Origin of the sequence: Limnothrix sp. FACHB-1083, from assembly GCF_014696485.1 — a bacterium.
Classification (GTDB): Bacteria; Cyanobacteriota; Cyanobacteriia; order CACIAM-69d; family CACIAM-69d; genus CACIAM-69d.
The window spans coordinates 346,029-403,699 of the sequence record NZ_JACJQD010000001.1; the positions used below are offsets into that span (position 1 = coordinate 346,029).

General features: G+C 55.0%; 39 protein-coding genes, 1 tRNA gene and 1 riboswitch (2 of these 41 cut by a window edge). Of the genes, 22 read left to right on the forward strand and 18 right to left on the reverse strand.

Annotated elements, in window-relative coordinates; translation table 11 throughout:
• From H6F46_RS01355 to H6F46_RS01370, 4 genes are all read right to left on the reverse strand, one after another.
• A protein-coding gene (locus H6F46_RS01355) for a PD-(D/E)XK nuclease family protein (RefSeq protein ID WP_190356031.1) crosses the window boundary here: on the reverse strand, window positions 1–1,405 show its 5' end (the start). Its footprint begins 1,406 nt before the window's first position; only the first 1,405 of its 2,811 coding nucleotides appear in the window; its start codon is at window positions 1,403–1,405; its stop codon lies beyond the left edge, outside the window.
• A 65-nt stretch (window positions 1,406–1,470) separates the two neighbouring features.
• Window positions 1,471–2,667, reverse strand: coding sequence for a tetratricopeptide repeat protein (locus tag H6F46_RS01360; RefSeq protein WP_190356030.1), 1,197 nt, complete (start codon window positions 2,665–2,667; stop codon window positions 1,471–1,473).
• 95 nt (window positions 2,668–2,762) lie between these two features.
• Window positions 2,763–4,262 carry a hypothetical protein gene (locus H6F46_RS01365; protein WP_099532478.1) on the reverse strand — a complete coding sequence of 500 codons (1,500 nt, stop codon included), beginning with the start codon at window positions 4,260–4,262 and terminating at the stop codon, window positions 2,763–2,765.
• Window positions 4,263–4,539: 277 nt separating this feature from the next.
• Entirely contained in the window at window positions 4,540–5,730 is a 1,191-nt protein-coding gene (locus H6F46_RS01370; protein WP_190404965.1) for an RNA-guided endonuclease TnpB family protein, read from the reverse strand.
• Window positions 5,731–6,038: 308 nt separating this feature from the next.
• On the opposite strand from H6F46_RS01370, the gene H6F46_RS01375 reads away from it, so the two are divergent.
• A complete protein-coding gene (locus H6F46_RS01375) occupies window positions 6,039–7,685 on the forward strand; it encodes a glycosyltransferase family 39 protein (RefSeq protein ID WP_190355779.1) in 1,647 nt (548 codons plus the stop codon).
• A gap of 109 nt (window positions 7,686–7,794) precedes the next feature.
• Here H6F46_RS01375 and H6F46_RS01380 read toward each other — a convergent pair whose 3' ends face one another.
• From H6F46_RS01380 to H6F46_RS19495, 3 genes are all read right to left on the reverse strand, one after another.
• The gene (locus H6F46_RS01380; protein ID WP_099532476.1) at window positions 7,795–8,754 is read right to left on the reverse strand and encodes an ion channel; all 960 of its coding nucleotides are present in this window, start codon (window positions 8,752–8,754) and stop codon (window positions 7,795–7,797) included.
• Between the two features lie 592 nt (window positions 8,755–9,346).
• Window positions 9,347–9,814 (reverse strand): DUF4278 domain-containing protein, encoded by a 468-nt coding sequence (locus H6F46_RS01385; protein ID WP_099532475.1) that lies wholly within the window; start codon window positions 9,812–9,814, stop codon window positions 9,347–9,349.
• Window positions 9,815–9,853: 39 nt separating this feature from the next.
• Window positions 9,854–10,009: riboswitch (Glutamine riboswitch) on the reverse strand.
• Between the two features lie 51 nt (window positions 10,010–10,060).
• Window positions 10,061–10,186 (reverse strand): hypothetical protein, encoded by a 126-nt coding sequence (locus H6F46_RS19495; RefSeq protein ID WP_255508844.1) that lies wholly within the window; start codon window positions 10,184–10,186, stop codon window positions 10,061–10,063.
• A gap of 375 nt (window positions 10,187–10,561) precedes the next feature.
• Between H6F46_RS19495 and smpB the strand changes: the two genes are divergently transcribed.
• Both smpB and H6F46_RS01395 read left to right on the forward strand, forming a co-directional pair.
• Window positions 10,562–11,026: an SsrA-binding protein SmpB gene (gene smpB, locus H6F46_RS01390; protein WP_099532473.1), complete on the forward strand. Its 465-nt coding sequence runs from the start codon at window positions 10,562–10,564 to the stop codon at window positions 11,024–11,026.
• A 352-nt stretch (window positions 11,027–11,378) separates the two neighbouring features.
• Complete coding sequence (locus H6F46_RS01395) at window positions 11,379–14,270, forward strand: filamentous hemagglutinin N-terminal domain-containing protein (RefSeq protein ID WP_190355777.1); 2,892 nt, start codon at window positions 11,379–11,381, stop codon at window positions 14,268–14,270.
• Between the two features lie 61 nt (window positions 14,271–14,331).
• On the opposite strand, the gene H6F46_RS01400 is transcribed toward H6F46_RS01395, so the two are convergent.
• Window positions 14,332–15,138 carry a nuclear transport factor 2 family protein gene (locus tag H6F46_RS01400; protein WP_190355775.1) on the reverse strand — a complete coding sequence of 269 codons (807 nt, stop codon included), beginning with the start codon at window positions 15,136–15,138 and terminating at the stop codon, window positions 14,332–14,334.
• Window positions 15,139–15,270: 132 nt separating this feature from the next.
• Here H6F46_RS01400 and murG point away from each other — a divergent pair, with 132 nt between their 5' ends.
• The 3 genes from murG to H6F46_RS01415 all read left to right on the forward strand — a co-directional run bounded on the left by murG (window position 15,271) and on the right by H6F46_RS01415 (window position 20,046).
• On the forward strand, window positions 15,271–16,362 hold the full coding sequence (gene murG / locus H6F46_RS01405; RefSeq protein ID WP_099532470.1) for an undecaprenyldiphospho-muramoylpentapeptide beta-N-acetylglucosaminyltransferase: 1,092 nt from the start codon (window positions 15,271–15,273) through the stop codon (window positions 16,360–16,362).
• Window positions 16,359–18,284 carry a hypothetical protein gene (locus H6F46_RS01410; protein ID WP_190355774.1) on the forward strand — a complete coding sequence of 642 codons (1,926 nt, stop codon included), beginning with the start codon at window positions 16,359–16,361 and terminating at the stop codon, window positions 18,282–18,284. Before murG ends, H6F46_RS01410 begins: the two co-directional genes overlap by 4 nt.
• 85 nt (window positions 18,285–18,369) lie before the next feature.
• Window positions 18,370–20,046 (forward strand): glycosyltransferase family 39 protein, encoded by a 1,677-nt coding sequence (locus tag H6F46_RS01415; RefSeq protein ID WP_190355773.1) that lies wholly within the window; start codon window positions 18,370–18,372, stop codon window positions 20,044–20,046.
• Between the two features lie 41 nt (window positions 20,047–20,087).
• On the opposite strand, the gene H6F46_RS01420 is transcribed toward H6F46_RS01415, so the two are convergent.
• From H6F46_RS01420 to H6F46_RS01450, 7 genes are all read right to left on the reverse strand, one after another.
• A tRNA-Thr gene (locus tag H6F46_RS01420) sits at window positions 20,088–20,160 on the reverse strand.
• Between the two features lie 332 nt (window positions 20,161–20,492).
• Window positions 20,493–21,464, reverse strand: a complete 972-nt coding sequence (locus H6F46_RS01425; protein WP_190355772.1) for a hypothetical protein — start codon at window positions 21,462–21,464, stop codon at window positions 20,493–20,495.
• Window positions 21,461–22,924, reverse strand: coding sequence for an AAA family ATPase (locus H6F46_RS01430; RefSeq protein WP_190355771.1), 1,464 nt, complete (start codon window positions 22,922–22,924; stop codon window positions 21,461–21,463). Before H6F46_RS01430 ends, H6F46_RS01425 begins: the two co-directional genes overlap by 4 nt.
• Before the next feature lie 67 nt (window positions 22,925–22,991).
• Entirely contained in the window at window positions 22,992–23,867 is an 876-nt protein-coding gene (locus H6F46_RS01435; RefSeq protein ID WP_190355770.1) for an aldose epimerase, read from the reverse strand.
• Window positions 23,868–24,041: 174 nt separating this feature from the next.
• Entirely contained in the window at window positions 24,042–25,298 is a 1,257-nt protein-coding gene (locus H6F46_RS01440) for a CAP domain-containing protein (RefSeq protein ID WP_190355769.1), read from the reverse strand.
• Between the two features lie 155 nt (window positions 25,299–25,453).
• Complete coding sequence (locus tag H6F46_RS01445; RefSeq protein ID WP_190355768.1) at window positions 25,454–26,932, reverse strand: DUF4335 domain-containing protein; 1,479 nt, start codon at window positions 26,930–26,932, stop codon at window positions 25,454–25,456.
• A complete protein-coding gene (locus H6F46_RS01450) occupies window positions 26,929–27,564 on the reverse strand; it encodes a DUF3038 domain-containing protein (protein WP_099532463.1) in 636 nt (211 codons plus the stop codon). The genes H6F46_RS01445 and H6F46_RS01450 overlap by 4 nt, the downstream gene beginning before the upstream one ends.
• A 362-nt stretch (window positions 27,565–27,926) precedes the next feature.
• On the opposite strand from H6F46_RS01450, the gene H6F46_RS01455 reads away from it, so the two are divergent.
• Together H6F46_RS01455 and H6F46_RS01460 are read left to right on the forward strand one after the other, a co-directional pair.
• The gene (locus H6F46_RS01455) at window positions 27,927–28,463 is read left to right on the forward strand and encodes an adenine phosphoribosyltransferase (RefSeq protein ID WP_099532461.1); all 537 of its coding nucleotides are present in this window, start codon (window positions 27,927–27,929) and stop codon (window positions 28,461–28,463) included.
• Window positions 28,464–29,056: 593 nt separating this feature from the next.
• The gene (locus H6F46_RS01460) at window positions 29,057–29,977 is read left to right on the forward strand and encodes an NF038130 family PEP-CTERM protein (protein WP_190355767.1); all 921 of its coding nucleotides are present in this window, start codon (window positions 29,057–29,059) and stop codon (window positions 29,975–29,977) included.
• Between the two features lie 273 nt (window positions 29,978–30,250).
• Here the strand turns inward: H6F46_RS01460 and H6F46_RS01465 are convergent, their stop codons facing one another.
• A complete protein-coding gene (locus H6F46_RS01465; RefSeq protein ID WP_190355766.1) occupies window positions 30,251–30,928 on the reverse strand; it encodes a VWA domain-containing protein in 678 nt (225 codons plus the stop codon).
• A gap of 291 nt (window positions 30,929–31,219) precedes the next feature.
• Here H6F46_RS01465 and H6F46_RS01470 point away from each other — a divergent pair, with 291 nt between their 5' ends.
• The 3 genes from H6F46_RS01470 (at window position 31,220) to H6F46_RS01480 (ending at window position 36,122) form a co-directional block, all read left to right on the forward strand.
• A complete protein-coding gene (locus H6F46_RS01470) occupies window positions 31,220–31,435 on the forward strand; it encodes a hypothetical protein (RefSeq protein WP_190355765.1) in 216 nt (71 codons plus the stop codon).
• 214 nt (window positions 31,436–31,649) lie between these two features.
• Complete coding sequence (locus H6F46_RS01475; RefSeq protein ID WP_190355787.1) at window positions 31,650–34,238, forward strand: glycogen/starch/alpha-glucan phosphorylase; 2,589 nt, start codon at window positions 31,650–31,652, stop codon at window positions 34,236–34,238.
• A gap of 444 nt (window positions 34,239–34,682) precedes the next feature.
• Complete coding sequence (locus tag H6F46_RS01480; RefSeq protein ID WP_190355764.1) at window positions 34,683–36,122, forward strand: sensor histidine kinase; 1,440 nt, start codon at window positions 34,683–34,685, stop codon at window positions 36,120–36,122.
• Window positions 36,123–36,137: 15 nt separating this feature from the next.
• Here H6F46_RS01480 and H6F46_RS01485 read toward each other — a convergent pair whose 3' ends face one another.
• Together H6F46_RS01485 and H6F46_RS01490 are read right to left on the reverse strand one after the other, a co-directional pair.
• Window positions 36,138–38,102 (reverse strand): FAD-dependent oxidoreductase, encoded by a 1,965-nt coding sequence (locus H6F46_RS01485; RefSeq protein ID WP_190355763.1) that lies wholly within the window; start codon window positions 38,100–38,102, stop codon window positions 36,138–36,140.
• A 117-nt stretch (window positions 38,103–38,219) separates the two neighbouring features.
• Window positions 38,220–39,638 carry a DUF2079 domain-containing protein gene (locus tag H6F46_RS01490; RefSeq protein ID WP_199291320.1) on the reverse strand — a complete coding sequence of 473 codons (1,419 nt, stop codon included), beginning with the start codon at window positions 39,636–39,638 and terminating at the stop codon, window positions 38,220–38,222.
• 194 nt (window positions 39,639–39,832) lie between these two features.
• On the opposite strand from H6F46_RS01490, the gene H6F46_RS01495 reads away from it, so the two are divergent.
• From H6F46_RS01495 to H6F46_RS01545, 11 genes are all read left to right on the forward strand, one after another.
• Window positions 39,833–40,474: a hypothetical protein gene (locus H6F46_RS01495; protein WP_190355761.1), complete on the forward strand. Its 642-nt coding sequence runs from the start codon at window positions 39,833–39,835 to the stop codon at window positions 40,472–40,474.
• A gap of 96 nt (window positions 40,475–40,570) precedes the next feature.
• Complete coding sequence (locus tag H6F46_RS01500) at window positions 40,571–41,161, forward strand: Uma2 family endonuclease (RefSeq protein WP_190355760.1); 591 nt, start codon at window positions 40,571–40,573, stop codon at window positions 41,159–41,161.
• A 717-nt stretch (window positions 41,162–41,878) separates the two neighbouring features.
• Window positions 41,879–42,376: a DUF2231 domain-containing protein gene (locus tag H6F46_RS01505; RefSeq protein WP_190355758.1), complete on the forward strand. Its 498-nt coding sequence runs from the start codon at window positions 41,879–41,881 to the stop codon at window positions 42,374–42,376.
• Window positions 42,376–42,993: a DUF2231 domain-containing protein gene (locus H6F46_RS01510; RefSeq protein WP_190355757.1), complete on the forward strand. Its 618-nt coding sequence runs from the start codon at window positions 42,376–42,378 to the stop codon at window positions 42,991–42,993. The genes H6F46_RS01505 and H6F46_RS01510 overlap by 1 nt, the downstream gene beginning before the upstream one ends.
• The gene (locus H6F46_RS01515) at window positions 42,990–43,928 is read left to right on the forward strand and encodes a cytochrome c oxidase subunit II (protein WP_190355755.1); all 939 of its coding nucleotides are present in this window, start codon (window positions 42,990–42,992) and stop codon (window positions 43,926–43,928) included. The genes H6F46_RS01510 and H6F46_RS01515 overlap by 4 nt, the downstream gene beginning before the upstream one ends.
• 85 nt (window positions 43,929–44,013) lie before the next feature.
• Complete coding sequence (gene ctaD / locus H6F46_RS01520) at window positions 44,014–45,696, forward strand: cytochrome c oxidase subunit I (protein ID WP_190355753.1); 1,683 nt, start codon at window positions 44,014–44,016, stop codon at window positions 45,694–45,696.
• A gap of 94 nt (window positions 45,697–45,790) precedes the next feature.
• Complete coding sequence (locus H6F46_RS01525) at window positions 45,791–46,318, forward strand: heme-copper oxidase subunit III (RefSeq protein ID WP_347278348.1); 528 nt, start codon at window positions 45,791–45,793, stop codon at window positions 46,316–46,318.
• 132 nt (window positions 46,319–46,450) lie between these two features.
• Entirely contained in the window at window positions 46,451–47,962 is a 1,512-nt protein-coding gene (locus tag H6F46_RS01530; protein WP_190355749.1) for a GMC oxidoreductase, read from the forward strand.
• A 408-nt stretch (window positions 47,963–48,370) separates the two neighbouring features.
• Window positions 48,371–50,176, forward strand: coding sequence for an aspartate--tRNA ligase (gene aspS, locus H6F46_RS01535; protein WP_190355747.1), 1,806 nt, complete (start codon window positions 48,371–48,373; stop codon window positions 50,174–50,176).
• Between the two features lie 652 nt (window positions 50,177–50,828).
• Window positions 50,829–56,912: a PAS domain S-box protein gene (locus H6F46_RS01540; protein ID WP_190355745.1), complete on the forward strand. Its 6,084-nt coding sequence runs from the start codon at window positions 50,829–50,831 to the stop codon at window positions 56,910–56,912.
• A gap of 172 nt (window positions 56,913–57,084) precedes the next feature.
• A protein-coding gene (locus tag H6F46_RS01545) for a valine--tRNA ligase (RefSeq protein ID WP_190355743.1) crosses the window boundary here: on the forward strand, window positions 57,085–57,671 show its beginning. 2,650 nt of this gene lie beyond the right edge of the window; only the first 587 of its 3,237 coding nucleotides appear in the window; its start codon is at window positions 57,085–57,087; its stop codon lies beyond the right edge, outside the window.

Genomic DNA, 57,671 nt, shown 5'->3' on the forward strand with positions numbered 1-57,671 from the left:
TTTCGTGGCTGGGACGGGCTAGCTCAATCAGGTGGTGATTCAGGCTGCTGAGGGCGTTGGCTTCACTGGGCCAATGCTGTGCGCCCGATCGAATCTCCAGCGATCGGGCACAGTCCTGCACCCAACTCACCCACTGCTCACGGGTGGCACTGTGGCGGGCCGATTGGGCCGGTGGGGCCAAATCGGCAAGATCAAGGCCTGCATGAACCCAGGCCTTGGGGCGATCGGGGCGCAGGCGGCGGGCCGTTTCCCATTGACCTTCTAGGCGATCGCGCCCGATCGGGTGGCGCAATAATTGCACCGCTGGCTCATAGGCCCATTGTTGTTGGGCCGCTTCCAGCAGGCATTGCACCCAATGGCCCACCCGCGTTTGCGTGAGGGGCACGCCATACAGCAACCGCACCGGAACTTCAAATTCCTGCGCCACCTCCAACAACTTGGGCCCGTAGCGTTGCTCATCGCGGGCAATCAGCACCATTTGGTTCGCCGGTACGCCCTGATGAAGATGCTGTTTGACCTTGGCCAGAACCCAGCGCACCTCATCCTCCAGGGTGGGAAAGGCGATTGCCCGTTGCCAGGCTGGGCATTCGGTTGGGGAGGCTGTTGCCTCAGATTCCGCAGAGAATTCCGCCAAGAATTCCGCAGCCGATCGCACCGTCCAGCCCCGCTGTTCCCAGGCCGGTAGCAGCCGATGCAAAGCCGGGTCATCTGGCCACCAAAGGCAACTGCCGGGCCCCGCCAGGGCATCGATAAGGGCGATCGCATCGGGAGCCAAGTATCCATAGCCCCACAGGCCCAACACCAGGGGATCTACTGCGCCCTGGGCGATCGCCTGGGCCGCCTGTCCATAAATTTGGGCCGCATCTAGTCGATCGGCTGGTCGATCGACAGCCCGCCGCTGCATGGATTGATCGCCCAGTTGCTGATCGCTCAGTTGTTGATCATCCAGTTTCTGATCGCCCAATTTCTGATCGCCCGCTAATTGCAGCGCTTGCAAATAAGCCTGGGCAATGGTCACCAACCGCCGCGCCCGATCGCTCAAGGTGGGTTCCTGGGCCGCCATCGCCAGAGACCAGCCGTTGTGCAACATTTCCCGAATCACAGGGGCGATCGTATTGGCATATTGACCCGCTTCCACCTCAGGCCAAACCTCCGCCACGGCCGATCGCAAAGCCCGCTGACGCATCAGCATCGGAGCCAGGTTGCCATCCAGTCGCAACCGCTTCAGGAGTTGATCGAGCGATTGGGCCTGCACCCCGATCGCCCGGGCCGCTTGCCGGGTAGGGGTCAGCACCCAATCAAAGGGGCCCCAAAGACCTTGGGCGATCGCCCGTTGCACCTGGGCAGCCTTGGCTCCCAGCCAGATTGTTCTTAAGGTGTTGACGCTCGATCGGTTCGCGGTCATGGACAGTTGGGGATCCTGAAATTGGGCAGCCTGCGGGCATCGGGGAAAGTGGCCGATCGCAAAACCTAGCGGCGACGGCGACCAGAGCGGCGCACCCGATCCCAGGTCGATCGCACATCCTGCAACGAGAGACGACGACGGCGTTTGTAATCGTCATCATCATCGTCATCGTCCTCCAACGCCACTGCTGGATTGTCCGGCGGGGCAGATTCCGTCACCGGCAATTCAGCGGGCGGCAATTCAGCGGGCAGTTGCGCCAGCAGGGTGCGGGCTTGGGTTGCAGCATCAAAATCTTTCTGTTGCGAAAACAGCTCCACAGCTTTGTTTAAGTCCGATCGGGCTTGATTGGCTTGGTCTTCGGCAAAATGGATCACCCCTCGCAGCAGGTAGGCCGTCGCCCGCTGGTTATCCAGGGCAATGGCTTGATCCAAGTCCGCCATGGCCCCGGCCGCATCACCAAATTCATAGCGAGTTTCCGCCCGATAGAGATAGGGATCAACAAAATCACCCTTGGCAGTAATCGATCGATTGAAGGACTCCAATGCTGATCGATAGTCTTGGAGGGCCACTTGCGCCAACCCTTGCCCCAACAGGGCCTCCGCCATCTTGGGATTGTGAGCCAGGGCTTGCTGAAACCAAGCGATCGCCTCGCGGTAGCGTTCGTTGTTCAGTTCCTCAACCCCGCGATTGTTAAATTCCACCGCCTGCACTGCCACAGCCAATTGCTGTTCGATCGCCGCCAGGTTCGATCGATAGGTGACTAGCTTGCTTTGAATCACTGCCCCCGTCAACGCGTCCGGCGGCAGACTCGCCAACGTTTGAATGGCCAACTGCCATTGCTGCTTGGCCTGTTGCCAAACATCCGGCGGGTGGGGCGGATTTTGCACCAAGCGGGCGGCTTTCATGGCCGCATTTTCAGCGGTGTTCAGGCCCCGGGCGATCGTCAGCTCGCGGTTAATGGCGGATTGCTGTTCTTTGAGCGTGGGCAATTGGGCTTGGGCCTGGTCATGGGGCAACAGGGGCCAAGGGGGGATCAATTGCAGCCAGTTGATTTGCTGGGTGAGTTGCTGGTTGGTTTCCGCAAGGCGGGGAATTGAAGGAGTCGATCGCGCTTGGCGGGCCTGGGTGAGCAAGGCGGGCGATCGACCCAGCAGCCAGCTCGTTAGCCCCCAAAGCCCACCCCCGATCGCCCCCACACCCAACAGCAACCAAACCCAACCCGAACCGCCAGACCCAGACGTTGTGGTTGTGACTTTTGGCATGGGCGAATGGTTCGGCCCTGAGGCGTTGTGAGTGAGCCGATAACCTACTCACGAAATTTTATCACCGCCAATATAGTGCTGGACAATCTGGACAGTTAGGATGCTTCTGATTTGCCGGTGTTTTTAACTCGCATGATTTTGCCCAGTAGGTCAAACCAGAAGGGTGCGCCCATCGCGATCGCCAAGCCCGTGACCAGCCAGCCCAAAGCCGTGCGAATTAAGACCCAAATCACTTCTCCTTGGTTTTTGGGTTTGCGATTGTCGTAGCGCAGTTGCTCATTTAGTTTGTTGGAATCCCAGCCGATCGGGAGGGTGGTTTCATCCAAAGCCGCCTGCATGTCCTGGCTAACTTCCGACCACTTGGGCAGCATGGGCCGCGAAGGAACTCCGGGGGCGCTGCCCGTTTGGACAACTCGATCGGCGTAGGCGTTCACCGCTTGCCGCAGGGCCGTATCCCGAGACAACTTGCTCACAATGTTGAAAGTGTCGGCATTGCTGGCCACCGCCAGGACAATGCCCAACAGGATCGAAACCCCGCGTGCATTGCGGCGATAGACCCCCGATGCCCGATCGCGCGCTCGATCGTACCAACCTTCCACTTCCTTTTGGAATTCCTGGAAATCCTCTTGCACGGAGGTTGCCCGCGATCGGGCCCGCTTTGCCAGCAGCAACAGGTTGTCTTGCACAGGCTCGGGCAGCAGGTTCAGGGCCTCTTCCAATCCTTTGCGAGTGGGGTCATTAGCATCGCGCAATTCAGCAATCACCGATTGCACTTCCTGGTAGATGGCGCGTTTGTGGCGCAGCCCATCCAGCACTTCTTCGGTGGAGGGCAACAGGGCCGCCAGCAAAATGGTGTGGCCCTCGCGGTCTTCAAAGGTGTCGTCCCGCAGGATCACCAGTCGATCGACCTCGGGCACGTGGGCCGCTTGCAGAATGCTAATGAGCCGATCGACGGAGTTCAACACTCGAGTGAGGCTGATTTTGAGGTCAAATTTCCCCGATCGATAGTCGGTGGTGATGTCTCGCAGGCGTTGTTCAAAGCGATCAAGCAGTTGGGTCAATCGCGAATCGCTCAGTTGCGGTTGCAACAGTTGGCGGGTTTGTCGCCCCAAATCTTGGGTAAATTGCTCAAACCGCCGCAGGCTGACAGTACGAATTAGCTCGGGAATTTTGGCCGAAGACAGCAACGCATCGGCAAAGGAACTGGGTGGGATATGGGAAGGGGCGCTGGTATGTTGCCCAAAGATCGGATTGCTGAGGCCAATCAGGTTACAGAGAACCCGAAAGCCCTTGCGAAAACCGGTGGCTAACAACCCCCGAGCCTCTTGGTTCAGGCTGTTGATGGTGGGGGAATCGTAGAGGCGTTCGGTCAGTTGCTCGGCGCGGGTGCTGTCGCCGGGGCGCTGGGGGGCGCGGCCGCTGACGGTGGATTGGCTGCCGCCGCCCAGTAATTGGGCGATCGACTGTTTCAGATGAGCGGCTCGCCATTGCAACAGGGTGGCAATCAGTTCTTGAATTTCCGAAGCCAACAGACTGAGGGTTAAGTAAACGAATAGGAGGCCGATAACGATATCGACGATGGGTGAAAGCTGCATCTTAAATGGTTAGGTTGAATGGCTAGTAGCGTGGCTGCCTCAATTCGTTGGGCTAAATTACATGGCTGTTACCGTCACCTGATCGTTAAGCAGCAAGATGCTCAAGCCCCTTGTTACCACGACTGGCTTCGCAACTTTGGCCCAATGTATTAAGCCTGTCATGCCACTAGGTTGAATGGTTCGGTTGATTTAGCTGGAAATTTTTGAAGACGCTATGGGGCCCACGATGCCAGCAAGTTTGACACTCCCCGCCCTAAAAAGACAGGGATTCTTGATTCTACGAGGTTGCTTGCCTTGACAGGGTTTCCCCAACCAAAGTAGAGGCATCCTCTCCCCAAGCGTTGCACGGTTCAAGACCGTAGCTTCCGGTATGCCCTACCGTAGCCAATCCCCGACTGAGGATATTTCTAGCTGCATTGTGGTCACGATTCAGGACAGCTCCGCACTGACAAATATGCGTCCTTGTTGACAGCCCTTTCTTGACAATCGCGCCACAGCTAGAGCATTCCTGGCTGGTGTAGTGAGGCAGGACGGCAACAGTAATTTTGCCAAACACTTTGCCAAAGTACTCCAGCCACACTCTGAACTGATACCAGGATGCATCGTTAATCGACTTGGCAAGGCAGTGATTCTGCACCATGTTTTTGATTCTCAAATCTTCGTAGACGATCAAGTCGTTAGACTGAACTACGCACCGTGCCAATTTCACAGCATGGTCTTTACGCTGCCTACTTATTTTGAGATGGCGCTTGCCTAAAATCACCCTTGCCTTGCGACGATTGCTTGACCCTTTAACCTTTCTGCTAACCCTCCTTTGAGCCTGCTTGATCCGTTGCTCTCCCCTGCGAAGAAAGCACGGATTTTCTGCTCTGTCGCCATCCTGAGTGACGTAGAAATCGTTGAGTCCCACATCTAACCCAATCGCCTTACCAGAAGGCTGGACTACTTCAAAGCGTTCAACAGCTACGGCAAATTGAACATAGTACCCATCTGCACGTTTTACCAGTCTGACCCGCTTGATTTGGTTAGGTTGGTAAAAATGCAAATCACGAGTTCCCTTCAGTTTCAATCTGCCAATCTGCTTACCATCAGTGAACGTGATTGACTTACGATCCTCCGCTAGTTTCCACCCAGTCGTTTTGTATTCCACTGAGCGAACGTCTTTTTTAAATTGCGGAAAACCTTTCTTGCCTGGGATCTGCTTTTTGCAGTTCTCATAAAACCGCGAGATCGCAGACCAAGCGCGTTCTGCCGATGCTTGACGAGCCATTGAGTTGAGTTCATTGGCAAACGGAAATTCTTTTGCCAGCACCGCACAGTACTTGTTGAGGTCGTATTTAGACAAGCCTTTATTGTCCATCCAATAGCGTAAGCACTTGTTTTGGATGAACTTGGCAGTCCTCAACGCCTCATCAATAGCGCTGAACTGAGCAGGCTTTCCGTAGACTTTGAACTCAAGAATTAGCATATTTGCATTATAGCTTATGCTGATTTATTTGGCATAAGAATGACGAGCGCTAAAGTACCCCTGTCGCCTTTTATCCTTGCGCTAAAGAGACAAGGTTTTCATGCTCCCGTGCGACCTGATAAACCGGCCGATCGGGGTCGGGCGTGCGGTCTGGGCCCCACGAATGGCACCGTTGCCAACGACCATTTCAACGGCCATGTCAGCCTCCGAAAACGGATTGATTCTGGGTTTTCGGGCCCCTTAATTCGCTAGATTGGGCATTGATTTCAACCTCGCGATCAATTTCCCAATCCCTTTTCCCCATCCCTATGGCCCCTAATCCTGACCCCGCTGGTTCTTCGGCCTCGGTGCGATCGTCCCGTATGGGGGCCATGGCCCGGCAACTGTGGCGCAGGGACGATCGGGCGGTGGATTGGGCCTGGGCGATCGGGCTGGGATTGTTGGCCCTGGTGTTGTATGGCATCAACTTAGGTGGGTTGCCCCTGCGCGATTGGGACGAGGGCACGGTGGCCCAAGTGGCCCGGGAGTTGGCCCGCGTCCCGATCGGCTCCGAGGCTTGGTGGTTTCCCACCCTGCACGATCGCCCCTATTTCAACAAGCCGCCCCTGCTCCATTGGGCGATCGCCCTGTTGTTTCGGATTTTTGGCGAAAGTGAATGGGCGGCAAGACTGCCCGGAGCCTTGCTGGGTGCGGCGGCCGTACCACTGGTTTTTGCGGTGGGGCGGTTAATTTTCACCCACCGGGCCGCCGCCATCTTCAGCGCCTTGGTGTATCTCACCTGGTTGCCCGTAGTGCGCCATGGGCGGTTAGCCATGTTGGATGCGGCAATTGTGGCCTTTGGGTTGCTGGCCTGGTGCTGTCTGTTGCGGGCCCGGCGGGATTTGCGGTGGACGCTGGGCATTGGGTTTGCCCTCGGCGCGATCGCCCTGTTGAAGGGGCTGGTGGCCCTGTTGTTTGGGGGGCTAATCTTCGGTTTTTTAGTCTGGGATACGCCTCGGCTGTTGCGATCGCCCTATCTCTGGCTCGGGGGGCTGTTGGGCTTGGCCCCAGCCCTGGCTTGGTATGGGGCCCAATGGCAACACTACGGCCCGACCTTTTTTGAGACCAATTTGCTGAATCAGTCCCTGCGGCGGGTTTGGGATTCCGTGAGCGATCGGGGCGGCCCGCCTTGGTTTTATCTGCAAGAGCTGTTGGAATTGGCTTGGCCTTGGCTGTTTTTGTTGCCAGCGGGCTTCCAAGCGGCCTGGCGCGATCGGGATTGGCCCTGGGGCAAGTTGGTGCTGGTTTGGAGCTTGGGCTATCTGCTGCCCATTTCCGTGATGGAAACCAAACTTCCCTGGTATGGCCTGCCGCTCTATCCCCCCTTGGCCTTGGCGATCGGGCCCTTGTTGGGGTCCTTGTGGGAAGAACCACCGGCCCGGTTTGGGCGATCGTGGCAGGTGATTTTTGGTTTGTTGGCCCTGGGTGGCGGAGCTGGAGCCGTTTACTTCAGCTTCTTGGCCACACCGTTGGAGCCGATGTTGGCCCTGGCGCTGGCGGCCTTGGGGCTAACGGGGGGAGCCGTGGTCTTGTTGGCCCAGCAGGGCGATCGACAACTGATCCCCGTGGCTTTTTGGGGCATGTTTGTGGGGTTAACGCTGTTTTTTTCGTCGGGCAGTTGGCTTTGGGAACTGAATGAACAATATCCCGTGCGGCCGGTGGCCAATCTGCTGCGATCGGTCGCCCATTCCGGCTCAAAGGTTTACACAAGCGATCGCACCCAACGCCCTTCCCTAGATTTCTATTGCCATTGTGAAGTGATTCCCGTGCCTCAATCGGAACAGGCCAAACATTGGGCAGATCGCCGCGTGTCCCTGTGGGTAATTCGGCCCCAAGATCGCGATCGGCCTCCGTTTAAAGCAGGAATTTTAGTTGGCAAAGCGGGCGATCGATTGGTGATTCGTCGGAGTGAATAATCGCCCCCAAACTTCCAGTGCTGCGGCTTGTGACCCTGAAGCTTTGATTTCTGAAATCAGCATCAACAGGCTATGAGCAAAATTTCCCCGAAACCTGCTTTCAATTGCTTTAATTGGGAGTGCTCTTGGGTGCGATCTTGGGTGTAATTTTGGGTGTGAATTGAGCCACCGATTCCACCTGATCAAAAAATCGGTAATCAATACAAATAACCCCATTGGGCTGATGGGTCAGCATATCCACAAATCGGTGATTTTCTAAAACATCAGAAATTGCATAAATATGGCGAGCATGAACCGTTTGGCTCAGTTCATCATCAATTCCAGTCAAGGACACCACAAAGGTAGCATTGCTATTGCACAAAGACTCGATCGAGCGGTCAAACAAGGGACTTTGTTGATCGATTCGATGCATCACCAACCAAGACAGGGCAAACATGGGTGAAGTCGATCGCACCAACGATAAGTCCTGAATCTTGCGTAAATATTCCCCTTCCTGAGTGACCGTATCCTCAATAAAAACCAAACTCACCTGGGCTTCAATAATTTGATTTTGCCGCTGATTGGCCATCCGAAACAGCAACGTAGGTTGACCTTCATGGGTTGTTTTCAGGAGCGCCTGACTAAAGCGCACTTGAGCGGTGGGCCGCGAAAATCGGGCAAACATTAGCCCCGTTGCTCCCGAAAATCCCATCAGACCCACCAAGGCTTCAACGGCCGTGAGCATCTGTGTCCAAGGCTTGGCTGGATACATTGCGCCATAGCCGATCGTTGCCATGGTTTGCACACTAAAAAAGAACGCATCCATGAAAGATTGCGGCTTGGCATTGGCGATTCCTTCGGGTTCCAAAAGGTATAACCCAGCAAAAAGGAAATTGGCCAGCCCATAGCCCACAATAATCGCTAGCCAAAACTTCGGCCAGCTCAAGGTTAGTAATAAATGGTAAGCATCTTCCCAAGGGTGGAAACGGTGTCCCATGCGCACGATGCGTAGCCGTTTGCGATCGGAAGTCACTTGACTATGGGGTTCTTTGGGGGCGCGAGCTTGACCCGATCGCTTGAAATTCAACATAGATAGACCCAGAGAAAATAGACCTAGACCCAGAAAAATAGACTCCCCAAGGATAAATAAATATCTAAAATCTAAAAATAGATGTCTAAAAATAGATTTTCAGAAATTTCCCAAAAATCAATCTTCAAAAAGAGATCCCGAAATAAATGCCGAAAACCCGTAGGGTGGGCATTGCCCACCGAAATACCCACCGAACCGTTGCTTCATATCGAAACAAAAAAGCCCCAACGGTCGATCGCCCCATTCCCACCCGCATCTTAGCAAGGGTCTTGTCCCACCGAAAAACCCAAAAAAATACCCCCAGCCTGCTCAAGGAGCACTGGGGGCATGGGGCTAACGCTCACTGAAATATTCGAGTTTCGCAAAATACCAGCCAGAACAAATTCAGGAAAGAGTCCAAGGCAGCCAGCCCGCAAGCCAACCACCTTGGATCAGAACCTTTCATTCAACCGATACCCTGCTCTACCGAACAGCATTCGAGAAAGAGTTCACAACAAAAAAGGTTTGAGACAAGTTCAAGACAATTCAGCTTAGGAACCACTCAACGAAACCCAAATGACTTCCGGGTGGCTCAAACCCCAGCGAGGGTTGCTTAGCTCATGGCGACGGAGCTGGGTTCGCAGGAGATGGCGATGTCGTGCTGCATTTTGCCTTGGATGCGGCTGAAAGTAGACGACAGGTGGCCCAGACCCAATTCGGCTGCTGCGCGATCGAGTGCCAATTGTTCACGAGCAGCGGCTTGATGATGACGGGACATCATTTGGACACGAGCACGAGCGGAGATCGATTGGGTAGACATAACAGAACCTGCGGTAAGGGGTTGGCTGATCGGCGAAGTGACGGGGCGGCTAGCGGGGACGCTGCTGGGCGCGAAGGCCTCAGCGCCCGTGCGATAGGCGACACCCCGATAGGTCAGATCATTGACTGGTTGCGGTGGAATGCTTTCGGCATGGCGAAAATGCACTTCCAATCCGCGATATCGACCAGTGTGGCCCGTTTCTACCGTGGGCAGAGGGGTTTCTGTGCTGTCGTACCGGACACCGCGATAAATGAGTTTCATGAGGATCGCCTCCAGGAGATGCGTTCAGGATCTGACTGAGGCGCGTTCCTTCGGGATTTGCGGGTTGTGGATCGGTGGTTAGGACTTAACCCAAAATCGACATTGACCTAGAATCCCTACTTCCGTCTTTCTTTCTAACTAACGGCTGCAAGGGTGACCTGCGAGCTGTGGTGTTAGCGGGGAAAGATGAACGATTGGTTTCTGTATCTAAAGATACGGTTTAAGCCCAAAATAGTCAAGGGGCACTTAATATTTTGTGAAGCAAAGATCGCTGGGGCTGATGAATGGGCGGCGATCGAACCGTTGGCCCTCGCCCAAAACCCTTGCCTGGAAACTGCTGAGGGCGATCGGGAGCCTTGGAAACTGCATCATGGATCGATCGCAAGTTGAGGATTCGATCGCGATGATCTGGCGAAAAGTTTGCTGAAAGTTTGCTGAAAGGTCGATCGGTTCCCGCCTTGCCTCCTTTCTTGTCTAAATTGCTTGTCTAATTTCTTGCCCAATTGCTTGCCTAGTTTTTGGGCAATCCCACTCATCACCACCACGGATCGTCACTGATCTCTACCGATCGCCACTCATCACCACCGCCATCGGCTCGCAAATCTTGCAAAATCCCGGTACTGCGCCGCTTGAGATGAATCAGCGGTTAGAATAGACCTCCTATCGATCCCGGTCAGGCTTGAGTCCAGTGACCAACCTGCAAATTTCCGACTGGGTTCAGAGCGCGACGGAGGGTTAATCAACAGCGTGGCCGACAAGCAAAGTGGGTACAAAATTGTCGCTGACAACCGCCAAGCCCGCTACGAGTACGAAATTTTGGCAACCTACGAGGCGGGGGTTGAACTCAAGGGCACTGAGGTGAAGTCCATTCGGGCTGGCAAGGTGAACCTCAGGGATGGTTTTGCCCTCATCCGCAATGGCGAAGCGTTGCTGCTGAATGTGCATATTTCGCCCCACGACACCACGGGCAGCTACTTTAACCACGACCCTCGCCGCACGCGCAAGCTGCTGTTGCACAAGGAAGAAATCCGCAAACTGGTAGGACAGGTGGATCAAAAGGGGCTGACCCTGGTTCCCTTGCGCATGTATTTGAAGGGGGGATGGGTCAAGGTGGCGATCGGGCTGGCCCGAGGCAAGAAACTGCACGACAAGCGGGAAGACCTCAAGCGCAAGCAAGATCAGCGCGATATGGAACGGGCCCTCAAGCGGTAGCTCGGTTAGTCGGTTAGTTTGATGGTTGATTGGCCATGAATTGCGATCATGGATTTCGATCATGCGTTTTCGAGCATGAATTTTCATGATTTGTTTTCATGATTTGATCGTTATTTGCTCGTTTGAAGTGGGTTAATTTTGCGGGTGTGTCTCGGGCCGTTGGTATAACACAGCAAGGCGGACTCCTTGCTTGACCGCCCATGAGGCGTTTTGGATGCGTTGTTTCATAACTGGCGATCAGGTGAACACAGCAAACGCGGGGAGCCTCAGCACCCGGTGGCCGTTTGTTATCTTCCTGGGTAGGGGCCTTGGCCAAACGGGTCAAACAGGCCAAACACCGATCCAAAAAACGATGGGAAATCTGCGGCGAAGATGGCTGGCGGCGGGCTGTTGTGCTTGGCTTTGGGGAGGCGCTGCCGGGGCCCAAGTGGGGCCGATCGCCCCTGATGGCACATTGCCGGAACCGTCGCGCATCCAAACCACGGGCGACACCATCCAAATCGACGGGGGCACCCGATCGGGTGGGAATCTGTTCCACAGCTTTGAGCGCTTTTCGGTTCCCGAGGGCATGACCGCTTGGTTCAACACGGGCGCGGAGGTGCAAAATGCCATCACTCGGGTGACCGGTGGCCAAGGGTCGGAGATTTTGGGCACGCTTCGGGCCAATGGCTCCACCAATCTTTTTTTGCTGAATCCCAACGGGATTCTGTTTGGGCCCAATGCCCAATTGCAACTGGGGGGCGCATTTTGGGCCAGCACGGCCGAAGGGTTGGTGTTTGGTGATGGGGTGACCTTTGATGCGGGGCGATCAGGTGGGCCCCCGCTGTTGTCTTCCCAGGTTCCCTTGGGGTTGCAGTTAGGTCAGCAACCGGCTCCAATTCGGCTGTTGGGAAGCTTGGTGGTGGCTCCGACCCAGCGGTTGTCGTTGGTGGGCGGGGCGATCGACTTGGCGGGCGGGCGGGCCGTGGCTCCCCAAGGGCAAATTGATCTGATCAGTGCGGCCGGTGGCACGGTGCGCTGGCAAACCAACGGGCCGATCGGCCTGGGCACGGCCCAACGCAGCGGCGTGATTAATTTGGATCAGCAAGCCGCGATCGATGCCAGCGGCCCCGGTGGTGGCTTGCTGAATCTTCAGGCGGGTCAAGTGGCGATTCTCAACGGCTCCACGGTCACGGCCCTCACGCAAGGAGAAATAAACGGCCGAGGGATCGCGATCGGGGCTAATCAAGTGGTGGTGGCGGGCATTGATCCCACCGGCCAACAGCCTAGTGCGATCGTGACCGACACCAGCGGCTCCGGCCGAGGTGGCTCGATCGTCATTGAAGCCAACCGTTTCAACACCCAAGGGCCCGCCCTCCTCTCCGCCAGTACCTTTGCCTCCGGCCAGGGCGGCGACATTGATGTTCGTGCCACCGATGCCATCACCCTCAGTGGCCTAGGATTGCAGTTTGTGAACGAGGTAATTGTTGGCGGCAGCCTGGTGGGGCAAATTACCCCCGAAGTTCGCATCGCTGGCCTATACATCAACACCGCCGGTCTGGGGAATGGGGGTTCCATTCGGCTCAATACCAGCAACCTCACAGTTGCCGATGGGGCCGTTGTGTTTGCGCCCACCTTTGGCACAGCCCGAGGCGGCGACATCATCATCGATGCCGAGCAAATGAATGCCGCCAGTTCCCTGATCAGCACGGGCAACGCTCGCGAGTCCACGGGCGAAGGCGGCACCCTCACCATTCGTGCTGGATCCTTGCTGGTGCAGGGGGGAGCGCTACTGGTGACGGTGAATTTAGGCAATGGCCCCGGCGGCGCTTTGACGGTGCAAGCCCGAGACAGCATTGAAATTAAAGATGCAGTGCCCCTTGCTTCCGTGGCCAGTGGGATTTTTACAAACACCATCGCTGGCAATGGTCGGGGCGGAGCCATGCTCATTGAAACCAATACCCTCACGGTGCGTGATGGGGCATTTATTGGGGGGCAGAGCGGGGCCAACATTCGGATCGGGGTGTTCGCAATGGGAGGAGTACCCGGTGAAATCACGATTCGGGCCGCCCGCCAAATTGACCTGATTGGTAGTTCCGGCGATCGCTTGTTCTCCAGTGGGATTGCCACCGATACCTTCACGGAATATCCGGCCGGCAACGTGTTGATTGAAACGCCATTCCTACGGGTTTTGGACGGCGCAACCCTCTCTAGTTCCTCGCTGGGGTTGGGCCAAGGGGGAGACATCACCATCAAGGCCGATCGCATGGAAATTAGTGGGCGATCGGCTGATGGTTTCCGCAGCGGGCTGTTGGCGGTTTCCGGGCGGGCAGATTTGCCCCAAATCACCGCCACGGGCAACAGCGGCAGCTTGAACCTACAGGTGGGCGATTTGGTGATTCGCAACCAAGGGGAAATTGCCGTCAACAGCAGCCTAACGGGGGATGCGGGCAGCCTCAGCATCACGGGCGATCGCCTACGTTTGGAAAACGGCAACATCACCGCCAACACCGCCTCCGGTCGTGGGGGCAACATTGATGTGCAGGTGAACACACTGCAAATGTTGTCTGGCAGCTCGATCGCCACCAACGCCGTGCGCAGTGATGGCGGGAACATCCGGTTTCAGGTCTCCTCCCTGGCGGCCCTGCAAAACAGCGATATTACGGCCAATGCTCAGGCGGGGCGGGGCGGGCGCGTTGAAATTCAGGCGGATACGGTTGTGGGAACAGCCTTTCGACAGCAGCTCACCCCCCAAAGCGACATCACGGCCACTTCGGGGCTGGGAGCAAATTTCAGCGGGGCGGTGCAAATCAACACCCAAAATTTCAATGATGAGTCGGGGTTGATTGACTTACCGGAAGATACTTTGGATCCAACAGCGGCGATTATTATCGGTTGCGCAGCGGATGAGGGTAACCGATTTGTGGTGACAGGGCGAGGGGGGGTACCGGCGGAACCCGATCAGCCAGCCAGCAGCGCGGGGGCCTACTGGGATGATGTGCGGTGGTTGGACGGTAATCTGACGGGGGAAGCGACGGGTACTCCTGATCGGGCGATCGCCCCGAATCCACCCGATCGCCCAGTACCTACCGCAGCGCTTTCTGAGCCAGTTTCTGAGTCAGCACCTGAGCCAGTTTCTGAGCCAATTATTGAAGCCCAGGGTTGGGTAACTCGGGCCAACGGTTCGATCGCCCTTGTGGCCAATCCGGCAACGCCCCAGTTAGGTTTCCCGTTGAACTGTCGCCAATTCCGCCAGCCCCACTAATCCAACCCAATCCCCATCAGGCTAGTTGCCCAATACCTACAAATCCCTAGCGCACTTCTACCTAGCGCACTTCCAATCGTTCCGTAATCCAAGTCATGCCCTCGGGGCCCACCAAAACAGCGGAAATCCAGCGAGATCCTGGGCTGTTGGGCGCGCGCCCAACCTTGAACAACCCTCCAGCGGAAATAGGTTCTAGGGCTGCATTTTGGGGAATGGCATACAGTTCCGGGCGCACAGGCGTATCGATCGCGCTACCAGCCAACAGGGTGTCGCCCAACGGATCTTGAACAATCGCATCGAAGGTGTAAGTATCCCCCGGGCGCACTCGCTCCGGCAGCCGCACCCTCACGCGGGGTGGTTTGCTGCCCCATTGGGTGGTGGTGCGCTCATCAAGCAGTTCTTGACGGATCACCAGGCCGTTTTGAATGGTTTGGCGGGCCCGCACTTCCGTGACCAATTTGGCGGGCCCGAGGGTGGTGTTGGCCTTGGTGGCCGTGATATCGGTGCGGGTTTCGAGAATCCAGGTGTCCCGATCGCGATCGGCCTTTTCAACGGTGGTGCTGTAGGTCACCTGATCAAAGGATTGCCAAAACTGACTGAGGGAGCGGCCCAACTCGTCGCGGCTGAGGCCATCGGCGCTGCGGAAGTTGGGGGCGAACCGTTGCAGCAAACCGGCATCTTTGGCGCTGGCGGCGCGATCGATGTCGCTCAATAGGGCTTGCACGCTGGGATCGATCGTCACGGCGGCGGCGGGGTTGACGGCAGTGCCCATGGCCATCAGCAGACTGGCTCCGAGGGCGAGTCCCCACCGGCTAGCCCGCTGGATCGGTTGCGGATTTCCCAAGACGTAACAAGCGCGAAGAAGCATGGAATGATAATTTAGGAAGTCGGGAAGTGGCCGGATCGATGACTCAAAGGGGGCGATCGGCCGGATCGCGTCGCTTTGGGATCAAGTCCCGCCTTGCCTGTCCGATTGTAGCGGTTGAAAGAGAGAAACGGTTTGACAGCAACCGCCCCGCAGCGATTGTTAGTGGCTGCCAGTGGCACGGGGGGGCATCTGTTCCCGGCGCTGGCGGCGGCCCAGGAGTTGACCGATCGATGGACGATCGAGTGGCTTGGTGTGCCCGATCGCCTGGAAACCAAGCTGGTGCCCGATTGCTTTCCATTGCATACCATTCCGGTGACCGGTTTTCAGGAGCGATTGGGCTGGAAAACCCTGGCCACGGCCTATGGCCTGGTGAAGTCTGTCTTTGCGGTGCGTCGGCTGTTGCAGCGAGGGCAGTTTGCTGGCGTGCTGACCACCGGGGGTTACATTGCCGGGCCGGCCATTGTGGCCGCTCGATCGCTCGGATTGCCCGTGGTGTTACACGAGTCCAACGCCATTCCTGGCCGGGTCACGCGCTGGTTTGGCCCCTGGTGCGACACGGTGGCTGTGGGATTTGAGGCGGCGGCCCAGCGGTTACGCCAACGAAAAATTGCCGCCCTCTGTACCGGCACACCGGCCCGAGATCGATTCTGGAAGCCGGAACCGCTGGCCTTGCCCGTGCCGGAGGACGCGCCGTTGATTGTGGTGGCCGGCGGCAGCCAAGGGGCCGTGGCCCTGAATCGGTTGGTGCGGGAAGTGGCGGCGGCTTGGTTTGCGATGGGGGCTTGGGTGGTGCATTTAACGGGCGATCGGGATCCGGATGCGGCCAGCTTGGAACATCCCCAATACATTGCCCTTCCTTTCTATGACGATATGGCTAGCCTGCTGGGGCGGGCCAATTTGGCCGTTAGTCGATCGGGCGCAGGCACGCTAACGGAATTGGCCGCCACCGCCACCCCTTCGATTTTGGTGCCCTATCCCTTTGCGGCGGATGATCACCAAACGTTTAATGCGCAAGTCTTTGTGGAAGCGGGGGCAGCACAGGTGTTTCCTCAGGGGCAACTGTCTCCCGATCGCCTGCGGGATTTGGTTTTGGAGTTGCTGGCGGATCGATCACGCCTGGACACCATGGCCCAGCGGGCCCGCGCCCTGGCTGTGCCCGACAGTGCCGCCCAGTTGGCCCAATTGATGACGGCGGCGATCGACCGCGCAGCCCGCCGCCCATGACGGCCCCACGATTCACCCCTTGGAGCGATCGGCTCCGGTGCTGGCTGTTTCCGGCCCAGCCCCAACGGCGCGATTGGTGGGGCTGGCTGTTGGCCAGCGGGGCGATCGCCCTGGCCATTGGCTGGGCCGGCTATCGCCAGGCCACCGGCGGCCCCTACATTGTTCAAGACGATGCCCGCCAGCATGTGTTTTGGATGCAGCGCTGGCTAGACCCCACCCTCTTTCCTCAGGATTGGATTGCGGACTATTTCCAATCCGTGGCCCCGGAAGGCTATCGCACCCTCTATCGGTTGCTGGCTTGGGCCGGGTTGAATCCGCTGGCGGTGAGCAAAATTCTGCCGATCGGGCTGGGGTTGGTGGTGGCGGGGTTGGCTTTTGGTTTAACTACGGCCCTGTTGCCGATTCCGGTGGCTGGATTTTTGGGATCGGTGCTCACCAGTCAAGTGCTGGCCATGACCGATGACTTGGCTTCCGCCACCCCCCGATCGTTCCTCTACCCACTGTTTTTAGCCTTTGCCTGGGGTTGGGTACGCTCCAGCCTGGGTTGGGTTTTGGGCACAATCGGGCTGCTGGGCCTGTTCTATCCCCAATACGTCTTGGTGGCCTTGGGCATCTTGGCGATCGACTGGTGTTGGCGCTGGCGCTGGCAGTGGCCGGCCGGATTGCGATCGCTAATGGTCAGCCCTTGGGGCCCCGCCGCCACCCTGACTCAGCGGCGCGATCGCCTGGCCATGGGCGGTGGGATTGCGGGGATCGCTGTTCTGGGTCTCTATGCCCTGCAAGCTTCGGACTATGGCCCCGTGGTGACCGTCAGCCAAGCACGATCGCTCCCGGAATTTTTCTCCAGTGGCCGGGCCAACTTTTTTGATGACAACTGGTTTGACTTTTGGATTTTGGGGCAACGCAGCAGCCTGTTGCCCAAGGATCCATTCACACCGGCCACCTTGGCGTTGGGGTTGCTGTTGCCGGTGGTCTGGTGGCAGCGCGATCGCTGGCGTTTGGGTCAACACCTGAGCGATCGCCTGGCCCTGTTGCCCATTTGGCTCGCCTCTGGCATCGGTTGCTATACCTTGGCCCATTTGCTGTTGTTTCGGCTCCATTTACCCGGTCGCTACACCCAACACAGCATTCGGATGATGTTGCCGATCGCGGCGGCCTTGGTGTTGACGCTGCTGCTGGATCAGCTCTTGGGCGCTGGTCGATCGCAGCCTGGCTCGATCGATCCAGTGATCAGCACCCAATTCACCAACCCCGAAGCCCACGCCCCATTCCCTAGCCCAGACTCAACCCCAACCATGCCCTCAGGCGCTGGCCGAGGGGTTAAGCGCTTGTTGGCGGTGCTCTTGGCGATCGGGCTATTCAGCGGTACAGTGCTCTATCCCCTCAGCCTGAAACGCTTCCCCAAGGCCAACTACGTCGCGGGAGAATCGCCGGGCCTGTACCAATTTTTTGCGACCCAGCCGGTGGATCTGCGGGTTGCGTCCTTGGCCAAAGAGGCCGATAATCTGCCCACCTTTGCCGGGCGATCGGTTCTGGTGGCCCGTGAATATGCCATTCCTTACCACTGGGGCTATTACCGCTTGTTTCGGCAACGGATGATGGATCTGCTGCAAGCGCTCTATAGCCCAAATCTGGCGGTGGTATTGGCCTTCAATCAGCAATACAGCATTGATTTTTGGCTGCTCGATCGCGACACCTTCACGATCGATTACCTGAGCGCAAAGGAGCGGCGGGCCAACCGCTGGTTACGCCAATTTCAACCGGTGCAACAGGAGGCGCTCGATCGCCTCAATCGCGGCGAAAAGCCAGCCCTGAGCAGCTTTTTAGCCCCCGATCACCCCTGTCAGGCCTATCAACAACCGGATTTGGTGGTTCTCGATGCGAAATGCCTAGCCAAGGTAGCCGCCGCGGCCAGCCGTTGATTAGCCCTCGGCCACCCGCCTGATTTCGCTGAGCACCGCTAGACATGAGCGATTTTGCCCCTTTGCCGTTGCCCCTAACCTTGCCATGTATGCCCTAAGACGATCGAGCTGGCTGCTGTCCCTGGTTTTGGTTCTGGCGATCGGGCTGGGCCTGGGGTTGCGGGTCACCAACTTGTCCCAGAAATTTCACTGGATTGATGAAATCCATAGCGCCATGCGGGTGGCCGGCGTGGGCAAGGAAACCGCCGTGGCTTGGGCCACTCGGGCCGCCAGCGATCGCCAGCCGGTGACCATGGCCGACCTGATGCAGTTCCAAACCCTGCCCGCCAATCAAAATCTGCTGGAGGGCTTGCGAGCCACCACCGTGGCCCTGGCCACGGACAATCCCCAACATCCACCCCTGTTCTATGGATTTGCCAGGGTGTTGGCCGGGTTTGGCGGCCGGGCGATCGATCAAATTCGCCTGACTGCTGCTCTGATCAGTTGGCTCACCTTTCCGGCCATGGTTTGGTTGGCCTGGGAACTCTTCCGCTCTTGGGCCGTGGCGCTGCTGTCGGTTTTGCTGCTGAGTCTGTCGCCGCTGCACTTGGTCTATGCCCAAGAGGCCCGGGAATATAGCCTAGTGGTGTTGTTGGTGTTGGTGTCCGGGGCCCTGTTGGTGCGGGTGCAGCGGGCCTGGCATGAGTCCCGCGCCTTTGACCCGGCGGGCCGACTGCGACGGGTGCAGCGGGGATGGCTGGCCTATGGCGGGGCGATCGCCCTGGGTTTGTATGCTCACCCCACCTTTGCACTGACGATTTTTGGCCATGGGCTGTGGATGACCTGGCTGGAACGGTTTCGTTGGAATCGTCAAATGCGTGCTTGGGCGATCGCGGCGGCGCTGGGTAGTGCGGCCTTTTTGCCTTGGTTGGTGGTTTATTTGATCCACTTTGACGGCATGGCTTGGGTGGGGCGCGATGTGGGTTGGCTGACGATCGGCCGGCGCTGGTTGATTGGCCTGGTGGGTTTGTTTGCGGATGTGCAGGGTCTGACGAGCGATCGGCTGGTGAATGTGGAAACGGGCCAAGACGAAGCCCAATTGGCAAGCTGGGTTTGGTGGGGCGTGCTGTTGCCAGTGGGGGGCTTGGTGGTTTGGAGTTTCCGGATTCTCTGCCAATTTGCCAATGAAGCGGCGAAATGTTTGGTGCTTTGTGGGTTGGCTGTGCCCTTTTTGGCCCTGGCAATTCCCGACTTGATTGATGGGGGGCAGCGATCGACCGTGCCGCGTTTTTTGTTGGGCCCCTCGATCGGGGTAATTTTGGCAGTGGCCTACAGTTTGGCGGAATTTTGGGTCACGCCACGCGCTTCCCGTTCCCTGGCGGGGCAATATGGCCGGCGATTGGGTCAAGTCGTTACCGTGCTGTTGGTGTCGGTTAGCCTTGCTTCCAGCATCGCCATGGTGCGAGCGGATACTTGGTGGAACAAATACAGCAGTTTTTACGATGGTCAGGTGGCCGCCGCCCTGGCCAACCGCCCTAACCAATGGGTGCTGACGGGGCCGGAAAAGGTGGGCCGGGCGATCGGCCTGGGCTATCGCACCGATCCCGCCGTGCAGTTTCTATTCGTGCGATCGCCCGCTGATTTGGCGGGCCAGCCCTTGGGCAATCGGGTTTGGCTTTATCGCCCCTCCCGCGAAATCCTGGAATCCCTACAGGGCCGGGGTTGGCAAATTGCCCCCACCGTTGAGCGAGGACAGCTGCTGGAAGCCACCAAGGACTCCTAGACCGGCCCGATCGTGGAGCTACCTGATTAACCCGATTTAGAAGCTGGCAAGGGGACTTGAACCCCTGACCTACTGATTACAAGTCAGTTGCTCTACCAACTGAGCTACGCCAGCGATTGGCCATCCTGGGGATGACGTTTGATACTTTAACCCACAACCGATCACGCTTCAAGGGTGGCGATGAAGTTTGATGAAGTTTGACGAAGTTTGCAGAAACTGCCCCGATCGATCTCGCCAAGTCTTGCGCGCCGAGTGTTGCCCGTCCTCACTCAGCACTAGCCCAAGGCTAGATGTAATTGAGCCTAGTAGCGTGGCTGCCTTAATTCGCTGGGTTAAATTACATGGCTGTTATCGCCACCAAATCGTTAGGCAGCAAGGGGCTTAAGCCCCTTGTTACTACGACTGGCTCCGCAACTTTGACCCAATGTATTAAGCCTGTCATGCTACTAGGGCGCGACCGATAGGCGATGGGATTCAATCAGGGCCTCAATAATTTCCTCAGCCTTCGCCTTGCTGCTGATCGCAATCCCCTTATCCTTGGCGAGGGTTTTGAGCTTGGCCAACGCAACCACACTGTAAATTTTCCGCAGTTCGGCTTCCTGGGGATCAACAACTGGGGCTGGCGACTTGGCCGGCGGCTCGATCGTCAGGGTGATTTTTGATCCTTCGGTCACCACTTCGCAAAGGCGATGGATCGATCGCTCCAAAGAAGCAACTATTTCCTGTGCGGCGCTGCTGGAGCTGGTTTCGCTGGTGGGGCTGGGTGGTTGTGGCTGCGCGATCGGGTTCCCAGTCTGGCTGAGGTTTGCCAACTGTTGACTGAGATCGGTCATTTGGCTTTCTAGCGTGGCCAATGTTTGCGCTGAGTTGGCATCCCCCAAAGCCTGGCGATCGGCAACGGTCACTCCCGCAAGAGACTGGGTTAGTTTTTGATCGAGGAGTTGCTCCAACCGTTGGGTTAATTGTTCTTCCAGACGCTGGCCAAGAGTTGGATCGATGCCTGGTTCCACAACTGGCTGAGGGCTTGGGTCGGGGTTGGCAATCGAGGCCGACGGGGGATCGCCTTCTAACAAAACCGCTAGCTCTTCTTGGGCTAATGCCGCTTCCGCATCGCTCAGGTCAAAAACCCAAGCCCACAGCATCCCAATGTCTAAATCATTGGCCACCACCACCCAATCAGCCCCGTGGATTACTTCATATTCCACTTCATCCCCAAGCTGATCGGTGCGACGAACCAAAATCGGGATCAAATTGCTGTTGTGATTCCGCAAACTCCACCGCAGTTCCTCATAGCGATCGGGTGAAATTTCCGGTTGCGATCGCATCCCCACCAAACAGGTATGAACCTGACCATGGTTAACGGGTTGAATCTTCAGATTTTCGCGAATCAGGCGGCGACGTTCTTGATAATCGCTCATGGGTTAGGTTCAGCGCCAACACTAACTTTTTGAATCAAATCTTTGGCCAAATTCTCAAAGGCCGCCAGGGCATTTTCAACGGAATTGCGATCCTGAGATCCCAGATCCTCATCAAAATCAGCCGCGCAAAGAGGATAGCCTTTCGACTGGGATTTGGACAAAACATTTAACCGAGGAACCCAAGTGGCCTCGCGGAAAAGCGCCGTGCGATCGCCCCCCGGGAGCCGATCGAGCTTGGCGTTCAAATCATCCACCATCGCTTGATTAAAAGTCTTGGACTGGCGATCATACATACTGACGGCAATGCCCACAATTGGCAGGGGTGTTTCTCGGAATTGTCCCACCTCTTCCACTTGGCTGAGCACATACTCCAAGGCGCGAATGGGATAGGGGGAAAGCTGCGTGGGAACCAGAACTCCCGCCGAAGCCATCAGAGAAATTCGGTTCACTTTCCCAAAGGAGGGCGGTGGGTCAACGAATACAAAATCATAGTCATGGTTTTTGAGTTTTTTGGCCAGGATTCGATCGCTATCCACTAACTGAATGAGCTGATTTTCCATACTGCTGAGCCGAATATGGGAAGGAATCACATCCAAAGTCACATTGCCCCAACGTTTGCTGATGGTGACGGAGGCGGCCGTGGTTTTGGGTTCCGTCAGCAGGTGGGTAATATCCTTGCGTCCCGCTTTTTCAATATCTTCAAGGGGGTCAATTCCGAGACCGGTGGTTAAATTCGCCTGAGCATCAATATCAATCAGCAAAACTCGCTTGCCCATTTGGCTTAAGGCAGCGGCTAAGTTGATGGTGAGTGTCGTTTTACCGACTCCACCCTTGTTGTTAAAAACCGTGATAATCATAGACTCTCGCCGTTGAGGTTCTGGGTCTGAGGTTTGACGATCGTGAATCGCCGAAAGGTTCATCATTTTGGGATCGTGAGAAAGCCGCGCGATCGCCCGAATGAATTGGTGATGAACCTTTCGATGGCTATCGGCAAAGGCGGCCATGACCCGATCGCAATTGCGCTGCCACAGCAACGATCCCAGCAGCCGATAGTTATCGTAAAGATCGGCTCGCTCAAACTCCCACAGAATGTGAATTGCCCTACCATCGTTATAGAGCAACTTGAACTGATTGCCATTGGTTAATAGGCCCAACAAACTGCCTGATTCACGGAGATATTCCCGCAGTTGCCAGCTATTGTGGGCGATCGATTTGTGGGGCGCTTTGGCCTCAATGACCAAATAGTGGCTAGAGGGAGCCGCTTGCTGGGCCTTGACTAAAAAATCAACTCGTTTTCGCCCAAAGGGAACCTGTTGGGCCACATCGGCTTTGTCATAGCCGAGTAGCATCAGCAGCGGGGTTAAAACTCGATCTTCTAGGGCTTTTTCAGTGGTGCAGGTTTCCACCCGATCGAGCAGGGCTGTCCACTGTTGCTGAAACTCCTCGGGCGTGAGCATCATCGATCAAGAACTCATCGCGAACTGACGACATCAACAGAAAATAGAGAGCCGTTGAGCGGCCATAATTCTAGCAGTTATGTTGCAGTTGCAAACGCACCTGATTGGTGTGAGTCGCACCGGGATCAAGCCATAGCAATTGTTCACCCGTGTTTAAGGCATTGCGCGGCCCTGTCCAGGGTTCCAGACAATAGAAAGGTTTACCCTTCAACGTCCAAAACACCAAGGTGCGGTAACTGGCATCAAACTCCAGGCTGAGGGTTTGTTGTTGCTGACAATCTGTGACCGTGGCCGACAGACGATCGACCACAGGAAATCGCAGATCTAATTCATCTTGCTCAAAATCAAAATTGCCGTCAAACGCCCCAGTTGATTGGCGCTTTTGATCAAAATATTCAGTAACCGGAAGATTGATCGCCAGGGCCGATTTATCCGCCACGTTGAAGTAGGGATGCAACCCAGAAGAAAAGGGCATGGGGCGATCGCCCAAGTTGTGATGATTTTGAATAATTTCTAACTGATTGCCCTGCAATCGATAGGTGAAATCCAATCGAAACTGGAAGGGATAAACGGCTAGGGTTGCGGGCGTGGCATCGAGGGTGAGGGTAATGCTCGCTGCGTCGCGCAAGTCGGAGCCAGTGACCATCCAAGGCAAATCGCGCGCAAAACCATGCTGCTTGAGAATGCCCGTTTCTCCGCTGGGTAGCTGATAGCGATTTTCCGGCAAGTTCCCACAAATGGGAAACAGAATGGGGATCCCGCCACGAATGCTGAGGTTGGGATCTTGATAGCGATCGCGATCGAGATAAAGCAACTCTTGGCCCTGAATTGCCCAGCGGGTGATGATGCCGCCGCGATCGGGAACCACTTCCAAAACGGACTGGGCAGCCCCATCGGTCAAGCGAAAGACCGGCCACCGTTCAGCTAATTCTTCAACTTGAAACATAAGGTTCTGAATCCTGAATGAGTAGCAGATGCTAGAGCGGGGCTGCCCTAGTTCATAGGGTCAAGGTTGCGGGATCAGTCGTCATCACAAGGGGCTTAAGCTCCTTGCTGCCTAACCGTTTGGCGGCGGCAACAGTCATTGGGCCTGACCTATCAAAATCCGCTTGCCGTGCGACTAGAACGGGGCTTGACCCGTGAAATTCCCCGGCGGTGAATAGCGACAAACCAAGGTATCGTTGCCACCGCCCGAGGCCAGACCGCAGCCCACTTGCGTTGTATTGCGCCAAACGATTTGGGTGTAGTGTCCCACATCGGCCCAGTTGCCGGTGGTGCTGACGTTGGGGAAAATTCCCTGCTTGAAAAACCGCTTTTCGGCTCCCCACAAATCCACCAGCGCTTTGGTGGAATAGGCCCCACTGGTTCCTCGGGCTAAATTTTCGCCCTGACCGGTGTTTTGGGCATGGTTAAAGGCTCCGGTGGATGCCAACTGGTTCGCCCAGGCCTGGGCATCCCTGGCCAAGGAGTCTGACCAAGTGAGAGGAGCAACGCCCACGGCCGATCGATAGCTGTTGTGGGTGGTGAGGATGTCGTTCGTGAAGGTGCTGGTTCCGCCGCCGCTGGTTCCGCCGCCGTTGGTGGTAGTACCGGCCGCGCGGGCCACAGCATCGGGAGCAGCCCCCAAAAAGAAGGCAAGTTCTTGACCGGCCGCATTGGTCACCAATGTGCCGGTAATGGAGCCGTCGCCGTCGGGATCAATGTCCACGCCCACGGTACTCTGAATCGTTTGGCGAATGGTGGCGGCGGTGGCATTGGCCGGCAGGGTTAAACCCGGAGGCAAGATGCCGCTGCTGCCTTGCAGGAGGGTGACCAAGAAGCTGAGGGAATAGCTGGTGGCTTGGAAGCGCATATCGCTGGCATTCAGATTGTTGAGTTGCAGGCGATCGACCGTGGGATCAAAATCCAACACCACGTCCACATTGCTGAGGCCGGTGGCATCACCCCGCAGGCTGAAGGTATCGGTTCCTGCACCGCCGATCAGCACATCGCTGCCCAAATCGCCGCTCAGGAAATCATTGCCCGCCCCGCCCAGGAGCAGATCGGAATCGCGCCCTCCCACTAGCGTATCGTTGCCGTCGCCACCCGCGACCCAATCGTTACCTAAGTTCCCAGCCACGAGGTCATCCCCCAGCCCGCCATCGAGGTCGTCTTGGTCGCGACCGCCTAACAGGCTGTCGTTTCCACCGTTGCCCCGCAGCCGATCGTTACCCAAGTTGCCATAGATAAAATCGCCCCCTTCGGAACCTTGAACGCTGTCTGCACCTTCCAGGGCCCGCAATCCTTGGGGGGCGGTGGTGAGCAAGTTGGCCGGAACGGTGTAGTTATCGTTACCGGTACTCAGATCAAAAAATCCTTCGGGAGAAAGACCAGCCATAGCTAGGAACACCAGGGGAATGGAGGATTGGGATTGGGGCGATCGAGTCGGTGTGGGTGCTTGAGCCAAATCAACCCAGCCATTAACCCAGCGATCGACCCAGCGATCGACCTAACCCCAAGGCCAACATACCCAGGAAATCCCCAAGAATCAGGTTAGGAACGCACATTGATCGACCCGTCGGGCCAAAAAATCACTCGAAACTGAGCCAAGGGAGCCAGTTGCACCTTGCCGTTGTCACCTTTGATGGCGCTGGCGGCCGGGTTCAGCAATGGGCCCAGGGGGAAGGGTTTTTGGGCCGCATTGCGATTGGCGGGATCCGCGTCTACGGCGATGCCAACAGCGTTGGTGCGCACGTCATACATCAGGGGCATACTGGGCGCAGATTTGCCCTGCCAGGCGGTTCGCAAGCTCTTTTCGAGCTGGGCGCGGGCAGTTTCACGGGCGATCGTGTCGCTGAGGCTGGGATTCTGAATTCGGTTGACAGCGGCATTGCTGGCGTTCACCGATTCCATGGGGATCACTTGCACCCCCTGGGCAGCGCTGAAGGAGACCTGGAAAGTGGCTAGGGGTTCCCCGGTATTAGCCCGATCGAGGGGCTTAAACAGCAATTTGGGCAACGGGGTACGGGCGATCGCCTCTTGGGCCATGGCGTTTTCCGGCAAATAGCCCACGATCGAACCATCCTCGCCCACGCTCACCCGGTAGTTCAGGGTCAGGGCCAAATTCTGGCGATCGGTCCAAGCCTGATCCAACTGGCCGAGGAGATATCGCTCCAAGGCTGCCAACTGCTTGGGATCCGTCACCGGCTTAGCAGGAGTCAACAGCGTATCGGCTCCTTCTCCGGCCAGGGGCGAGGGCACTGGAACCGACGAGGGGGGAATGGCTGCACTCGTGCTGGCTGGGGATGCCGCCGGGATCGATCGGGTTTGGGGTTGGGGTTTAGCGGGGCTGGGTGCGGTGGCCGGTGAGGGCGAGGGCAAGGCCGACTGATTTTGAGGCGTGGGTGTGGGCGTGGGCCGCAACAGATCCTTGGGTTGTTGCACCTTGGGCACGGGCAACATGAACAACAACCCCGCCGCCACGGCCAACCCGGAAGCGCCCAAGGCCACGGGAGCCGCCCGTTGCACCAGCGGTTCCGCCTGCACCAGGTCATGGCGAGACACCGGAGAGAACACCTGCTGGATGTCGGGCAAGGTTTTGGGATCGCCGTAGAACTGGTCGATCGTTTCCACCAAGTCAAACAGTTGCAGCGGGGTCAGCAATAGCTCGATCGGCTGCGGCGGGCCATCGCCGGGCCCCTCCGGATTCGGCGGCGGCATCACCAACAATCGATGTTTGCCTCCATCGGCTGCCACAACCGCCACATTGGGCTGACTGGGATCGATCGCTGTGGGTAACTGGGGCGATTGAATGCCGCTGAAGCAACCCTGGGCGTATTGACTCACCACCTGGGCAAACCGCTCAAAAAAGCTGCGATCGCACAAAAATCCCTGGCCATGGGCAGGAAACTGACAATTCACCGTCAACAGCACCGATAAAGTCGGTCTTGCTTCCCCCACCTCTGCCAATGAATCCATGCCCTCCAGGGTCAGGACACAATTGGGCAAGCTGTACTGTCGTTGAATTGTCACGCCACTTCTCCGTCAAACAAACTAATCCAAAAGCGTTCCAGCCCCGCCGTTGACGAACAGTACAGTAACTGTTCCAGCAAGCGGAGGGCCAGGGTATTCAGGGCCTCGTCGGTGTTGTAAACCGTCACGGCCGATCGGCGTGGATTCATCCGGGCCCGGAAGTGGGCCCGGAACCGCTCCAGATAATCCGCCAGCCGAAAATGGTGCTCGAAGGATAGATCCTGCTCCTCCAGCCGCTCGCAAGCCAGAAGTAATTGCCGAATCAGCACCGTCAGTCGCTTGGCCAAATAAACCACAATCGTAGTCAGGGCCTTGGCCTCATTCAAGCTCAGGGGCCGCCGTTGCACCGCCCGCCGCAAAGGATTCGTGGCTCGCAGTCGCCACAGGTTAACCTTTGTGCCAACCACGCTCGTGATTCCCAGCTCTTGGGCACAGTAAAGAATCGCCTCAGACCCGCTGAGATCGAGGGCTTCGATCGCCAGGAGCATCAAGTCCAGTTGTTGGCGGGCCCGCCGGGGACATTCGCCATCTTTCACGGGCGGGTTGGGCAACCGCTCCAAAATCGGCGGGATCTCCGGTGAATCTGCGGGAACAGGCGATCGATCGGCAAACATTGCACTCGAAGAAGTCATCGGCACAGAATCACATCAGCAATTCAATGAAACCATTGATTAGAAAATCATTTCGATCCATCGGTCAATCCGTCCAATTGTCCTTGCGGGGGCTGGGGGTCAATCCCGCCTAAGCGAAGACCCCAGGGATCTGGGGCGATCGGGGAGGATCAGGCAGCCTGTGCCACTTGGGCGATCGAACTCTGAACAATCCTGCAATCATCCCGTAAGCACCACCCCCCGGACGATCGGTTGCAAAATTCAGCCCTGCAATTCAGCGATACTGATTTCGCGCTGAATTTCACACTGAACTTCGCCATGATTCCGCCGAACGATCCCCACCAGTTTAAGCAGTTTTAGGCAATCTCCTGGAGAAAACTCAGATGACCACACCCCAATCCCAGCCGACGGATTTGCATCGTCTGGTTCGTGCTATTCCTGATTTTCCACAGCCCGGAATTGTTTTCCGAGATATTACAACCCTTCTGCGCGATCGGGATGGTTTGCAACAGGCCGTGGATCACCTACACGATCGCTGTCATGATCTGCGCCCGGATTTTGTGGCCGGCATCGAAGCGCGCGGGTTTCTGTTCGGCCCGGCCTTGGCGTTGGCCTTGGGTGTGGGCTTTGTGCCCCTGCGCAAACCGGGCAAACTCCCCGCCGCCACCCATGGTGTGGAATATGACTTGGAATATGGGCGCGATCGCCTGGAAATTCACCAAGATGCGATCAGCCCCGGTTCACGGGTGTTGGTGGTGGATGACGTAATCGCTACCGGGGGCACTGCCGCCGCCGCTGGGCAACTGATCCATCAAATCGAAGCAACCCTAGTGGGCTATGGCTTTTTGATTGAACTCCAAGACCTGAAGGGGCGCGATCGCCTGCCCGACGTGCCGGTTCGATCAGTGCTGGTTTATTGATCAGCAAATTGACCGGCTTCTCACCCCTTTGACTGGGCCCTGAATCAGCGCTGGTTCGTTGAGCAGGAGATTAGGAACTAAAGATTGGTTTGTTGAGCAAGAATGTTGACTGGGTGTGACCAGTTGGGATGGACTCCGATTGGTAACTCTTAACCATTCTTAGCAACTTGATCGAGATGCGTATTGGCAACCTTATTTTCTTGACTTGCTTTGGAATGGTCTATTCATTGCGATTTTTTTCGCAAACTCATTCTGTTTGATTCATCCAAGCATGTGATGTGTGATCGAAATCAACGATCAAAGAGATCAATCTCAGATCCCCATCGCAAGGTGTGATCAAGATCAATCATCGAAGCTTTCAGCAAAACTTCATCAACTCCTTAAGAACCATCTGCACAACTTTATCCAGTCTTTACCTAATCGCCCTGGCCCTTCCCATAGGATTACATCAGTAGCAGGTTAAGTCAGCCCAGTGCGCCCAAAACCCTGATGGCTGACCAGCGCAAAGACAAGCGCGTCCTAGCTGGGTGCTCCTTAAAAACAAGCCCAAAATTTTTAGCCCAAGTTAGCTCAAGACTGTTGGAGTCGAAAACATGGTTGGACTTTTCCCCAAACTGGTCGTAAGCGCCTCAATGGCCGCTGGCGTGGGGTTGTTTGCCGGAGCACCAGCCCTCGCCGCCAGCCTCCAAGGTGCTAGCACCACCGGCAATATCCTGGTGTATTGCTCGAATGGCACCAACACTTTTCTGTGCGATAACAGCAACCTCGGCACTGCCCTGCAAGGGGATTTGACCGCGCCGGGTGGCAACGTCGAGCTATTCGCAGACAGCGAAACTGCACCCGGTCTAGCCAAGTTCCTGGGCGGTACCTACAGCACCCTCACTGGCACTCTGAATGGTCAAGCCATTGAGTTCCGCAGCCTAGTTAAGTCCGACTGGACAGCCCAATTTACCCAAGCTTGGCTGACGGATGTGGCTGCCCAAAACGGCATTAGCAGCATTTTGACCGGTAATTTTCTGTCAGAAGCGGTTGGTTATTTCACCTCCAACACGACGGAAGCCAATGCTGCTTTGGCCAGGCTGAGTGACCCGAACGTCGCCTTCGTGAACCAAGACCTGGTAAGCGGGGTGATTTCGGTGGGTCTAGCGGGTCACATGGACGTGACCAGTATTGTGTCGGGGCTGATTGCCACCAGCAAAACCCTGACGAATATTCAAAAAACTCAGTACAGCAACGTCATCAAAGCCCTGGGAACGCAAGGGGTGAAGCTGCAAGCCAGCGAGCTGGTGAAGGTGCTTTACGATGGCCAAGAAACTGTCCGCTACGGTGGTCAGGGGATCGCTTCTGGTCAGGTGGAAGCAGGTGATGGCAAGTCCCACAACGGAACCTACCTGGTGCAGTTCCAAGGCAAGTTGCCGGAACCGCCAGCCGCCACGCCGGAGCCATCTTTGATGGTTGGTTTGGCTGCGGTGGGTAGCTGGGTGGCGCTGAAGCGTCGCCAAAACCGCGCCTAATTCGCCTCAGAAAGTCGCTCTTGAAAATTGAGCTGAAAAATGGGGGGTGATGCCATGAACTTGGTATCACCCCCCATTCGTTTTGGGACTTGTTTTGAGTCTGATTTTGATTCTCTGGGATCAGCGATCGGGTCTGGGATCGCTGATTTTGACTGTAGTTGGCAATCTGAATTGAGTATTGACATCCTCCCCAGCCTAAAGAGGATTGAGCAGTCAGTACTGACCAATTTTGACCAGTACTGACTAATATTGAATCTGCCCAATTAACGATCGCTAAACTTCGCTCCAACCCGTGGGGGAAGGGAGAGGAACCTGTTCGCCGGGGCGCGATCGAGATACTTGCTGCATACTGGCCGAAAGCCACAGAAACAGTTCCTGGAAGCTGAGACCTTTGAGCTTCAGGGGCGATCGCACCGTGAGGGATCCCAGCCGCTCCATGTCTGCACCTTCAACACCCACGACAAAAAAGGCGAGTGCTTTACGGGCTTCTTCATCGCGAATTCGGGTGGCGGCGGCTCCTAGCACTTCCGCATCATCACTGGGCGCACCGTCAGTAATTAAGAAAATCCAAGGACGGTAGTAAGCCACGCCATTACTGCGATACTGGGCTTTACGATCGCGCAGCAAATCCAAGGCCGCATGGATTGCAGCTCCCATGTAGGTCATGCCGCCGGCTCGGAGCCGAGGCGCTTCAAAACTATCGGCCGTCACAAAGTCTTGAAGCACTTCCACCCGATCGGCAAAGGTTGCGATCGCCACTTCCACCCGTTTCGCTGCTAGGGAGTCGCCGTTGAGATCAGCCTGGAAAGCTTGCAAGCCAGCTTCCAGAGCGGTTAAAGGCGCGCCCTGCATGGAGGTTGAGACATCCAGCAGCAGCACGCAAGGGCAGCGCGGCTCTGGGTTTTCTGCGAAGGCGATCGCCTCTTCAAAGTCAAAATTTCCAGACACCATTAAAACTTCTAGACACGACGGAAGCGACGAAAATGACTCGGCTAGACTAGGACTCAACCTGAGGATGATCAACCGCTGACTCCCTGCGGACTGCCAGAGCTGACCACAGCTCTAGTTTTCCAAGCAAGACGAGGTTAGAGTGCATCCCAAGGCCTGATCCGCATCATTTGTTTGAGGAGTGGGGTCATAACCCAAGCCAATAACTTCAGTTATCAACTGCTCCCCACGCACCATTGAGTTTCCCAGACCCGGCTTTTGGGTGTTATTTTTCCCTAGACCCGGTTTGGGGTGATGGGTTCCACTGGCCACAATCAACTAACTCAATTAGACAACATCAATCCAGTTAGAAAACAGTCAGCCAGCGCCAGTGACTCCTCCGACCCGATCGCCCTGTTCGATCGCCCTGTTCGATCGCCCTGGTTAATCCAGGCCTCGATCGGGAACCCCGATCGCCACACCCAATCACCACGATTGAGATTTCCTAAGATTGAGATTTCCGAAGGTTGATACCCCAAAGGTTTGATTCACTGCACTGGTTGATTGAGTTGATAGGCAGTTTGGATATCCGGTGGGGATCGCTACGATCGGGATCAAGTCTATTTTCCCTTGAACCTTGGGCAGTGCCAGGGCCGGTTCCGGCTCCCTGCCCATGCCCGATCGTCCCCTTGGCCCCCACGGCCGTTCGGCCTCTCACCTGATTTCTTTACCCACCGCCGCCCCTATGACCTCTACCGGACAACCGCTCTCGAATTACACGGAATCATTTGACATTCAGGGAAACTACTGCCCGATTACCGTTCACGTGGAGGACGATCGCACCGGGATGGCCCCTGACACGTTGCGGCGCGCCTTTGCCGACAACCTGTACTACATCCAAGGCAAAAACGAACTCACCGCCACGCCCTTTGACTACTACATGGCGCTGGCCTACACGGTGCGCGATCGACTGTTACACCGCTGGATCGCCAGCAACACCGCCTACATGCAACAGGACGTGAAGACGGTCTGTTACCTGTCAGCAGAATTTTTGCTGGGGCGACAGTTGGGCAAAACCATGCTCAATCTGGGGATGTACGAAAAAGCCAAGCAGGTGGTTACGGAAGCGGGCTTAGACTTTAATCACTTGTTGGAATTGGAGCCAGAACCGGGGCTGGGCAACGGCGGTTTGGGTCGGCTGGCGGCTTGCTTTTTGGATTCACTAGCCACCTTAGAGATCCCGGCGATCGGCTACGGTATCCGCTACGAATTTGGCATCTTTGATCAGCGGATCGAAGATGGGGCCCAGGTGGAGCGGCCCGATAAATGGCTGCGGTTCGGGAATCCCTGGGAAATTCGTCACCCGGAATTAACCGTGGAAGTGGGCTTTGGAGGACACACGGAACAGTATGTGGACGAGCATGGCCATGGTCGTTGTCGCTGGGTTCCGGCCCGACGCATTTTGGGCACGCCCCACGATGTGCCGATCGCGGGGTACAACAACAACACCGTCAGCACCCTGCGCCTGTGGAAAGCCAGCGCCAGTGAAGAGTTTAATTTCCAAGTGTTCGATCGGGGTGACTACACCGGAGCCGTGGCCGACCAAATCTTGTCGGAAAACATCTCCAAGGTGCTTTACCCCAACGACAACACGGCCCAAGGGAAGCAACTGCGCTTTGAGCAGCAATACTTCTTCGTGAGCTGTTCCCTGCAAGACGCAATCAACCGCTACCGGCGCGATCAGCGGCGGGGTCTGGAATACCTGCACGAAAGCATTGCCATTCAGCTCAACGACACCCACCCCGCGATCGCCGTGGCCGAACTGATGCGGTTACTGATCGATCGCTACGATCTGGGTTGGAACCGCGCTTGGCACGTCACCCGCCAATGTTTGGCCTACACCAATCACACCCTGTTGATGGAAGCCCTGGAACGTTGGCCCGTCAACCTGTTTGAGCGGCTCTTGCCCCGCCACTTGGAAATCATCTACGAAATCAACCAGCGATTCTTAGACGAAGTGCGGCTGCAATATCCCCACGACGAAGCCCGCGCCGGTCGGATGTCTTTGATTCAAGAAAATCCAGAGCGGATGGTGCGGATGGCCCATCTGGCCTGCGTTGGCAGCCATGCGATCAACGGGGTTGCAGCCCTACACACGGACTTGCTGCAAAAGCATGTCCTCAACGACTTCTACACCTTCTGGCCCGAAAAGTTCCAGAACAAGACCAATGGCGTAACGCCCCGCCGTTGGCTGCTGTTGGCCAATCCCCGGCTGTCCAAGCTGTTTACGGAAAAAATTGGGGACGATCGCTGGGTCAAGGATCTGGAGTTGTTGCAATCTCTGGAGCCGTTGGCGGATGATCTCGAATTCCGACACCGCTGGGCCGAAATCAAACAGGCCAACAAGCGGGAACTGGCGGACTATCTGTTGCTGTACAACGATTTGGAAGTGGATCCCCGAGCCATCTTCGACACCCAGGTGAAGCGAATTCACGAATACAAGCGGCAACTGCTAGATATCTTGTACGTGATCTCGCTCTACCAACAGATCAAGCAAAATCCCAGCATGGATTTGCATCCTCGGGTGTTTATCTTTGCGGGCAAGGCGGCTCCTGGCTATTACCTGGCCAAGCTGATCATTCGATTGATCAACGGTGTAGCAGAGGTGGTGAACAACGACACCTCGATCGCCCGGCGGTTGCAGGTGGCCTTTGTGGCCAACTATTCCGTATCCTTGGGCCAGCGCATCTATCCGGCGGCGGATTTGTCGGAGCAAATTTCCACGGCAGGCAAGGAAGCATCCGGCACGGGAAATATGAAGTTTGCGCTCAACGGGGCCCTGACGATCGGGACGTTGGATGGGGCAAACATCGAAATTCGCGAAGCCGTGGGGCCCGACAACTTCTTCCTGTTTGGACTCACGGAAGCGGAAGTGGTGGCCCTCAAAGCCGAAGGCTACGATCCCATGGGCTACTACTACGGTGATCCGGAAATTCAAGGGGTCTTGAATGCGATCGCTGAGGGACAATTCAGCCGGGGCGATCGGGAGCTGTTCCGCCCCCTGCTGGATGCCCTGCTCTATCGGGATGAGTACATGGTCTTGGCGGACTACCGTGCCTATGCTGAAGCCCAAAGCAAGGTCGATCAGGCCTATCGCGATCGGGAATGGTGGACAAAATCCTCAATTCTCAATTCCGTGCGGATGGGTCGCTTCTCCAGCGATCGCACCATTCGGGAATATTGCCGCGATATTTGGCATGTGTCGCCCGTGCCCGTGTCCCTGGAGACCTATTCCCAATCCAATGCCGGTCTGAAAGTCAGCAACAATGCCTAGCTGATCCCACTGATTTCTTGAAGATATTCCCTATCCCAACACCGCCCGATCGCAAGATTTGGCGGTGTTTTGTCGTTTTATGCCTATGGGAATAGAATCCAAATTTGAAACCAAAGGTTTAAACAAAGTTCAAATAGAACAAGAAATATTCATAGAGAAAATCAGTATGATCTCCTAATGATCTCCTATTAATTGTTCATTAAAATAATCGACATTCATAGTTTTCATCAAATACAGTCAGTTCAAGCCCTTTCAGCACATCGATCCAAACATCGATCCAATTCTATCCATATCTGACTTGTAGCATTAATTACATCGTCTGAACATTATCAAGACCTTCCTTGTAGCATTAATTACACTGCTCATCACCTATTCTGCACTCTCTTTCCTAAAAACGAGGCTCGGTCATTGGATATTAATTCGCACTGTTCTCAGGAATCAGTCATGGTTACTAATAATAATGCTGCCAATAATGCTACTGCGTTTAATATCAACGCAAATGCATTTCATGATCTCCAAAATGCCAACAGTCTGGGTGGAAAAGCAGAGGGAGATGATAAAACCTTTGATGCTTGGTTGGGCGATTGGGAATATGCGATCGATCGGACAGCCATCGTGGCCATTACCGATCACAAGGGTCAGATTATTTATGCCAATGACTATTTTTGCAAGCTTTCAAAATATGAACTCTCGGAACTGATGGGGCAGAATCATCGAATTCTGAACTCTGGCCATCACTCTGCGGAATTTTTCACGGAACTGTGGCAAACCATTTCACGGGGGAAAATCTGGCGCGGCGAAATTAAAAATCGCGCCAAGGATGGATCTGAATATTGGGTTTACACCATCATTGTGCCAATTGTGAGTCAACGAGGAAAACCCGTGCGCTATTTGTCAGTGCGCACGGACATTACCGATCGCAAGCGCATTGAAGAGGCCCTGCAAGCATCAGAACTGGCCCTGCGACAACGGAATGAGGAATTACAAAAAGCTCTGGCAGATTTGAAGGCGGCCCAGGCGCAAATTGTGCAACAGGAAAAAATGTCGAGCCTGGGGCAAATGGTGGCAGGCGTTGCCCACGAAATTAATAACCCCTTGAATTTCATTGCGGCGAATATCAGTCCCGCGCAAACCTACACGAAAGAACTGGTGCAATTGGTGGAGCTATATCGCAAAAGCTATCCCCAGCCAACGCCAGAAATTGCTACCAAAATTGAAGAAATCGACTTGGATTTCATGGAATCCGACCTCTTGGATATTTTGAATTCCATGAAGTTGGGCACTCACCGGATTTGTGGAATCGTGAAGTCATTGCGCACGTTTTCACGCTTGGATGAAGCAGAGTTGAAATTAGCAAATCTGCATGATGGCTTAGACAGTGCGCTGACCATTTTGGGTCATCGTTTGAAAGCCCACAACGATCGCCCTGAAATTCAAGTCTTGCGGCAATATGGTTCGCTGCCCAATGTGATGTGCTATTCGGGCAATATGAACCAGGTGTTTATGAATATTTTGGTGAATGCGGTTGATGCGATCGAGGACTATCACCAGCAGCTCAAGCGGGGATTGATGCACCCTCGTTCCGGCAATGCAATTCCCTACAGTATTCAGGTCAGCACGCGCCTATGTGATCAAGATTGGGTTGAGGTGCAAATCACGGACAGTGGTTTGGGCATGAACTCCAAAACGATAGAGCATATTTTTGATCCCTTTTTCACCACCAAGCCGATCGGGAAAGGCACGGGTTTAGGCCTTTCCGTCAGCTATCAAATCATTGTCGATCGCCATCAGGGCGAACTGATTTGCACCTCTGAACCCGGCGAGGGCAGCACTTTCCTCATTCGCATTCCCGTAACACCGCCCCCAGGCTCATTCACGTCCTAAGGCGCTGTTTTGTGCTTACCACCACCAGCGCAATCCTTGAGCTTTCATATGTTCACGCACCAAGGAAAACCGATTTTGGGGCACAATTTCGGCCGCCATTAAACTCTTGGGTTGCCGGTGCAACCAGCCAGCGATCGAACCAGCAGCGGCCCCCGAACTCCATTCGCTGTAGTGAATGCGGGTGACCCCGTTCACAATATGAGAAACGGCGATCGCTTTGCCACCAATCAACAAATTATCCACTCCCCGAGGAATAAGCGCCTCGATCGGGACAGCCACCGGGCGCACATGGGCAATATCCGCACTGGCGTTGGTGGCCTCGCCGGGGTCTTCCCAGTTGCGATAGGCACAGCCCTGGATATCAATGTCGTAATGCACCATGGAGATTGAGGTGGCAGAAAAGTCGCGCATATTCTCAATACCCCGATGCACGTCGTTTTCCCGAATCATGAAGGCATTTTGGCGATAGGCACTGCGGCCCAAAATGCGTCGCCCCTCGCGGATATAGGGCATCAGGCTCAAGCCCGATCGCGTCCCCATCGGCGTGTTGGGCCCCGCCAAATGCATCAGGGGAAATTCTTTTGTGGCCAGGGTTTTCAGCACCCATTCTGAAAAAATGAGCGCCCGCTCCTCGCCATGGTGCAAGGCTTCCGTGGAAACGCCGCCCATCCAGTTGCGGTACTGATCCGTATCCATCAGCCGATCGCCCGTCAGGATCAAAGGCGGGTTCATCAGATTCCAGTTATTGCCATAGCCCCAATTGATCATGGCCATGTCCCCAGGGCTGGGCTTGCCGGTGATTCGGTTATCCAGCCGCATACTCACGATCCGCCGATATTTGAAAAAGCTGCGATCGAGAAAGGGTGGAAAGCCCCAGAGGGAAAAGGTGCGTTGGTGCTCGTGCTTGGGGAAGGTAGGTTGCAGTTGACCCAGTTGCTTCAGGCTGCGGCCCTCATCATTGGCGATCGCCACCACAAAGGGGAACGTGAAAGCCTGAGTACATTGGGGGTTATCCCAGTTGGCCGCATTCGGCTCACCCAGGGTGCGGCGCGATTCGGATCCCAACCGGTGTGGCACACGGGCCCAGGCCACCAGCTCGCCGGTATCCGTGGCATCAATCACCGTGAATCGCTTGCCCGGCAATGGTTCTAGGCGAATGGGTGTTTTCCGAAACGTGTCGTCACTGTTCCAGGAATACCAAGCCGGCAGTTCCTGAGACAAGCGCCCCGAGGGCACATAGTCCGCCCGAGGCGTGCGCCGCACTGCGTAGATGGCCGTAATATTGCGGCCTGTTGCATCAAAAGCCGCGCCCTTGAAGGCCGTGGCACTGCTCCAGCGGCTGCCAGGAGCCAATTGGGCAGCCGCGGCCAACGCCTCGCGCGCGGCCACATCGCCGGCCGAAGCAGGAAAGCATAGGGAACCAACCCAGCAGCTATCCACCTCGCGCACGGTTTTGATCGGTTGATTGCGATCGGCCCAGCGTGGAATCTTGACCGGTTGGCGATAGATGCGGGATTTAAAGGCTTTCCAGCTTTCCGAAAGGTTCCCGGCCAAAATCATGTCCGCCGATTCATCGATCGCGGACACGCCTTGGGTGCTAATTTGCCCTCCAATCCAGGGCGACACCTCAATCACGCAGGTTCGTGCGCCCGATTGCATGGCATGGACGGCGGCCCCCACACCCCCCAAGGATCCGCCCACCACCACCACTTCACATTGCCAAACCTCTTGGGCCTGGGGCAGGGGCGATAACGAGGGCCGACCATTGCTGCCAAAAGAAGCCGTGATCCGTAATTCGTTGGCCAAGTCCTTGGCGGGGCCAGGGGTGACGCTGAGGGGTTGCAGATCGTCCGGCGGTGGCAACTGTGAGTTGATGGCATCGGGGCGATCGAATGCGGCCAGGATTACACCCGCAGCGACGACCCCTAGTCCCAGGGTCACTTGTCCAAACCGTTGCCACAACCCAATCAGTCGCTGCATGTTGCCGTCTTATCCTTGGTTGCCAAAAGGCGAGGGGGATGGAAAAGGGTGCGATCGCCCGCGAAAATCACAGCAATTACAGAAATTGATGCTGACTGGCGATGCGCTCGTACTAGGCTAGCGCTGAAAGAGGACGATCCCACCGCGATCGAAGGCGATTTTGTAGGCCGGATTCGATCGCAATTCCCGATCCAATGATTTAGCGAACTCATGGGTACTGCCCCAGCCCGGATGTTTCAGGTTCAGCAACACCCAATCGTATTCGGCCCAGTTGGGCGGCGGCGCGGTGGCGATCGTTTGGCGCAGCATAGTGCGGTGGCTGAGGTGGGGCCCCAAATCAGCGGTGGTGAGGATGCCGCCCCGTTGGCTAGCGGGGATCGATCGCTCCTGGGTTTGGATCACGGCGATCGCTGTGCGGCTGTCGCCCCAGGTATCCAGTTCCGCCAAATAAATGGAGCCAAAATAGCCGAATTTGGCCAGGGCCAAAAAGCCAATCAACGACCAGACCCAAATGGCCCGTCCGCTGGCGATCCAACTGCGTAGCCGATCGCCCATTGATCCCAGGCGATCGAGCCAATCCCAGCGACCCCGCGCCAAGCTATCGATCGCCGCCACCAGCAAAAACGGCAAAATCGGCAGGGAATATTGATGCACCAAGTCCCGCTGCTCGGCCACCGTGGACAAGGCATTCAACCCGATCGCCGGAGCTGCCGCCGCCCAGGCCCGCAGCCGGCCGCCCCCAAACCAAGGCAGTAGCGGCCCCAGAATCAGCAGCAAATAGATCAGCGTGTCCCCTGAGAACAGCTTCCCCAGCACCAGTTGTGGCTTCAGGAACAGATTCAACGCCGCCTCGGAAACGCTGGAACCCAAGTAGGCATAGCGCCCGATCGCATCGTGGCTCAGGCCATGATTAAAAGCGGGGATCACGGCCTGGTTCACCACCACAAACCAACCGACCCCCATCCCCAGCGCCACCAGCCCGGGCCACCGCTTGCGATCGAGCAACAACAACCAAGCGCCCATGGCTGCCACCGTAATCGACAGCACCGCCTTGCAGCCCATCACCCACACCAGCAGCAGCGCCAGGGCGATCGGCCGGTTGGCTCGCCCCAGCCAAATCGCCCCCAGCAGCCCCGCGATCCCCATCACCTCCGGGTGGAAGTCAAACAAATTGACATTGAACACCACGGGATAGAGCAAATAGGCCCAGGCAATCGCCAGGGATTGGCCCGGATTCAGCCCCGCCTGTTTCGCTAGCGCCCAAGCGGGGATCGCCCCCGCCGCCAGCCCGATCGCCTGCACCAAAAACAGCCAGTAAATACTCGGAAAAATGGCGTAGAGCAGTCCCACCCCAAAGAAGCTGTAGGCCGCGTGGTTGCCCATGTGGTGCATATCCGATACGGTGGAAAACGGCGTTTCGCCGCGCCCCATCAGGTAGGCCACTTGGTCATAAATTGCCAAATCAAAGGCCGTTGATTGCAGCAGTTCATGGCGCACCACACTGCAAACCAACAGCACGATCGCCCAAATGCCCACCGACCACCAGAGTGATCGGGGGATCGATCGAAACCAGCTTGCAATCGAACTTGCGATAGATGTCCAGATGGGCGATCGCATCTCGGGTTCCTGCGGCACAAATCGCCAACAGCCTACCACCGCCCGGCCCGTCCGCAGGGGGCAATGGCTAGAATCGATCGAGCCGCCGCCCCATTCCTCAGCCGCTCCCGACCATGAACTATCAACAATGGCGCGATCAACTCTTTGGCCAGCCGGAACAAGCCGATCCCGTTTGCGCTGAGATGAGTCCCGAGTTTGATCGACTGCCGCGAGATCGCGCTTTTGATTACATTAATCAGGTTTTGGTGGATGCGGAAATTCACCAGCGATTTTCCCGCAATCAAATTGGCTTTGGCTTGAACTACATTTTTTCTAATAGCTGTAGCGATCTGCCCTTTTGCTATTTGCGCTGCTCAGAATCTCGCATCATTAAGGGCATTCAACACCTCAACTATCTCTATCAAAACTATTTTGATAGATACTGTTTTGCATCGATTCAATCAATTCAAGAAATTGGGGCAATTCAAGCGGGCGATCGCCTAGAGTTTCTGTGCTATATGTTCTGGGATTTGTTTGTGGTTTACCCTGGTAGTGCTTCCCCATCGGTGATTACAGCCAGCTTGGAGGTGATGAGTGCCGCTCTCGATCGCAAAAATGGCAACGCGATCGTCTCGGCAATGCATGGATTAGGTCATTGGGCATTGCATGATCAGCAAGCCGTCGCCATTTTGGAGCAATGGTTAGCGAACTCGAACACACAAAATCCAGTGATTCGCAACTATGCCCTCCAGGCCAAAACAGGCTACATTCAGTAATTGAAAGTTGTCTATGATGACTCATCAACTAATCTTCATTACTTTCCCAAGATAGTTACGATATGCTGGGAAAAATTGCGCGATTGTTCCACAATCATGATTGCTGCTCCCCAATTCCTTAGCCCTGACGAGTATTTGGCTCTTGAAGCCCAAAGCGATATTCGGCATGAATACCTCGATGGGCAAGCCTATGCCATGGCCGGTGGTACAGATGCGCATACGACGATCGCGCTAAATTTGGCAAGTGAACTGCGATCGCACCTGAGAGGAACTGGTTGCCGTGTCTTTATGTCGGATATGAAGGTGCAGATTAATCAGGGCACGAAGTTTTTTTATCCCGATGTGATGGTGACTTGTGATTCGGGCGATCGCGATCGACAACTTTACAAATCAGCGCCCTGTTTGATTGTGGAAGTGTTATCGAATTCCACAGAAGCATTTGATCGGGGACGCAAGTTTGCCGCCTATCGCCACCTCGACAGCTTGCAAGAATACGTTTTAATTTCTGCTCAACAGCCCCAAGTGGATATTTTTCGGCGCTCCGCAGCGGGTCAATGGATCTTGGAAAGTTACGAAAGCATCGAGGCGGAATTGGTTTTGGAAACCGTCAAGTATCGAGCCGGGTTCGATCGCCTTTATGAAGATGTGATTTTTGATCAGACCCCTCCGGAACTACTTGAAATTTAAAAAATTTCAGTTCCTCTCTCTGGCGATTGATTCCAGAGTTGGAAATTTTCAGAGGCTAGTGAATGACTAGGCCAGCATTTTGAACTAGATAGAATTTCAGCTAAGAAAACCTAAAAATCAGCTCTGCTTTGAACTAAATAATTAATTTTGAATTAATCAAAGTGTTATTCAACATACAAAAATCTTAATTTTCAGTATGAAGACATTATTGAATTAGTGTTCAATGAATCTGACATTGAGGCCTGGTCGCACAGATTGATAGATAGAGAATCTATAGAAAAATGAGCAAGTTGGCATCCAACTTTCAAAAAATTCTGAAAAATGTGAAGCAATTGGTAATACTCTTGATAAAAATCTTAAAAAAACCAGTATAACTTACTGACATTTCCTATGTATCCACTAAACTAATAGGCGAAATGGTCAGCATTCATTTCAATTAAACAGTAGCCCAGTTTACAAAATACCTTTTTGCGTTGAAACCTTTGATCAACACTTAGCGGTTAGTTTTTGATGAATTCATCATCACTGGCTATCAGCCTCATGAATTGTGTTTCGTCGAGTAATAGGATTTTGAAAAATTGGCTCGTAAACGGTTGTTCCTTCAAGAAATATCGTTGCCATTGGTGACAAGGTTAATAATGACTAAATCGCGAAATTTATGATAATTATTGACCAATAGACCGGTATATTCAATTAATTGACAGACTTTTGACCAATATGTTGGAGTATCTCCCCCCGCTCAACGATCATAATTTGCCTTATCCAGATACGATGCACCCAATCGTGGTGCATTTTGTCATTGCGATGGTGTTATTTTCGGTTTTATGCGATGGCATTGCCTACTTCACGCGCAATCCGCGACTCTATGAAGTGAGCTGGTGGAATTTGTTTTTTGCAACCATTTCTATCTTCGTTGCCATTATTTTTGGGCAAATCGAAGCGGGCTTAGCTGAACCCTACAATGCTGCCGAAGCTACTTTAAATCTGCACACGCTTCTGGGTTGGTCGCTGTCGGGAATTATCGCAGCCATGACCGCTTGGCGCTATGTGTTGCGATCGCGCGATCCAAAAACCTTGCCCAATGCTTTTTTAGGGGTGGGAGTTTTGATGACCGTAATCGTGTGTTTCCAAATTTATCTGGGTGATGTTTTGGTTTGGGTCTATGGACTTCATACCGTGCCCGTGGTTGAGGCAGTGCGGGAGGGATTGTTGTAATGAATAATGATTTGATTGAGCAATTACAAAACCAGTTGGGGATCAATGGATTACCCTACACAATTCCGATTCATCCCAACTTGGTGCACTTGACCTTGGGCTTGTTTATTGTGGCGATCGCCTTTGATATTGTGGGCGTTTTGTTTCCCCTCGAAAAGCCAGTTTTTAAGTTTTTAGCAATTCCTGCCACGCGCTCTAATTTTTTTGATGTGGGCTGGTACAACATGCTGGCCGGGGCGATCGTCACCTTTTTGACGGTGGCTGCGGGCTTTTACGAAATGTTATTAGCTCGTCCACCGGCAGATGTGAAAAGCGCCTGGGGGCTGCAGGCCATGGAAACCATGTTGTGGCATGGTGTCGGTGGCGTTGTCCTGTTGTTATTAATTGTGGGCATGACCGTTTGGCGAGGATTTCAGCGGTTTGTTTGGCTGAAAGATCGATCGCGCCAAGTGCAATGGAGCTATCTTTTAGTGGGGCTAATCATCTTTGGTTTGATGTTTGTCCATGGAACCTTGGGGGCACAATTAGCCGCTGAGTTTGGTGTACACATCACCGCCGATCGCCTGTTGGATTTGGGTGAAAATCCTAACCTCGTTTTGAAATCATTCAATCCATGAAGATTCGCACCATCCTTACCTTAGGAACCCTAGCGATCGCCCTGGCCCTCGTCAGTTGGTGGATGGGAGAGCAGTCCTATACCTGGTTTCCCCCCCAAGCCTCGGCGGAGTCCCAACTGATCGATCGCCTATTCAGCTTTTTAGTGGCGATCGGGACGTTCATTTTCCTAGGCGTGGTCGGAACGATCGTCTATGTGGTGCTGTTTCAACAAGCTAGTAAATATGACACCAGCGACGGCCCGCACATTGAAGGAAACGTCACGTTGGAAATAGTTTGGACGGCGATTCCTTTCATCCTCGTTGTTGGAATTGCCGCCTACAGCTACCACATTTACGATCGCATTTCTATCCTGGGCCCCATGGAGCATGTGCATGAATCAATGGCACATGACATGGCATCAGAGGCTCCAGCGATCGCCCCGGTTGCTGCTGAATCAAACGATAGCAATGCGATCGCAAATCCAGAGGTCGTGATTGCCGTAAAGTCTCGACAATGGGCTTGGGAATTCTATTACCCCGATCGGCAAGTCACAACCGCTGAATTGCATTTGCCAGCCGACCAACGAATTAGTTTGCAACTCACCTCGGAAGATGTCATCCACGGGTTTTATATTCCAGCCTTTCGGGTGAAGCAAGATATCATTCCAGGGCGTGCTATTACCCTGAAATTTACGCCCATCCGCGAAGGCCGATACCGTTTGCGTGACTCTCAATACAGCGGCACTTACTTCGCGGCCATGCAAGCCGATGTGGTGGTGGAATCCTCTGATTCCTATCAGCAATGGCTGACGGATGCGGCAAACCAAAAGCCCACCGCTGCCTATAACCAAGCCTTTGATGAATTCCAGCGCTCACCCGGTGGACGCACTGGCTGGCAAACAGTGCAACCTGCGCCGCCGCCCCTCGTGAACTATCCTGGCAAAGGAACTAGTTAGCGATTAGCTGTTTTCGCTCAACCCAATCTTATTAGGTTTTGATCGAAGCTTTCAGAATTCCAGAATAGTTTCCTCCAACCGATTTATGACCAATCTTGCTACCGAATCGATCGCCGCTTCTCAGCCACCCATACCCGGTGCGCCCAATAACTGGAAGCGCTTTTTTAGCTTCAGCACCGATCACAAAGTGATTGGAATTCAGTACCTAGTAACGTCCTTCTTTTTCTTTCTGGTGGGTGGCATTTTCGCCATGATTATTCGGGGCGAATTGATCACACCGGAAGCAGATTTGGTCGATCGCACCGTTTACAATGCCATGTTCACCATGCATGGCACGGTGATGTTGTTTTTGTGGACATTTCCTTGTCTGTTGGGTCTAGGAAACTATCTCGTGCCCCTGATGATTGGCGCAAGGGATATGGCATTTCCTCGGCTGAATGCGATCGCCTTTTGGATGGTGCCCGTTTTCGGCACAATTTTGATGGCGAGTTTTTTGGTACCGGGCGGCCCGGCCCAAGCCGGTTGGTGGGCCTATCCACCCGTCAGCCTCCAAAATCCCACAGGCAACCTAGTTAATGGTCAGATGCTATGGCTATTGGCGGTGGCGATTTCCGGCGTTTCATCGATTATGGGCGCGGTGAATTTTGTCACCACGATCGCCCGCATGCGTGCCCCCGGCATGACTTGGTTTCGGATGCCGGTTTTTGTGTGGACGGTGTTAGCGGCCCAAATTATTCAACTGTTTGGTCTGCCCGCTTTGACGGCTGGCGCGGTGATGCTGTTGCTGGATCTCACCGTGGGCACGACATTTTTTGATCCGGCTAAAGGTGGCGATCCGGTGCTGTTCCAGCACTTTTTCTGGTTCTATTCTCACCCGGCCGTTTATGTCATTATCTTGCCGATTTTTGGCATCTTCTCTGAGGTTTTGCCAGTCTATGCCCGTAAGCCCCTCTTTGGCTACAAAGTGGTTGCCATTTCATCCCTAATCATCACCGGTTTGAGTGCTATTGTTTGGGTCCACCACATGTTTGCCAGTGGTACACCGGGCTGGATGCGGATGATTTTCATGGCCACAACCATGCTGATCTCAGTACCCACGGGGATTAAAGTTTTCGCCTGGGTTGCCACCATTTGGGGGGGTAAATTGCGCCTCAGTACGGCCATGCTATTTGCCCTGGGTGGGCTGGTAATGTTTGTATTTTCAGGTATCACCGGCATTATGTTGGCAGCAGTTCCGGTTGATATCCATGTGAACAATACCTATTTTGTAGTGGGGCATTTTCACTATGTGATTTACGGCGCAGTGGTGATGGGGATTTATGCAGCGATCTATCACTGGTTTCCCAAAATGACCGGGCGCATGTATTCCGAAGGGCTGGGGAAATTGCACTTTGTCCTAACTTTCATTGGCACTAATTTGAACTTCTTCCCCATGCATCCTTTGGGGTTGCAAGGGATGCCGCGCCGGGTCGCGTCTTACGATCCCGAATTTACGTTTTGGAATGTGGTGGCAAGCCTAGGAGCCTTCTTGTTGGGCATGTCTACCCTGCCTTTTATTTTGAACATGATTGGTTCTTGGGTGCAGGGTGAAAAAGCGCCCAAAAATCCCTGGCGGGCGATCGGGTTGGAATGGCTGTTGTCTTCGCCGCCAACGGTTGAGAACTTCGAGGAACTCCCGATCGTGGTTTCTGAGCCTTATGGCTATGGCAAATCTGATCCCTTGGTGTCTAATCCCGACGAATTAGAGGTGGCCCATGAACCCAACTGAAACGAACTTGCGAGACGATGCATTGCCGGGAATTGCGGAGGCCCATGATGACGCACACCATGCGGCCCATAGCCATGGATCCCCCGGCGACCAAATGTTTGGTTTCGTGATTTTTTTGCTGTCTGAAAGTGTTATTTTCTTCAGCTTCTTTGCGGGCTATATTGTCTACAAAACCACTGCCCAAACCTGGTTACCAGAAGGTGTTTTGGGTTTGGAGGTGCGCGAGCCAGCTATCAACACGGTCATTTTGGTGTCTAGCAGCTTCACGATTTATCTGGCGGAGCGCTATTTGCACGTTAAGCAGCTCTGGGGCTTTCGGGCATTTTGGCTGCTGACGATCGCCATGGGTAGCTATTTCCTATATGGCCAGGCGATCGAGTGGAGCCACTTAGACTTTGGGTTCACCGATGGGGTGTTTGGCGGCACGTTTTATTTGCTGACGGGGTTCCATGGTCTGCACGTTTTTGCTGGTGTGTTGCTGCAACTGATCATGTTGGTGCGATCGTTCATTCCGGGTAATTACGATCGCGGCGAATTTGGTGTGGCTTCGACCTCGTTGTTTTGGCACTTTGTGGATGTAATCTGGATTATTTTGTTCTTGCTGATTTACATCTGGCAGTAACCAAAACAGCGATCAGAATGAGGGTGATAGGCGATTTGGAATGAGACGAGCGATCGCCCATCAAACCCCTCACAATGTCAGTAAATCTGCAGGCAATAGTTTCAGTAGCTGAGTAGTCAGGACGATCTAATTATGATTATTGATGATTGCCATTACGACGTGATTATTATTGGTACTGGGGCTGGCGGCGGGACGCTAGCCCACAAATTAGCACCCACCGGCAAGCGTATTTTGATTCTTGAGCGGGGAGATTTTATGCCCCTTGAAGAACAAAACCGCAGCAATGTGGATGTTTTTAAACGTGAGCGATATCACGCGCCAGAACAGTGGTACGACAACACGGGCGAACCCTTTTCGCCCCAAATGAACTACGCGATCGGGGGCAACACCAAAATCTACGGAGCCGTGCTGATGCGGCGGCGAGAACAGGACTTTGCTGCCGTTACTCATCGCGAGGGAATTTCACCGGCTTGGTGTGTGGACTATTCAGAATTCGAGCCTTATTACACCGCTGCCGAAGCGCTTTATAAAGTGCATGGCCAGGCTGACCAAGACCCCACCGAGCCATTTCGGAGCAGCGACTATCCCTTTCCAGCGATCGAATCCGATCCGCAAATTGCCGCCATTACGGGAGCGATCGCCCAGCAAGGATTGCACCCATCTGCCTTGCCCTTGGGGTTAACTCGCCAGGACGATGACCCCACCAATGATTCCGAAGTGAGTGGCGTGCTACCAGCGGTGGAATATCCCAACGTTACCCTCAAAACCAAGGCAAAGGTTGTGGGTTTGCATACCAATTCCTCAGGACGCTTGGTTAAAGCCGTTGAAGCAGATATTAATGGCAAGCCCTATCTCTTTTTGGGAGATTTGGTGGTGTTGGCCTGCGGGGCGGTGAACTCTGCGGCCCTGTTGTTGCGATCGGCCAATGATTGTCACCCGCAAGGACTAGCCAATAGTTCAAACTTGGTGGGTCGCAACCTCATGAAAAACCTGATGACTGCAATCGTGCAGGTCAGCAGCAAAGCCAATTCCGGGGCATTTCAAAAAACCGTTTGTGTGAATGATTTCTATTGGGGAGATGCGGATTTTCCCTACCCCATGGGTCATATTTACAATACGGGCGGCTTGCTAACCGATGTGATTTTTGCAGAAGCGCCGCCGATGTTTTCGGTGCTTGCAAAATTCATGCCGGGATTTGGGTTGCAACAATTGGCGACCCGCTCGATCGGTTGGTGGATTCAAACGGAAGATTTACCTAATCCCAATAACCGAGTTTACCTGGATCAACACAAGCTTTGTATTGACTATCAACCCAACAATACGGAAGCGCACGATCGCCTCACCCACCGCTGGATTGATGTGTTGAAATCCCTAGAAAAGCAACTCGATGGTTTTCCGGTGGGCACAATCCATCCTCGCGGGGAAATTCCGGTGCAGGTGATGGCCAATCAATGCGGCACTTGTCGGTTTGGGGATGATCCGGCGACTTCCGTGCTCGATCGCAACTGCCGCACCCACGATGTGGATAATTTGTATGTGGTGGATGGCAGCTTTTTCCCCTCAAACGCCAGTGTTAGCCCCGCCCTGACGATTATTGCGAATGCGCTGCGGGTGGGCGATCACCTGCTCGATCGACTGGCTTAACTGGCTGAATCGAAGCTTGAGGACGAATGACTCGCAGCAAGACGGGGCGATCGCAACAATCCTTTACAATCAATCTGGGTGATCGGGCGCAGTGCCAAACCGTCGCCGGTTGTCGGCAAGTCGCGGCATTTCTCAGCGGGCCAAGCCGCGCGATCGGGGTAGGATATTGGACTTGCACCCCAGCGCATTTGCGTTTCGTCAAGATTTTTGCGAACTGACGCAACCGTCACGAGTGGCTTGGGGCAAGGGGCAATTGATCATCTAAAGCCCTGATCTGCCAGTGCGAGATCGTAGGGAGCAAGGGGCTTAAGCCCCTTGTTTAGGTCGTAGCAACAGCTCCTTTCCTATCCAGCAACCGCGTCAGTTCTGAATTCGTCCAGTTAAGTTCAAGTCCCATTTTGAGTCACCATGCGTACCCACTACTGCGGTCAACTGCGCGCCGAACAGGTTGGTAAAACCGTCACCCTTTGCGGTTGGGTCGATCGCCGCCGCGACCACGGGGGAGTCGTGTTTGTGGACTTGCGCGATCGCTCGGGGATCGTTCAGGTGGCCTCGAACCCGGACTTGCCCGAATCGTTTCAAATTGCCGACTCCCTCCGCAATGAATATGTGGTGCGGATTACGGGAACCGTCACCCAGCGGCCGCCTGAGTCCGTGAACCCCAAGCTGGCCACCGGGGAAGTGGAAGTGCTGGCGGATCAAATCGAAATCCTCAGCGCCGTCAGCAAGCAACTACCGTTCCAGGTTTCCACCTCCGAAAACGAAACCGTTCGCGAAGAATTGCGGCTGAAATATCGCTATCTGGATTTGCGCCGTCCCCGGATGCAGCAGAACCTGCAACTGCGTCATGCGGTGGTGAAGGCCATGCGCCGGTTCCTGGAAGATGCCCAGGGCTTCATGGAAATCGAAACGCCCGTCCTAACCAAATCCACGCCAGAAGGGGCACGCGATTACCTGGTTCCTTCGCGGGTGAATCCGGGCGAGTGGTTTGCCCTGCCCCAGTCGCCGCAGTTATTTAAGCAATTGCTGATGGTGTCCGGGTTCGATCGCTACTACCAAATCGCCCGTTGCTTCCGCGATGAAGATTTGCGGGCCGATCGCCAGCCGGAGTTCACCCAGCTCGACATGGAAATGAGCTTCATGTCCCTGGAAGAAATCCTGGACTTGAATGAGCAACTGGTTTGCCACATCTTCAAAACCGTCAAGAACATTGACCTGCCGCGCCCCTTCCCGCGCCTGACCTACGCCGAAGCCATGGATCGTTACGGCAGCGATCGCCCCGACACCCGCTTTGGCATGGAGCTGGCGGACTGCTCGGATCTGTTTAAGGGCTGTGGGTTCAAGGTGTTTTCTGGTTCGATCGCGGCCGGTGGGATCGTCAAAACCCTGCCCGTACCCGGCGGCAACGATGCGGTATCCAACGTGCGGATCAAGCCCGGTGGGGATCTGTTCGCGATCGCCTCGGAAGCCGGAGCCAAGGGTCTGGCCTTCATCCGCGTGCGCGACAACGGCGAAGTGGACACGATCGGGGCGCTCAAGGACAGCCTGACCCCAGAAATCACCGCCGAACTGCTGCAACGCACGGGCGCACAGGCGGGCGATCTGCTGCTGTTTGGCGCGGGCCCGGCGGAGATTGTGAACAAAACGCTCGATCGCCTGCGGTTGGCCCTGGGCAAAGAACTGAACCTGATTGATCCCGAAGCGATCAATCTACTGTGGGTCGTCGATTTCCCGATGTTCGAGTACAACGCCGACGAACAGCGCCTAGAAGCCCTGCACCACCCCTTCACGGCCCCCAACCCAGAAGATTTGGCGGATCTGAAAACCGCCCGCGCCCTGGCCTACGACATCGTGCTCAACGGCACGGAAATCGGCGGCGGCAGTCTGCGGATCTATCAGCGGGATGTGCAGGAGCAGGTGTTCGCGGCGATCGGGCTGACCGACGAAGAAGCCCGCGCCAAGTTCGGCTTCCTGCTCGATGCCTTTGAATATGGCACACCGCCTCACGGGGGAATTGCCTACGGTCTCGATCGCCTGGTGTCGATTTTGACCGGCGAAGACTCGATCCGCGACGCGATCGCCTTCCCCAAGACCCAACAGGCCCGCTGCTTGTTGACCGATGCGCCATCATCGGTGGAAGCCAAGCAACTGAAGGAATTGCAAGTGGCTTCGACCTACAAACCCAAGAAGCCGGAAGCCGAAGCCTCGGCCTAGGAGGGTGTCGCAAAAGCCTCAATTGCGACCTTGCAGGTCTGACCAACCGACAAAGACAAGGGGCTGAAGCCCCTTGCCCCACGTCTGTTGATGCTTGGCCCTTGTCACCCGACAATTGGGCAGACCTCCTCTCAGCCTCATGACCTAAATCTCGTCACCTAAATCTCGTCGCCTAAATTACAAGGGCTGTCATCAGTAACTCGGTGACAGCCCTCTGTCTTTTTAAAGTGTTTTTAAAGATGGCTTGCGTTTGAAATCACGCAGACCTGTGACCTGTGACAACGGATCTGTTTCCCGATTGATGCAAATTAATCAGTACAAATAGACTGATTCGCTGTGCTTTTCTGGAACTACGATAGATTTCGAAGAAAACTCAGTAGAATTAATTCTTGAAAAAGGTTGAAAACCATACAAAAACATGATCGACTGTCATTTCTTGGGTTTCAGCTACTTAGTTTGATTTGATACATACTTTGCATTTTTACTCTTTTTTTACTAATTTTTCCGCTAATTTATATCTGTTTACAACTCGCTTGACTGACAATTGACGAAAGAGTTGGATCGCTTTGAGAAAATCAATGGGCGAAATGAGCAGCCCGGCGCTTTCTCCTTGGGTAGTAAATAATAGAAGAACTTCCCTTCTGCAATGCATATGGCTGCCTTGTCTGTCACCCTGACTCCTTTGGATCCGCAGGCTGCCTTGATTCAGAACCCGCTGATTGTTTCACCGGACACACCCGTGGTAGCGGCGCTCCATCGGATGAGTCAGGTGCGATCGAGCTGTGGAATTGCGGAATCCACCGATCCTGAAAACAACAACCAGCAGGTGCTGCGAGAGGCTCGGGGGAGCTGTGTGCTGGTGGTGGATCAAGACCGCCCGATCGGGATTGTGACCGAGCGAGATGTGGTGCGGCTGTTGGCCGAACAAACCTGCTTGGATCAACTCACGGTCTCCCAGATCATGATCCAGCCCTTGGTGACCTTGCAGACCAAAACTTGTGAAGACCTGGACGTGATGGCGGCCATCACGCTGTTGCACAAACATGGCATTCGCCATTTGCCCGTGCTGGATGCAGATCGCCGGTTGGTGGGCTTGATGACCCACGAAAGCCTCTGCCAAACCACCCGCCCGATCGACCTGCTGCGGATGCGGTTGGCCTCAGAGGTGATGACCCAGCATGTGGTGGCGATCGCGGTCACCAGTTCCATGCTTGATGTGGCGCGGCTGATGGCTGAGTGCCAGGTGGGATCCGTGGTGATTGTGGAGCCAGGTGCAGCAGATGCAGGACAGCAGCCCGTGGGAATTGTGACGGAACGGGACTTGGTGCAGTTTCAATCCCTGGGTTTGGACTTTCAGCAGTTCACGGTGCGAGAGGTGATGAGCACACCGGTTTTCACCGTGGCCGCCGATAGTTCCCTGTGGTTGGTTCATGAGTTGATGGCCAAGCGCAACATCCAGCGCGTTTTGGTCATGGGCGATCGGGGCGAGTTGGTGGGCATCGTCACCCAAACCAGTTTGCTGCGGGTTCTGAATCCCCTAGAGCTATACAAACTGGCGGAACTGCTAGAGCACAAGGTGAACCAGCTCGAAGCGGAAAAACAGGCCCTGGAAACGCTGCATCACCAGGAACTGGAGCAGCGGGTGGAAACCCGCACAGCGGCCCTGCGGGCCAAGGCAGAACGGGAACTGCTGTTGGTGGCGTTGGCCACTCAGATTCGATCGTCCCTGAGCTTACAGAGCATTTTGGATACCACGGTGCAGGAGGTGCGGCGGGTCTTGCAGTGCGATCGAGTGAATATTTGGCAATTTCAAACCGCCGACAAGGCCAGAGCTAGGGTGGTGGCGGAATCAACGGACCTGCCCATTTCCATGATCGGCACGGAACTGGAGGGTACTTGGTTTCAGCATGACCAAGAACCGGTTTATCGACAGGGCTATATCCGGGTTGAACCCGACGTGGCCGCCAGTGACATGGGCGGGTGTCACCTCAAGTTACCGATCGAGCTGCGGCCCCGCGCCAAAATTCTGGTTCCCCTGCTTTATCAAGAGGAACTGTGGGGATTGTTGAGCGTTTCCGAAAGCAAAACCACCCGAAACTGGTTGCCCGACGAGGTGAAATTGCTCAAGGGCCTGTCGGTGCAATTGGAAGTGGCCCTCAAGCAGGCCATCACGCACCAGCAACTGCAACAGGAATTGGAAACCCGCACGCAAGCGGAAGCCTTCCTGCGTGAAAGCGAGCAGCGCTATGCCAATCTTGCGGCCGTTGTGCCCGTGGGCATCTTCCGCATGGATTTGCAGGGACGGCCCACCTACGTGAACGAACGCTACTGCCAAATTTTAGGCTGCTCCATTGAAGAGGGTCTTGATTGGGATTGGGAGCAAACCCTGCACCCGGACGATCGGGATTGGGTGTTGGCTCTGCGGGAGCAAAATCTGCGGGAACAATCCTCCTGTCAGTTGGAATGCCGGTTCCAATCACGCGATCATCGCCACGGCCCCGACCCCGATCGGGCTGTCACGTGGGTGGATATGCGGGTGGTGGTGGAGCGGGATGCCACGGGTCAACCGATCGGCTATGTGGGAACCCTCACGGACATCAGCGACCGGAAGCGATCGGCCCTCGAACTCCGCGAAAGTCGCCAGCGATACGCCAGCCTGTTGGCCGTGGCCCCCGTCGGGATTTTTCGCACCGACACCGCCGGCCATTGCCTATACGTCAACGATCATTGGTGTGAAATGACCGGCCTCGACCATCGGGCCGCCCTTGGTCATGGTTGGCAGCTCACCCTGCACCCGGACGATCGCGCCTTAGTCACCAATGGCTGGATGCAAGCCATCCAGACCAATCGCCCCTGGAAGGCCGAATATCGCCTGGCACGTCCCGATGGAGAAGTGCTTTGGGTCTATGGCCAATCGGTGGTAGAGCGCCATTTCAACGGCGATATCGTGGGCCATGTGGGAGCCATCACCAACATCACCGATCGCAAACAGGCTGACTTTGCCCTGCAAAACCTGATCGAAGGAACCGCCGCCACTGGCCTCGATTTTTTCCCTGCCCTGGTCAAACATCTGGCCACCGCTCTCAATGTTTCCCACGCTTTTGTGGCCGAGCGCATGGGCAATCGAATCCAAGTGTTGGCCTTTTGGAATGCGGGAACCGTAGAAACGATCGCCACCTGTGCCCTCAACCACTTCGATCAGGAACTGCCCTACCCCTGGCACGGGAACTGCCATCCACAGTTGCTTCAGTCTTTGTTTCCCCAAGTGCCTGGCCTGACGCAAATCACCGACAACAACTATCTGAGCGTTCCCCTTCAAGATTCCCACGGTCTGGAAATTGGTCACCTCTGCATCTTGAACCAAGGGCCCATTCAAGCGCCCCGCCGAGCCGAAACCGTCTTGCGCATCTTTGCGGCTCGGGCTGGAGCCGAACTGGAACGCCAGCAAGCCACCAACGCCCTTGAGCAGCTCAATCAGGATCTAGAAATTACGATTCAACGGCGAACCCAAGAGCTTTGGCGCGTTCACAATCTGCATAAGGCCATTCTGAACTGTGCCCCCTATGCGGTGATCGCCACCGACATCCAGGGGCTAATTACCACCTTCAACCCGGCCGCCGAGCGCATGTTGGGATATCGGGCCGCCGAAGTGATCCGCCAGCTTACGCCGGAAATTTTCCACGACCGTCAGGAGGTGGCCGCCCGGGCTGCCCAGCGATCGGCAGAGTTGGGCGAGCCGATCGCCCAAGGGTTTGAAGTGCTCGTGGCCCGGGCCCGCCAAGGCATTGTGGACGAGAACGAGTGGAATTGTATTCGCCAGGATGGTTCTCGGTTTCCCGCCGCCCTTTCCGTGAGCTGCCTGAGGGATCGCAATGATCAAATCATTGGCTTTTTAGGCATTGCCCAAGACATTACCGATCGCAAGCGCACAGAGCAAGAGAATCGTTTACTCAAAGAGCGGTTGGAGTTTCTATTAGCCTCCAGTCCCGCTGTGATCTACAGTTGCAAGCCCGATCAACACTACACCACGACTTTTGTTAGCCCCAATGTGGAATCCATCCTCGGTTACACGCCCCAGGAGTTTATTCAGGATGCCAACTTCTGGATTAGCCGAATTCATCCCCAAGATGTGGACAGGGTGCTTAGCGATCTCAATAATTTGCCCGAAGGCAGCCGCTACAAGTATGAATATCGATTACTCCATGCGGACGGTTATTATTTGTGGGTGCGTGATGAACTCTATTTAGTGCGCGATGAGCAGAATCAGCTCCTAGAAATTGTGGGCTATTTTGCGGATATCAGCGATCTCAAGCAAACGGAAGCGATCGTGGTTCAGCAGGCCAAGCGCGAGACCCTGCTATTAGAAATTACTCAGCGAATTCGTCAGTCTTTGGATCTTTCGATCGTGTTTGAAACGGCTTGTCAGGAAATTCGGCAGCTCATGGAGTCCGATCGAGTTGGCATCTTTCAGTTTAATCCCGAGTCCCAATGGCAAGATGGCAGGTTTGTAGCGGAATCCGTTGATGACAAATATCCATCGGTGATTGCGGTTTCGATGGATGATCGCTGTTTTGGCGGAAGCTATTTCCAGCGCTATGCCCAAGGACAATATTGTGCAACTGACGATATCTATGACGGCAGCCTCAGCACCTGCCATGCGGATGTTTTAAAGCGGCTTGCGGTGCGGGCTAATTTGGTGATGCCTCTGCTTTGTAATGGAGCCTTGTGGGGGCTGCTTTGTGTGCATCAATGCATGAAAGTCCGGCATTGGGAGCTTTCAGAGATTGAATTAATTAAGCAAATCGCCAATCAATTAGAAATTGCGATTCAACAGGCCAGCCTCTATGACCGAATGCAAGCCGAATTATTAGTTCGCAAGCGAGCGGAGAAGCGAATCGCCCTCCAACTCCATCAACAGGAATTATTAGGCGTTATTTCCCAACGAATTCGAGAATCGTTGGATGTGGCTGAAATTCTGCAAGTGGTCACTGACCAAGTGCGGCAAGTTTTTCAGTGCGATCGCGCAATCATACTTCAGGTGTTCCCAGATGGCCACAGCCAAATTTTTGAAGAATCTGTTGCGCCAGGTTTCCCAGTTCTCAAAAACCGCCAGTGGGATGATGAGCATTGGTCCATAGAAATCTTGGAGCATTATTGGCAGGGAGAGCCACGAATTGTGCCAGATGTGATGAGCGATCGGTGGACAGATTGCCTACGGGAATATTCCCAAGCAGGACAAATTCAGTCCAAAGTGGTGGCTCCTATTTTGCAGGAGGTGCATGTTCACAGCGAAGATCGCTGGGTTTCCGTGGGGCACAATAACCGCCTGTGGGGAGTGTTAGTAATCCATGCTTGCCAGGAACAGCGGGTGTGGCAGGGGGCCGAGGCCAAACTTTTGCAACAAATTGCGAACCAGTTGGCCACGGCAATTCAACAGGCTAATTTATTTGAACAATTGCAACGGGAGCTTCAAGAGCGCCAGCAGGCTCAACAGCAATTGACCGATCGCAACCAAGAATTGGCCGTTTCTAATCAAGAATTGGCACGGGCCACTCGGCTAAAAGATGAATTCTTGGCGAACATGAGCCATGAGCTACGAACGCCGTTGAATGCCATTTTGGGAATTACTGAAGGGCTTCAGGAGTCGATTTTTGGTCCCATCACTGAGCAACAGGAGCGCGTGCTGCAAACCATTGAACGCAGTGGCTCCCATCTTTTATCATTGATTAATGACATTCTCGATGTGGCCAAAATTGAAGCCGGACAGCTAGAGTTAGACATTGCAGCGGTTCCTGTTTCGCCCCTGTGCCAATCTAGTTTGGCGTTTGTTAAGCAACAGGCTTTCAAAAAAGGAATTCAATTGGCGATTCAGCTTCCTCCCAAGTTGCCGGACTTGCTGGTGGATGAACGCCGGGTGCGTCAGGTACTGATTAATCTGTTAAATAATGCGGTTAAATTTACCCCCGACCACGGATCTGTTTCTTTGGAAGTTTGTTTGGGAACATCACGGCGAGTCCCTAAACTGAACAGTAGTTTGGGGGAAACAGAAGTTCACCAGTTTTTGGAAATTTCGGTGGTGGATGACGGGATCGGGATTTCGCCGGAAGATGTTCGCAAACTCTTTCAGCCCTTTATGCAGGTGGACAGTGCTTTGAATCGGCAGTACACCGGCACAGGGTTGGGGTTAGCGCTGGTGAAGCGAATTGTTGAATTGCATGGTGGAGAAGTATCCCTCGTGAGTGAAGTAGGTGTTGGCAGTCGATTTACGGTCGATTTGCCCTGTGCAAGTACGCTGTCTGGGCCGGATCAACCGGCAACGGGGGCGATCGAGGCGGCGGAACCCAGTCCGGCCGTACCTTTGGAATCGCCGTTGATTCTGTTGGCGGAGGATAACGAAGCCAATGTCAGCACGATCGTGGCGTATCTGCAAGCGAAGGGCTATCGCCTGACCCTGGCCAAAAACGGCGAGGAGGCCGTTGCTTTCGCCAAGGCCGCGCCGCCGGATCTGATCCTGATGGATATTCAGATGCCGGTGATGGATGGTTTGGAAGCCACTCGCCAAATTCGCCAAGATCCAACCCTGGCCAATGTGCCGATCATTGCCCTGACGGCTTTGGCAATGGCGGGCGATCGGGAACGATGTTTGGCGGCGGGAGCCAGTGATTATCTGAGCAAGCCGGTGCGACTCAAGCAGTTGGCAGCCATGATTCAAGAATTCCTCGCGGCCATTTCCTAAGCTAAGGGGGCGGCCGTGGGCGCTGCGGATCTCACGGAATCCCCAAAAATCTGCCGATCGCGGCGATCGTGCCCAGGAAGCCGGTTCCGGGATCGAGCGCGAACAGGGGTGCGCAACCGGGTAAGATAACAGCCTGAATCATTGACCTTCATTTGCCCCAGCCCTCGTCGCCATGACTGCCCCGGTAGACGCGCTTCCCACCCAATACGATCCCAAAGCTGCCGAAGCCAAATGGCAGACCACCTGGGAGGACTCCGCTGCCTTTGCGGCCAATGTCGATGCCGCTGGCGAGCCGTTTTGCGTGGTGATTCCGCCGCCGAACGTCACCGGCAGTCTGCACATGGGCCATGCCTTTGAGCACTCGCTGATCGATGCCTTTGTGCGCTACCACCGGATGACCGGACGCAACACCCTGTGGCTGCCGGGAACCGACCACGCCAGCATCGCTGTGCAATCGATCCTGGATAAGCAACTGAAGGAGGCAGGAACCGATCGCTTTGCCTTGGGTCGTGAGGCGTTTCTCGATCGGGCCTGGACTTGGAAAGAAGAATCCGGCGGCACGATCGTTGGGCAAATGCGCCGCCTGGGCCTGTCGGTTGATTGGGATCGCGAACGCTTCACCATGGACGAAGGCCTCTCCAGCGCCGTGCTCGAAGCCTTTGTGCGGCTCTACGAAGACGGGCTGATCTATCGCGGCAAATACATGGTCAACTGGTGCCCCGCCTCCCAGTCGGCCGTGTCCGATTTGGAAGTGGACAA

What these genes read in the sequence shown, in the direction of transcription:
- H6F46_RS01365 (WP_099532478.1), bottom strand. Translation starts at nt 4,262, where the DNA reads ATGCAGCTTTCACCCATCGTCGATATCGTTATCGGCCTCCTATTCGTT.
- H6F46_RS01450 (WP_099532463.1), bottom strand. Translation starts at nt 27,564, where the DNA reads ATGACTTCTTCGAGTGCAATGTTTGCCGATCGATCGCCTGTTCCCGCA.
- H6F46_RS01515 (WP_190355755.1), top strand. Translation starts at nt 42,990, where the DNA reads ATGAAGATTCGCACCATCCTTACCTTAGGAACCCTAGCGATCGCCCTG.
- H6F46_RS01465 (WP_190355766.1), bottom strand. Translation starts at nt 30,928, where the DNA reads ATGGTGTCTGGAAATTTTGACTTTGAAGAGGCGATCGCCTTCGCAGAA.
- H6F46_RS01510 (WP_190355757.1), top strand. Translation starts at nt 42,376, where the DNA reads ATGAATAATGATTTGATTGAGCAATTACAAAACCAGTTGGGGATCAAT.
- H6F46_RS01395 (WP_190355777.1), top strand. Translation starts at nt 11,379, where the DNA reads ATGGGAAATCTGCGGCGAAGATGGCTGGCGGCGGGCTGTTGTGCTTGG.
- H6F46_RS01500 (WP_190355760.1), top strand. Translation starts at nt 40,571, where the DNA reads ATGATTGCTGCTCCCCAATTCCTTAGCCCTGACGAGTATTTGGCTCTT.
- H6F46_RS01530 (WP_190355749.1), top strand. Translation starts at nt 46,451, where the DNA reads ATGATTATTGATGATTGCCATTACGACGTGATTATTATTGGTACTGGG.
- H6F46_RS01475 (WP_190355787.1), top strand. Translation starts at nt 31,650, where the DNA reads ATGACCTCTACCGGACAACCGCTCTCGAATTACACGGAATCATTTGAC.
- H6F46_RS19495 (WP_255508844.1), bottom strand. Translation starts at nt 10,186, where the DNA reads ATGATGCAGTTTCCAAGGCTCCCGATCGCCCTCAGCAGTTTCCAGGCA.
- H6F46_RS01425 (WP_190355772.1), bottom strand. Translation starts at nt 21,464, where the DNA reads ATGAGCGATTATCAAGAACGTCGCCGCCTGATTCGCGAAAATCTGAAG.
- H6F46_RS01455 (WP_099532461.1), top strand. Translation starts at nt 27,927, where the DNA reads ATGACCACACCCCAATCCCAGCCGACGGATTTGCATCGTCTGGTTCGT.
- H6F46_RS01470 (WP_190355765.1), top strand. Translation starts at nt 31,220, where the DNA reads ATGGGTTCCACTGGCCACAATCAACTAACTCAATTAGACAACATCAAT.
- H6F46_RS01385 (WP_099532475.1), bottom strand. Translation starts at nt 9,814, where the DNA reads ATGAAACTCATTTATCGCGGTGTCCGGTACGACAGCACAGAAACCCCT.
- H6F46_RS01440 (WP_190355769.1), bottom strand. Translation starts at nt 25,298, where the DNA reads ATGGCTGGTCTTTCTCCCGAAGGATTTTTTGATCTGAGTACCGGTAAC.
- H6F46_RS01375 (WP_190355779.1), top strand. Translation starts at nt 6,039, where the DNA reads ATGGCCCCTAATCCTGACCCCGCTGGTTCTTCGGCCTCGGTGCGATCG.
- H6F46_RS01380 (WP_099532476.1), bottom strand. Translation starts at nt 8,754, where the DNA reads ATGTTGAATTTCAAGCGATCGGGTCAAGCTCGCGCCCCCAAAGAACCC.
- H6F46_RS01480 (WP_190355764.1), top strand. Translation starts at nt 34,683, where the DNA reads ATGGTTACTAATAATAATGCTGCCAATAATGCTACTGCGTTTAATATC.
- H6F46_RS01540 (WP_190355745.1), top strand. Translation starts at nt 50,829, where the DNA reads ATGGCTGCCTTGTCTGTCACCCTGACTCCTTTGGATCCGCAGGCTGCC.
- aspS (WP_190355747.1), top strand. Translation starts at nt 48,371, where the DNA reads ATGCGTACCCACTACTGCGGTCAACTGCGCGCCGAACAGGTTGGTAAA.
- H6F46_RS01370 (WP_190404965.1), bottom strand. Translation starts at nt 5,730, where the DNA reads ATGCTAATTCTTGAGTTCAAAGTCTACGGAAAGCCTGCTCAGTTCAGC.
- H6F46_RS01360 (WP_190356030.1), bottom strand. Translation starts at nt 2,667, where the DNA reads ATGCCAAAAGTCACAACCACAACGTCTGGGTCTGGCGGTTCGGGTTGG.
- H6F46_RS01430 (WP_190355771.1), bottom strand. Translation starts at nt 22,924, where the DNA reads ATGATGCTCACGCCCGAGGAGTTTCAGCAACAGTGGACAGCCCTGCTC.
- H6F46_RS01505 (WP_190355758.1), top strand. Translation starts at nt 41,879, where the DNA reads ATGTTGGAGTATCTCCCCCCGCTCAACGATCATAATTTGCCTTATCCA.
- H6F46_RS01410 (WP_190355774.1), top strand. Translation starts at nt 16,359, where the DNA reads ATGACGGCCCCACGATTCACCCCTTGGAGCGATCGGCTCCGGTGCTGG.
- H6F46_RS01495 (WP_190355761.1), top strand. Translation starts at nt 39,833, where the DNA reads ATGAACTATCAACAATGGCGCGATCAACTCTTTGGCCAGCCGGAACAA.
- H6F46_RS01485 (WP_190355763.1), bottom strand. Translation starts at nt 38,102, where the DNA reads ATGCAGCGACTGATTGGGTTGTGGCAACGGTTTGGACAAGTGACCCTG.
- H6F46_RS01435 (WP_190355770.1), bottom strand. Translation starts at nt 23,867, where the DNA reads ATGTTTCAAGTTGAAGAATTAGCTGAACGGTGGCCGGTCTTTCGCTTG.
- H6F46_RS01400 (WP_190355775.1), bottom strand. Translation starts at nt 15,138, where the DNA reads ATGCTTCTTCGCGCTTGTTACGTCTTGGGAAATCCGCAACCGATCCAG.
- H6F46_RS01525 (WP_347278348.1), top strand. Translation starts at nt 45,791, where the DNA reads ATGTTTGGTTTCGTGATTTTTTTGCTGTCTGAAAGTGTTATTTTCTTC.
- H6F46_RS01415 (WP_190355773.1), top strand. Translation starts at nt 18,370, where the DNA reads ATGTATGCCCTAAGACGATCGAGCTGGCTGCTGTCCCTGGTTTTGGTT.
- ctaD (WP_190355753.1), top strand. Translation starts at nt 44,014, where the DNA reads ATGACCAATCTTGCTACCGAATCGATCGCCGCTTCTCAGCCACCCATA.
- H6F46_RS01460 (WP_190355767.1), top strand. Translation starts at nt 29,057, where the DNA reads ATGGTTGGACTTTTCCCCAAACTGGTCGTAAGCGCCTCAATGGCCGCT.